The following is a 57671-nucleotide window of genomic DNA, read 5'->3' as shown; positions in this document are numbered from 1 at the left end:
GGGTCAGGTCCCGGGCACGCGGCGGAACTTCGACGGGCTGATCGAAGAGGGCCACCTCGTGGGGATCTTTCCCGAGGGCGCCGACGCGCTGGGCAAGCCGGCCGAAGATCGCTACGAGCTGTTTCCGTTCTCGCACGGTCACGTGGAGCTGGCGGCGCGGCATGGAGCACCGGTGGTCCCGTTTGGCGTGGTCGGTGCGGAGGAACAACAGACGGTGATCACCAACCTGCAGCCGCTCGCGCGGGCGCTCAACCTGCCGTTCATCCCGGTCACGCGCACGTTCCCTTGGTTCGGGCCGGCGGGGTTGCTGCCCAAGCCGGTCCGCTACTTCATCCACTACGGCGAGCCGCTCGAGATCGACCCCGCCGTGCTCGAGAGCATCGAGGTCCGCGCGACGGAGGTCGAGCGGGTTCGCGACGCGGTCCGCGAGCAGATCCGCGTTGGGCTCGAGCATCGACGGCTCGTGAACGAGGGGCGCGCATGAGCGAAGGTCCAGATCACCCGCACGAGCACGGCCCGATCAACGGTTCAGGGTCAGGGAGTGGGTCAGGGAGCGGGCCGAGCGTGCCCGACCCGCTCGATCAGGTTCACCAAATCGTGGCTTCGACGCCCTCGCTGCTTCGCCCAGGACCGAGGCGGGTGCTGATCGCGGGCGCGCGGCGCAAGATAGCTGCCGAGCTGATCGCGTGCCTGCTCGAGGATCGGCGGATCGAGAAGATCCTGGCGGTCGGGGAGGGCGCGTGCCCGCCGGGGCTGCTCGGCCACGATCCCAACCGCTTCATGTTCCACAGCGCGACCCTGGATCGGCGCCGACAGGTCGACAACCTGTTCCTGTTCGAGGAATTCCGTGAGCGCCCGCTCGACACGGTCGTCCACCTGGCGTTCTCGGGTAACCCCAAGGGCTACGACGTCTCGCGCCACGAGTACAACGTCAACGCGGCCCGCCACCTGCTCGACGCGAGCTTGCGCCACGGGGTCGGCAAGTATGTGTTCTTGTCGAGCGACGCGGTCTATGCCATTGGCCCGCGCGGGGACTACAAGGTCGCCGAGGACGCCGAGCTCAACCTGGATCCGAGCTCGCCCAAGTCGGTGCGCGACATCATCGACGCGGAATTTTACTGCCGGGCCAAGATGGACTCGCCCGCGTGCGAGGTCATGGTTCTGCGTCCGGCCGGGGTCATCGGTGGTGGCGTGATGTCGGGGCTGAATTTGTTGTTCGAGAGCCACCCGCCCGTGCTCCCGATCGGCTTCGATCCGATGATCAACCCCACGACCAAAGAGCGGCTCGCTCGCGACATTCAGCTCGCGTTGATGCTGCGCGGCAAGGGCGTGTACAACATCGCAGGACCCTCTCCGGGGCCGTTGACGCGGTTTTTGGAGCAGCGCGGGATCACGCCCATGCGGGTGCCCGGTCCGCTGCTGCGGCAGGCCAACCGGCTGCAGCGGATGCTGGGTCAGACCCGCTACCACGCCGAGTACCAGCCCAAGCGTTTGTTCTACTCGCTGGTGCTCGACGACGCGCGGTTCGAGGCCGCGTTTCGGCAGCGCGCGAGCATGTTGACCGAAGGCTAGCAGCCCGTGGTGCAATGCCTCACGCCCCCTCGCTTGGCCTTTTCGCCGAGGGCAGCGTTGCCGAAACTTGCAGTACACCCGGTACAGCTGCGTTTCGACGCCTCGCCCTCGACGAAAATTCCGGCGCGAGGAGCCGCGATGCATTGCACCACGGGCTGCTAGGCGTTCGCATGCGCGGCTCATGTCTGATCACGGGACGTGACTGAAGGCGTTCGTGCTGGCCCGCCAATATAGAGACGCCCGCGCCACCAGAGGTGACGCGGGCGCCAGTTTGTGTGTGTGAGTGGTGAAGGTTAGCCAGCCACGCGCAGCGTGGTCTCGCCCTCGACGATCAAGTAGTCCTTGATCTTGGCGAAGGTCTTCTGCCCGATGCCCCGAATGCGCATGATGTTGTTGCGCTGCTGGTACTTGTGGGTCTCTCGGTAGCTGATGATCCGCGCGGCGATCGAGGGGCCGATCCCCGGCAGCAGCTCGAGCTCGGCCGAGCTCGCGGTGTTGATGTTGACCTGCCCCTCGAGGGTCACGGCGGCGTCGAAGCGGTCGGCGCCATCGAGCTCGACTTGCTCGGTTGCGGCGCCCTCGACTTGCGCGGGCGCGGCCGCGAGCGCGGAGCTGCCGACGAGCGTGGCGAGGGCGAGGGCGAATGTGGTGGTGATGGTGCGGATGGTCTTGTTCATGACGCCCGTACACAAAGCACGTGGTCTGCCAATGATCGAAATCCAATGATCACGGATAGTTATGGAAATCCAGCAATTTAAGGTGGCCCGTGGACGGGACGATCGGCGGGACGGTGGCCCGCTGGCGGGCCACCTCGAGCGTCCGCGCCACGTCAATCGTTGCGTGGCGGTCCGAACCAAGTGGCGAGGGCGTCGGGCAGCGCTGGATCAGCGAGATCGCCGACCCACGCGACGTGGCCGTCGGGTCGGATCAAGACAGCTGCGGGCGCCGGGACCTCGCCGAGCACGGGGAGCTCCCAAGTTCCGTCGTAGGTGGCGTCGACGAGCTGGACGCGACCGGCCCACGGCGTGATGTCGAAGCGGCCGGGCTCGCCGAGGTCGAGCAGCACAGCCTTGGCGGCGTGAAGGTGGGTGAACACCCGCTGCGGGCCGCGGGCGGTGTTCAGGTCGAGGTCGGGCATCCGGCGCCCGAGCAGCGGGTGCCCGTCGCCGAGATCGTAGTGGATGTCGAGACCCGAGAGCATGCCGCCGATCCGCTTGCGGGGCTCGTCCATCCCGAGCAGGTCGGCCATCGTCTCGCGGGCGGCTTGGTGCTGGGCATCGGTCTTTGCGAGCACGACCTGGACCATGGTGGAACGCAAGACCCGGGCGCCGACCGGGTGTCGCTCGGCGTGATAGCTGTCCAGCAGGCTCGCCGGGGACGTGCCATGCACCACTTGGGCGAGCTTCCAGCCGAGGTTGACCGCGTCCTGCACCCCGGTGTTGAGGCCCTGCCCTCCGTGCGGGGGATGGATGTGCGCCGCGTCGCCGGCCAGCAACACCCGACGATCCCGATATGCCGCCGCCTGCCGGGCCGCGTCGGTGAAGCTGGAGATCCAAGTTGGGCTGTGCACACCGAAGTCGGTGCCGTAGACGCTGACCAGCGCCTCGCTGAGATCGCGCATGGTCGGCTGACCGGTGCGCTCGAGGTTTCGCTCGGTCAGCACCACCCGGATCGGCCCACCGTCTGCGAGCCGGCTCAGGCCGTGAGTCCCGGTTGCGTCGTGGCGCATGCCATAGGGGGGCTCCTCCGCCATCTCGACCTCGGCGATCAGGTAGCTGATCGTCGCGTCCCACCCCGGGAAGTCGATCCCGGCCGCGGTGCGGACCAGGCTTCGCCCGCCGTCGCACCCGACGAGATACGCGGCGCCCAAGGTGCGACCGTCGGAGAGCTCGACGTCGACGCCCGCGTCGTGCTGGGTGAACCCCGTCACCTCTCGCTGGCGATGGATCGGGACCCCCAGCTCCTCGACCCAGCCGGCCAAGATCTGCTCGAACCGGCGCTGCCACAGCGCCAGCCCGTAGGGGTGCCGGGTCGGGAAGTCGCTGATGTCGAGCAGGGTCGAGGCCAACACCTGGACCTGCGCGGTCTGGCCTTGCGACACGAATCGGTCGGCGATGCCGCGCTGGTCGAGCACCTCGATCGTGCGCGCGTGCAGACCTCCGGCCCGCGACCCATCGAGCTTCTGGCTGGCGCGGCGCTCGACGATCCCGACGTCGACCCCGGCCAACGCCAGCTCGCCCGCCAGCATCAGCCCGGTCGGGCCGCCACCTGCGATGATCACCGCGTGGTCAGTCATTGCGACACCTGCCCCGCGTCACGTACTTCGTTAGCGCCACTGTCATCAACGTTCGCATCTCGTCCGCTCCTGGTTGGTGTCGGCGAAACTGCCGACAGCGGGCGTTAACAGCAGATCTGAGGCCCTTGCAGCAACGCCCCCTCCATGCGGTACAATCTCTAGTAGCTGGTCGGAAACCGTGGTTTCGGGGGGTGCCGTCATCACCCACGAAAACCACGAGCGAGCGCGTCGAGTCAACACCGACGCCCGCGCCACCAAGTGGTGACGCGGGCGCCGGAGGTGTGAGCTGGTCAGCGAGCGAGCGCTACTTGGACACGCGCAGGGTGGTCTCGCCGTCGACGGTCAAGAAGCCCTTGATCTTGTCGTAGGTCTTCTGGCCGACACCCTTGACGCGCATGAGGTTGCTGCTCTGCTCGAACCGATGGGTCTCGCGGTAGCCCACAATCCGCTCGGCGATCGACGGCCCAATCCCAGGCAGGAGCTGCAGCTCGGCCGCGCTCGCGGTGTTGATGTTGACCTGGCCCTCCAGGACCACCGCGGCGTCAAACCGGGCGTCGTCATGCACGATGGAGTTGGTGTCGAGCGCCGCGTTGGTGGGCGTGGCCGCCAGAGCGCTGCCACCGACGAGCGTGGCGAGGACGAGGGCGAAGGAGGTGGTGAGGGTGCGGATGGTCTTGTTCATGATGCTCGTACACAAAGCACGAGGTCTGCCAATGATCGGAATTCAATGATCACGGGCGGTTGGGGGAAATCATGCAATTCAAAGTGGCCCGTGGGCGGGACAGTGGCCCGGAGGTGGGCCGGCGATGGTGGCTCGCTGACGGGCCGGGGTGTCTACAACACGCGGCCGCGGACCAGCGTCGCGCGTGCAAGCTCATCGACGTTCCTCCTCGCCGCTGGATGTGTGGGAGCGCGGCGCAGCCCACGCGGCCAGGGTCTATCAGTAGCGGCGACGCTCAAACGGTCGTGTGCTTGCACGCGCTGAGTCGCTACGCGTGCAGACAGAGGTCGGGTTAGACTCTGCATGTGAGCGCCCAAGAACTCAGCACAGCGCGAAGTCCACGGTTCCTCGAGACTGTTGGCGCCGCGCTCTCTGGACAGGACCCAGCACGTGAGACGGCGGAGCTCGTCGTCGCTGCGCGCAACCAACTTCGTGCGGCCTCCGATCGCCTGTTGACGTCCAAAGATCATGAAGAGATGAACTCGGTCCTGCAAGACGTGCTGCCTGAGATTGAGATCGCGGTCCATGTTGTCAGCATGGGGATTCGCTTGATGAATGAGCCCGGAACCGCCTCGCCCACCGCAAGGATCGATCTACTCGAGGACTTGAGAGACCGGAATGTCAGTGATGATGTTGTTGAGCGAATCCGGCTCGGCTTGCTTGCGGCTGACGACGAGGCCAACCTGCTTCGCCATGTGCCGGGTGGCATCGAGGCTCATACGGAACTAGCAAAAGAAGATACGAAGGGTCGATTCCTGCTGATGACGATTGCCAAGTGGCTCTCGTCCGAAGCTGAAGAACCGGCGATCTGGGAAGATTTGACGTTCGCGTTTCTGGACGCAGCCGGACGAGCATTTGGGCTCGCGTCGGCCTTGGCAAGTCAGAATGTGCCGGACTGGTCGAGCAAAGTGGCATGACGACACGCCGGCAAATTCCATGCGATCATGTGTACGAGATCGACTCCGGCGAAGGGAGCATCGGAGCTGAGGTTGGTGGACGCCATCTTTGGCTGATCATTTCGGACCTATCCTTGCGGCGTGACAGGTTGGTCGTCGGCCTGCCACTGACGGGGCGCGATGAGAAGAGGACAAATTTCGACGTTCCATTTCGACCGGACGATATCGACGCACTTCGTGAGCCCAAAGGCATGTCGCTCAAGACCGATGGCCTTTGCTACGTATTGACGGCAAAGCCGCGCCATTTCGATGTGTCTCGGCTCCCCGCCACGCCGTACGGGAAGATGGCGCCACCGGTTGTCCACACAGCACTGCAACGCATGGGAAGCGCTTTGCTTCTCAGGGTGAGCCCGACCAAATATGACCCCCACATACAGCTTGGCACTTCGCCGACTGCAGCCGCTCGCGCGTCTGGTCGCTTCGCTCCTCGGGGCTGGCTGTACGCGGGCGCATGTGTGGCCCCCTGGTAGGGGGCTCTCAACGCGGCCGGCGATGGTGGCTCGATGACGGGCCGGGGTGTCTACAAGACCCGGCCGCGGACCAGCGTCGCGCGGACGGGGCCGGCGTCGTGGCGAAACAGCAGCGCGTCGATGATCGTGTCCATATCGCTCGAACCGAGCGCGGGCAGATCGATCACCGCCAAGTCAGCCTCGAACCCAGGCGCGACACATCCGAGCTGCGGCCGACCGAGCGCGCGCGCCCCCCCCCGGGTCGCCAGCCACAGCAGCGCTTGCGGAGCCACCGGAGCCCCGTGAAGCAGGGCGGCGTCGTGGGCAGCGGCGGCGACCCGGCGAACCGAGAAGGTCCGACCTGCGCCGACGTCGGTGCCCAAGCCCACGCGTAGACCCCGATCGAGCGCGGCGGCCAGCGGCATCGCGCCGCTGCCCAAAAAGAAATTGCTGTCGGGGCAGTGGGCAATCGCCAAGTCGCGGCTCACGAACCGCGACCACTCGTGATCGGACAGGTGAATGCAGTGGGCGAGGATCGTGCTCGCGGTGGCGCAGCCGTGGGCCTCGTAGACCCCGAGGTAGTCGCGCTGCCCGGGAAACAGCTCGAGGGTCTTGGCGATCTCGTCGAGGTTCTCGCTGATGTGGCTCTGGATCAGCAGATCGTGACTGGCTGCGAACGTGCCCGCGGCCTGCATCAGCTCCGGCGTGCAGCTGATCGCAAACCGGGGGATCATCGACAGCTGCAGGCGACCGCGATCGTAGCCGTGCCAGCGCTCGAGCAGGCCTTCGCTGGCCGCGAGCGCGTCAGTGTGCGAGCGCACCAGCGCGGCGGGGCCGTGGCGATCCATCAGCGTCAGACCGGTCGCGGCCCGCAGACCACGGCGCGCGAGCGCGGCGAACAACCGCTCGGTCGCGCCCGGATGACTGCTGCTGTAGATCGCGGCGCAGGTCGTGCCCTGGGCGATCAGGGCGTCGCAAAATTCGTCGGCCACGGTCGCGGCGTAGTCGTCGTCGGCGAAGCGCTGCTCCTCGGGGAACACCGAGCGCTCGAGCCACGGCAGCAGCGGGCCGCTGGCGCTGCCGATCACCCGGGTCTGTGGAAAGTGCAGGTGCACGTCGACGAAGCCCGGGACGATCACCGCGCCGGGCCACGTGTTGGGGACGTCACAGTCAGCCGACGCCGCTTCAACGGAGACGATCACGCCCGCGTCGTCGATGCGCAGCAGCGCGTCGGGCAGCAGGCTCACGCGCTGATGGTCGGGATCTGGCGCGAGCACGCAGCCGCGGATGGTCTGGAGGGTCGCTGTCATGGCACTGCGGACGACGGCGCACGGGTCGTAACACGATTCGTGACTGCCAGCACGCCGAGGAGAGTGTAGCGTCACCGCCCATGCAACGACTGATTGATCCTGTGCTGCTTGGCGTCGTGGCGACGCTGTCCTCGCTGAGCCTGCTCGGCTGTAGCGCTGACGACGGGGGCGACCCCGCGACGACGACGACCGAGACCGGCGATGGCGATGGCGATGGCGATGGCGATGGCGATCCAGGCGACGGCGACGGTGACCCGGGTGACGGCGACGGCGATCCGGGCGACGGCGATGGGGACCCGGGTGACGGCGACGGCGATGGGGACGGTGACGGCGACGGCGACGGCGATGGCGATGGCGATCCCGTCGCGTTCGCGCTGGCCAGCTCGGCCTTCGAGCCCGGCGGCGTGATCCCGGATCAGTACAGCTGCGTGGGTGACAACATCTCGCCGCCGCTCGAGTGGGTCGGTGCGCCGCCTGACACGGCCAGCTTCGCGGTGTTCTTCACCGACCTGAGCTTCAACTTCGACCACTCGGCGATCTGGGACATCTCCGCGGATCTCACCGGGCTCCCCGAGGCGGTCGAGCGGCAGGCGATGCCAATGTCGGTGCCAGGGGCGACCCAGGCGGTGTCCTACGCGAACTGGCCGGGCTACGCCGGACCCTGCCCGCCCAGCACCCACACCTATCAGTTCATCTTGTACGCGCTCGACGTGGCCTCGCTCGACGAGCTCGACTCTGGCTCGGGCCTTGGCGCGGCTCAGGCCGCCTTCGAGGCCCACGCGATCGACTCGGTCACGCTCGACGGTGAGTTCACCCCGCCCTGAGCTCGCGTCCACCTGCGCGTGTCCTGGTTGTCACGCGTTAGCAGCCTCGCCAGCAGCACATTGTCTCGTGTTGTTCGCGAGGCTGTGATCGATCGGTATCCGGACCCCGTCACAGTCGCGGTGAACGCAGACCCATCGATGGAGCGGACATGTCCGATTACAACGTCAAGAACCTCGAGCCCAGCGACTTCGACGACCTCATGTACCTCGAAGAGGAGGTGTTCGGCGCCGAAGGTGAGTCCACCTTGGGTCCTTACTACGTGCGACTTTGTTGTGATTTCTTCGGCCAGCACTGTTTCTTGTGCCTCAATGACGGCAAGCCGGTCGGCTATCTGTTGAGCTTCGTGCGTGATCGTGAGGCCTACTGCACGACCCTCGCCGTGACCCCCGAATTTCAGGGAACCCGCGCGGTGCCATTGTTGCTGCGCGCGTTCGTTGGCTCGATCGCAGATCGCGTTGACTCGTGCTGGTTCACGGTCAAGGCCGACAACAAGGCCGCCCGGGCCCTGCATGCCTCGCTCGGCGCCACCGAGATCGGGGTTCGCCATGGCTTCTATGGCCCCACTGACGAGCGCATCGTGTCGAAGATCGACGCCGCCGCGTTCGCCAAGCTGCGCGCTCGCTATGTCCGCCTGGGCCTGCTCACGCCGTCGCGGCCGGTCGAACCACCCTCCCCGATGCTGTACGCGAGCCCGATGCTCGCCTAGCGATCACCATGCCGACGCTGTCTTCCGCTGCCTCGTTTGTCGACGCCGACGCGCTCGGGGTCGTCTCCAAGCTCACCGCCGGACCCGCGGCGGTCCTCCGCGCGAGCCGACGGACCCGTCGGACCGCGGCGTTTCTGGCGACCAGCGCAACCCACGTCAAATCCCGACTGCTGCCGTTGACCCCGGGCCCGGCCGCCTCGCTTCGACGTCAGGGTTACAACAGCTTCATGGCGCAGAACGTGTGCGCCATCAACGGCTTCGACGTGCGGGTTCGTGGGCCGATCCCACACGGGCCGGCGCTGTTGGTCTGCAATCACGTCACGTGGCAGGACCCGATCCTGATCAATTCCGTGATCCCATCGTCGGTCGTGGCCAAGTCCGAGGTTGGCTCGTGGCCGCTGATCGGCGCGCTCACGCGGGGCCTCGAGCATCTTCTCGTCGAGCGCGGCAACGTCCACAGCGGCGCGAGCGTGCTGTTGCGGGCCAGGCAGCTGCTCGAGCGAGGCTGCAATGTGCTGACCTTCCCCGAGGGGACGACCTCGCGCGGACGCGAGATCCTGCCGTTTTATCGCGGCGTGTTTGGGCTGGCGCAGCTGACCGGCGCGCCGCTGATCCCAATGACCTTGACCCACGAGCTCGGTGACGCCGCGGCGTGGGTCGGTGACGACAGCTTCTTGCCGAACTTTGCGATGACCGTCGCGCGGCGACGGACGATCTCGTGGCTCGACCTTGGCGCGCCGATCCAGCTGAACCCCGACGAGTCCGCCGAGCAGCTCGCGGCGAGGACCCGCGCGACCATGCACACCCTGCTGCGCGCTCGCCAGGCCGCGCTCGCTACCCAAGGCACCTTTGCATGACTAAGCAACTCTCCTCGTTCGAGTACATCCGCGGCGGTCAGACGCCCTTCTTTCGGCTCCCGATCGCAGGTGGGGGTGAGTCTGGCGGCCGGATCGGCGACCCGACCCGCTTCGCTGGGGCCCGCGCGGTGATCCTTGGGGTCCCGTGGGACAGCGGCACGACCTATCTGCCTGGCGCCCGCGTGGCGCCCTACCACGTGCGCCGGGTCAGCGCGTTCGTGAGTGGTCACCACCCCAAGCACCAGCTCGATGTGTTCGAGCGGGTGCCGGCCGTCGACGGCGGCAACATCCCGACCACGCCATTCGACGCCGGGCTCATGCGCGAGGCCGTGCAAGCCGAGATCGCGGCGGTCTGCGCTGCCGGGGCCGTGCCGTTCGTGGTGGGTGGGGATCACTCGGTGACGACTCCGGTGCTGCGCGCGATCCATGCGGTCCACGGCCCGGTGTGTGTGGTCCACATCGACGCGCACTTCGACACCAGCGACGCGGCGGTGTGGGGCGACGACTTCAACCACGGCACGCCGATCCGCCACGCGATCGCCGACGGCCACGTGGCCCGCGGTGGCCTGTTTCAGATCGGGCTGCGCGGCGGCTGGAAGGACGCCGACGAGGCCCGGATCAGCCTCGGCCACGACGCGCGCCTGTTCCCGGCGTCGGTGTTCGAGCGGCGCAGCGCGGTCGAGATCGCGGACGAGATCAGGACCGCGATCGCGGATCGCCCCGTGTACCTGACGATCGACGTCGACGGCGTCGACCCGGCGTTCTGCCCCGGAACCGGCACCCCCGTGCCCGGCGGCCTGACCACGCGCGAGGTCCTGTGTCTGCTCGACAACCTCGCGGGCGTGAGGGTCGTGGGGATGGACCTCGTCGAGGTCTCCCCGCCGCACGACCACGCTGACATCACCAGCATCTTCGCCGCCCACGCCGTGTTCGCGGGCCTGGGCCTGCTCGCGGTCAGCGACGCGCAGGCCAATCCACGTCCATGATGCCCACCGCCGCGTTTGCCGACGCGATCCGCGAGCTGCCCGAGCTCGCGGATCTCCGCGACGTCATCGAGCGATTCGGCGACCGGGCCGAGACTCACGTGCTCGCGACCGTGCGCCACGACGGCGTCGAGTTTCCGATCATCGGCGTCGTCGTCGGGGCCACCCGCCCCAGCGCGCCGACGCTCGCGCTGGTCGGCGGCGTGCATGGGCTCGAGCGGATCGGGACCCGGGTGGTGCTGGCCGGCATGCACACGATCGCCACCTTCCTGACCTGGGACCGCATGCTGAACGCGGCGCTCGCCGATCTCCGCGTGGTGTTCTTGCCGCTGCTCAACCCCGTCGGCATGTGGATGCGGCGGCGCTGCAACGGCAGCGGCGTCGATCTCATGCGCAACGCCCCGCCTCACCCCGACGCCTCGGCCACGCCGCTGGTCGGTGGTCAGCGCGTGAGCAACAAGCTGCCCTGGTATCAAGGTGACGAGGGGGCGCCGATGCAGCTCGAGTCCCGGGTGCTGTGTGATTTCATCCGCGAGTGGGTGTTTCCGGCCCGCCAGTCGATCGTGCTCGACGTGCACTCCGGGTTTGGGACCGTCGACCGCATCTGGTTTCCGTACGCGTACACGCGCCGACCGTTCCCGTCGCTCGCCGAGGTCTACGCGCTCAAGCGCTTGCTCGACGAGACCCTGCCCAATCACGTCTACGCGATGGAGCCGATCTCGAGCAGCTATTTGGTTCAGGGCGATCTCTGGGACCACCTCTACGACGAGCACGGCGACGGACGGAGCCCCGACACCCGCCACCGCACGCTCGATCAGGCCCATCGACTGCCGCGCGAGCCACGTTACCGCGGACCCTTCTTGCCGCTCACGCTCGAGCTCGGGTCGTGGCTGTGGGTCAAGAAGAACCCGCGCCAGCTGTTCGACGTGCTGGGCGGCTTCAACCCGATCCGGCCGCATCGGCTGCGCCGCACCCTGCGGCGCCACATTCCGCTGATCGAGTTCTTGCTGCGCGCGGTCGCGGGCGCCGAGATCTGGTCGGTGTTCGACGGGCACGAGCGCCAGCGCATGGAGTCGGAGGCGTTCTCGCTGTGGTTCACGTGACGGACAAAGGCCCGCGCCGGTTCGTGCTCGTGCGCGGGCTCGGCCGCGAGGCTGGCCACTGGCACACCTTTGATCGTGACCTGCGTGAGTCGTTCGCCAGCGCGATCGTCGAGCGCCACGATCTGCCCGGCAACGGCGAGCTGTGGCACGAGCCCAGCCCGATCAGCACCGCTGACATGGCCGCGGATCTGCGTCGGCGCGTGTGGGCTCAGGATCGCCAGCCGCCGATCCTGATCGGCGTCTCGCTGGGCGCGATGGTGTGTCTCGACTGGCTGCGCAGGTGGCCGAGCGACGCGGTCGTGGGTCTGGTTGCGATCAACACGAGCGTCGGTGGGATCTCTCGTCCGTGGGAGCGGCTCAGGATCGTCGGCTTGCTCGACACGCTCGCGGCCCTCGCTACCCGCGACCCGATCGCCCGCGAGCGAGCGATCCTCGCGCTCACGACCACCGGCCACGCCAGCAACGACGAGCTCGCCCGCCAGCACGCCGCGATCTATCGGGCCCGGCCGATCGCGCGACGCAACGTGCTCCGCCAGTCGCTCGCCGCCGCCCGGTTCCGGGCCTCGAGCTTGGCCACGCCGACTCCAATCTTGCTGCTCAACTCGGCCCGAGATCGCATGGTCGCGGCCAGCTGTTCGCGGGCGATCGCGGCGGCCTCCCACGCCCAGCTGGCCGTCCATCCCCGCGCCGGACACGATCTCACCCTCGATGATCCAAGCTGGTGCGTCGCTCAGATCGCGCAGTGGCTGACCCCGTCCAGCCGGGGGTGTACCCTGCGGACGTGAGCGACGCCGAGCTGCTGCAGGCCTGGGCGAGCGGCGACAAGCTCGCTGGCGAGCGCCTGTTCGAGCGCCACTTCGAGGCTGTCACCCGGTTCTTTCGCAACAAGCTGCCCGCCGATGCGCACCATGAGGATCTGATCCAGAAGACCTTCCTCGGCTGCGTCGAGGCGCGCGATCGGTTCCGCGGTGACTCCAGCTTCCGCAGCTTCTTGTTTGCGATCGCCCACAACCAGCTGGCCAAGCACTGGCGAGCGCGCAGTCGAGATCGCCTCGACCTGCAGACTGTCTCGGTGTTCGACTTGGATCCCTCGCCGAGCGCGGCTGTGGCTCGCAATCAGGAGCAACGGCAGCTGTTGCTCGCGCTGCGGCGGATCCCCCTCGACAGCCAGGTCGCGCTGGAGCTGCACTACTGGGAGTCGATGACGGCGGCTGAGATCAGCGAGGTGCTCGAGCTTCCGCTGGGGACCGCGAAGACTCGTCTGCGTCGGGCGAAGCAGCTGCTGGAGATCGAGCTGCGAGCGCTGCAGGGGTAGCTAGATGGCAGCGACCTACGCGCATCGCTTGGGCACATCGACTGGCTGATTGTTTGCTCAGGAGGTGTCAGGCCCAGGAGTCAGCCCGAGCCGCGCTGAGGTTGCTGCCGAACAAGCCGCCTTCGCGTGATAAAATGGAACGGTGAGCGATGACAGTGAACGGCGAGCTCGCGCCGAGGCCCGCGCCAATTGGCCGGGATCTCTGACGACCCTGGATGAGCAATCGGACGCCGCGATCGTGCGCCACGGTACTCCCGGTGAGCGCGTCGCCATGGTCTGGCAGATCACCCTCGACGCGTGGGCATCATCGGGCAAGCCCCTACCGGAGTACACGCGCGCGAACATGCCTGGACGGTTGCTTCGCCGGGGTACTGACTGAGTGACAGAGCGACCGCATCTGAATTCCGATTTCGTCGACCTGCTGACGACGCTGACCGACATGGGCGTCGAATTCCTCGTCGTCGGGGCCCATGCGCTGGCGGCTCATGGTGTCGTGCGCAGCACCGGCGATCTGGACATCCTGGTTCGGCCAAGCGTAGAGAAAACGCGAGGCGGGTGTGCGCTGCGCTGCGATCGTTCGGCGCCCCAATTAGCACGCACGGTGTCTCGGAGCATGACTTCGCCCGTGTCGACACTGTGTATCAGCTGGGTCTGCCGCCACGCCGAATCGATCTCCTCACCAGTATTTCGGGCATCAATTTCGACGGCGCCTGGGCTGAAAGCTTGACGGTGGAGACGGAGGGCGTTGTGTTTCGGGTGCCGAGTCGAGACGCGCTGCTCATCAACAAGCGCGCGAGTGGACGGCCAAAGGACCTCGATGACGTACGCCGCCTCGAAGCGACCAACCCTCTGATCGATGCGGAGTCCAACGACGAGAAACCTCGTGGCTCGTAACCCGGGCCGACACCAGAGGCGCTCGCGCGAGATAAGGCCCACGCAGAGTCGCTGGACTAAGTCCTTCGATCTTTTTTCAGCTTCTCGCTCAACCACGCGCCGAGCTACCCAGTCCAAGCCAAACTTCCCCTTGTCTATCGCGGCTCAATGTGGAGAATGCCGAGGTGGCAGCCACCAAGCCTTCCGTGACAATTGCAGCCCTGACGCTGGCCCTGGCTTCGCTGGGCGCCTGCAGCTCAAAGAGCACGCCCAGGATCCGGACCTGGGAGTTGACCTTCGACGACGCCAGCGCCCCCATCGGCGCCCGCGTGCTGATCGGCGAGCACGTCGTTGGAGCCATCGAGGCGCCCGCGTCCTACGATACTGGTCGCAAGCTGCCCTACGTGCGCGGACCGATCCCACCGGAGGTCGAGAGCATCGCCACCGCGGCCGTCGAGGTCGAAGTGGCCTCCCCGTGCGGGACCACGCGAATACCTGTGACCATGGTCCCCAAAGAGGGCCGCGCCAGCCCGCTGCTGCACCTCGACACGTCCAAGACCATGACGACGACCTTGGTGTGGTCGGCGTTGCCGAGCAAGACCAAGTTCAAGATCGGCGAGGTCGAGCCCCGCGTGAACATGGGCCACTTCCTCGTCAACAGTCTCGACTGCGCGCCCCGCCACAGCCTCACGGTTGATGGCGCGGCCGTCGGAGAGCTCGAGCTCACCGACGAGGCGCTCGTGGGTGTGTTCGTCGCCAAGGACTCGAGCACCTGCTACGAGGTCACCGTCGCCAGCTTCGGCCGGGACGGGGGCGCCACCCACAAGACCATCTTGCGCGGCAAGCCGATCTATCCGTTTCCCCACGCGCAAATCGATTACCGGGACAAGCCGGTCCCCGAGATCCTCTCGGTCAGCGAGGGTACGGTTGGGGTGACGAAGGTCGGAGTCAGCGAGATCGACTGCGGCGCGGTTCCTGACTGATCGCGCTAGCGGGCCACGAGCTCGAGAATGCCTGCATCATCCTCGCTGAATTCGCCGGCGATCGAAGGATTCGCGGGCGCCACACGTGCACCGTGGGTGTCGGCCTCGAGCGTCAAGACGCCCTCACGCTGGTGGTTCGTGCGAAGCCAAATCGTCTGACGTGAACCGATTGAAGGCCCCGGCTCGGCGTCGAGGCCCTGGCTCTCGCGCAGCTTCCACCCGCGGGCGAGCAGCAATTGTCGGCTGTCGCCGGTCTTGGCTCGAATCGTCAGTCGTTGGATCCAGCGTGTCGGCACCCGACCCGCGGTCACCTGCTCGAATTGAACGTAGCGCGGGACCCCCATGGAGCGCTCGTACGCGGGATCATCGACCTCGACCACGACACACGCGGCGGGCTCAGTCGCAAATTCGGCGCAGGCCTCGAATCGCTCGGGATCGATCCACGGTGCGTCGTCGTGGGACCAAGCCGCGCTCAGCTTCCAGTCGAGCTCGACGCAGCGCCAACCATCGAACTCGCTCAGCTCGGCGCACGCGGAGCCAGCCAGCGCGAGGATCTGAGAGGCTGTCCCGTCCTTTGCTCGACCCACGGCTTCGGGCCCGAAGGTCCGCGCGGCGTTGACCAGGTCCTGGCCATCGGGCGCCCGGATCCACGGACCGAGCTGCGTCAGCGAGACGCCGGCCTGGTCGCGCAGGTCCGCGTCGATCGTCGCTACATCTGCGTAGGTCCAGCTTCGATCCTCGCTCAGCCGCGCGCCGAGCTGCCAGGTGGCGAACAGCCCGGCGAGCACGCTGGCGGCCAGGCCGGCCCGAGGGTCGACGCGCTCGGGCAGCGTGAGCACCACGACGACCAACGCCGGGATCGCGGCGCCGACGTAGCGCGCCTCGAAGGGCTGACCGCCCAGCGCGGCGCCCAGACCGATCACGGTGAAGATCGCCCCGCCGAGCCAGGCCAGCGCGACCAGACCACGCCACTGCTCGGGCAGCCGCAGCCAGCGTGGACGCAGGGCCGCGCCAGCAGGGACACCCACGATGATCGCCAGGATCAGGCACCAGCCGATCGGTGAACCAAGCAGCGTCTGCAGGTTGGCGATGAACACCTTGGTGTCGAAGGCGAGCAGGCCGAGCGACGGCCCCGCGACGACCAACCACCGCGCGTGACGATCTTCAGTGACCGCGCCAACCAGCACACTCGCAGCCGGCCACGCGACGAGATGGACGATGTGTCCGTGGTACGCACCGACGATCCCCAGCGCGACGCCGACCGCCCAACCACGGCGCGCGGTCCGAGCGAGCTGGGCGCAGCTGACAGTGATCAGCGCGAGCGGAGCGGTGGCGAGGGTCGGGTTCCACAGCAACGGGTGGTCGGCGGCGGTCGGAAGGGCCCAGGCCGCGAGCCCGGCGACGGCGAGGCCAGCTCGGGCACCTGCGAGCGAGCGCGCGAGCTCGGCGAGCATCACGACCCCCGCGACCGTCAGCGCGATGAACACCAGGTGATGGATCTGCGGCGTGAGCCCCAGACGCAGCAACCCCGCGAGCATCACCAGCAGCAGCCGGCCCTGATCGAGACCGGGGACGGAGGTTCCGTGCGCGAGGCAGCCCTGGCCCTCGGCGCACAGCCGCACGAACGAATAATCGTGGATCGAGTCAGCCTGGATCGGCGGCGCAGGTCCACTGAGCCAGACATAGGCGAAGCTCAGGCAGGCCACGATCCCGACGCGGAGCACCGCGTGCTTGGACCATGCCTCGGCGACACGCACCCGCGCATCCTACTGGATGTCTCGCGGGTTCACTCGCGGGGCAACACCAGCGCCCGCAGCTGCGGGTCCTCCGGCAGCTCGAGCAGCGGCGGCCACTGGCCCCACCACGGATCGCCGTCGTCGAGCAGGTACCCAACCGTGACCGAGGCCGCCGCTCCCGGCTCGACGCTCAGCTCGACCTGCGTCGCGGGCAGCTCTGTGGTGGTAGAGGCCCCACCCGTGAGCTCGACGATCCGCCACGGTCCGGGAGCGCGCTGCGAGTTGACCCACAGCGTCGTCCGCCGCCGGGTCGAGACTGGGTGCAGCGGGACTTCGTAATAGTAAGCGACCAGCTCCTGGTCCGCGGCTGGCTGCCGCCCCGGATCGTGGTGCGGGAGGATCAGGCGACCGAGCGGAGCGACCGGCAGCGGCTTGGCCAACACACAGCTGGGCTCAGCTCCCGCCAGGCGGACACAGTGGCGCATCGCCGCGAGGTCCAGCACAGGCTCGTACGGCGCCATCACGATCGTGTGCGTGGTGCCCGACGCGAGGGTCGTCGCGTCCGCTGGCAGCTCGGCCACCGCGTCGTTGCGCAGCTTGACGACGTACCACGTGGTCCCAGGCCGGCCCTGCGCGAGCGGGTCGAGGCTGATCTCACCGAACAGGCGCAGGCCACCAACGAGCAGCTCGTCGAGGCGCTGGCCCCGATCCCCGTAGCTGTCGCGCCCGCACTGGGCCCCGCGGATCGCCAGGTGCAGCTCGCCACCGCCGATCCCATGGTCGCGCAACACCGCCGCGATCGCCCGGACATCGGCGTGGTTCCAGCGATCTCGATCGACGGCCATTCGCCCGATGTACGCAGCCAGCGAAGCCAGCACGATCCCCGCGCCGACCAGCGCCGTCACCCCGACGCGCGCGCGCTGGGTCTCGACGCGGCGCGACACCACCCAGACCAGCAGCCACGCACCCGCGACGGCGATCACCGGGAACGCGGGGGCGTAATAGCGGACCGGGTGAGCCTCGACGAAGCCCGAGGTGAACAGGATCACGATCAGGGTCGCCAGCGGCAAGGCCAGGGCCAACACCGCGGGGCTCGGGCGCCAGCCGGGCTCGTCGGTTGCCGTGATCCACCGCCGCAGCGCGACGCTGAGGACCAGGCAGTTGAGCACGCTGGCCCCGATCCCAACCCAGCCGAGCTCGGCGAGGATCACCCGTCCGTTGACCAGCGACGACGCTGGCGACAAGACCATCGGGACCGCGAGCGCGCCCGCGAGCATCGGCAGCCACGCCGCGCGCAGGCTGAGCTCGACCGCCGCCGGGCGAGTTGATCGTGTGCCTCCTGCCGTCACCGCCGCCACGATCACCAGGCCGGGCCACAGCGCCAGGGTCGCGACGTGGGCCTCGTAGGTCAGCCCCGCGAACAAGCCCGCGAGCAACAGCGGACCCGATCGGCCCGTCGCCGCGCCGCGCAACATCGCCGCCAGGGTCAGCGCTGCCGGCAGCGCGACGCTCGAGGGGTTCCACAGGATCTCGCCCGTGCTGCTCAACTCCACGAGTAGCAGGCTCAGCTCGGCGGCGGCCGCGAGCGCGCCGACCACAACGCCCGATTGTGGACCTCCGAGCCGTCGGCCTGCGTCGAAGCTCACCGCCACCGCGAGACCGAACAACGCCGTGAGCAGCACCTGGATCCCGCTCACGTCGAGACCCATGCCGAAGCACAGCCCGAGCAGGCGCGGGAATCCGGTGCCGTGTCGGATGCCGCCAAACGAGGCCGCCGCGCCGCCGGGGCACTGCCCGGTGGCGCAGCTCATCCCTGCGCCGAGATCGGCGAGTGCGTCGTCATCTAGAGGGGTCGGCGCGGCGAGGAGCAGGCGTAGACTGAACGCGAGGAACGCGATCAGCAGCGGAACACCCAGCGTGATCCACAAGCTGGCCTCGACCGGGGATGGCCGCGCGGAGCTTCGTCGACGCCGCCACGCTCCAACTAGCGTGATCAATCCGGCGAGCAGCCACAGGCCAAACAGCCCCTGACCGATCGCGCGGACCAGCGGCGCCTTCACGGCTGGCGAGTCCGGGTCCCCGTGGTCTCGATCTTCTGGCTCCTCGTGGTGATCGGGCTTACTCGGGCCATCTTCGCTGCGCTGTAGCCAGGTCGTGACCGCGTCCAACAGCTCGGGGTCGGCGGCGACACCAGGCTCCGGTGAGACCGTGACCTCGTCGGTGCCGAACCGTGGGGAGTCGCCGGGCTGGCGGGGGGAGAGCTCGATGATCGTGATCGAGCCGTCTGGCGCCTTGAAGTGATAGCGGACTGACTCGGGCGTGCGCTCGACCACACGCCCCATCCACCGACCGACCTTGAGGTAGTGGGGCGTTCGCTGCTTTGAGTCGAGCGTCGGCTTGGCGGGGGTCGCAGGCTTGGGCTCGACAGCGGGATCGGTCTGCGCTGGATCAGTGTCGGGCGGGCTCCAGCCGGTCGCGCATACGAGCACCAGCGCGAGCAGTAGCTTTTGCCACTGGTTCCAGATCCGTAGCACGCGTGAGTTCAGCGGCTTGATCGGGGCGCCGTTCAAGCTGCGAATCTAGCAGACTTGGAACGTTCGTGACCACCCACGAAGCTGGGCGATGAGTTGGCGGTGGTCTCGAGAGGGGTGACAAAAATCGTAGAGTATCTGGAGCCCCATGGGTCATTCGTCACATCGAACCCGATCAACACATCGTCGGGATCTGGTTTTGCGGTCCCATCACTCGTCGAAGATCAACAATCGGTCGTCACCGTCGGGGACCAGCAGTCGACGCCCGTCTGCAGACAACCGCGGCTCCCCCAGCCGATAGCTGCGCCCCCGAAGCTCGAGCTCGACGACACGCCACGTCTTCGGCTCCACGGCCAGCACCTGCGCCCCGTCCTCGCTGTCGCGGGTCACGACCAACGACGCCCCTCGCGGGTGCCAGGCAAACCCGAAGAAGCGCCCAGACGCCTCGACCTCGGTCGAGGCCGGGTCCGCGCCGATCGACCACACGAGCGACATATCCGAGGCCGCGCGAACCTGGAGCGTGTGCGGGGTGGCCAGCGTGTAGATCGCTACCATCAACCATCGCCCGGTCGGATCAAAAGATACCCTCGCGCTCTGATTGTTCGTCAGCTCGAGTTCGGTCTCACTGCGCCGTTCACCGGTGGCCACGTCGAAGACGACGAGCGCGCTCTCGTCTGCGACCGCGAGCCACCCGTTAGGGTGGAGCGCGATGTCGTCCCAGATCCCTGACCACGGTATCCCTGTGGGGCCGGGGTCGTTCCCGAGCTGGATCGACTCGTCGCGCGGCAGCGGCCCACGCCCGAGCTCACCCACGAGCTCGCCGGTCGTCGTGAGCACGCGGATGATGTCCATATCCGCGATCGCCAGCATCCCGCCCGCTGCCCAGTCCACCGCCCTTCCGTATGGCGCGACGGACATCGGCTCCGGCCGACGACCGTCGAATACCCAAATACCCCCGGCCCCGGGTAGGGCGAAGGCGGCGCCTCCCGGCTGGGGCGCGATGTCCCAGTACAGCGGACTGAAGTCGCCGTTGGTGGTCTCGATCGGGGGCCCCGGCTCACACGTGGTCAGGTCGACGACGAAGGTGTGAGACTGCTCGGCGACCAAGACCTGATCGCCGGGCAACCACCGCACGAGATGCACGTCAGACAACCCCTCGCATCGCCGCTCGCGCTCGCCCGTCTGTGCGTCCCAAATCTGCACCCCGTCACCGAGCGCTCCCACGATCCGGCGCCCGCTGGCGTCGAGCTCAGCCGAATGGACCCGCAGGCGCTCGGCGGTCCGCACTTGCAGCTGACCGTCGCCCGCCGACCATCGCGTCAGCGAGTCGGACATCGTGTAGATCGAGTCCTCGTGGATGCCCAGGAGGTCGCCCTCGGGGAGCATCTGGATGGTCCGCCCAGTCGTGAGGTCGACGCGGGTGAGGGCTCCGCCCACCGGCCGCAGCAGAAGCTCGCGGCCACCGTTCCAAAACCGTAGCTCCGACGCGTACGGCAGCTGAAACAACCGCTGGCCGCTAACGGTGTCCCACACCTGTGTGGCTTCGTCCAGCGAGACCGCGAGCAAGGATGCGTCGGGCGAGTCCGCCGCAGTCAATGCGTAGCCGTCGATCTGCACCGTCGACTCGAGCTTGCGCCCGGCCAGCGACCAGCGCTGCCATCCCGAGTCAGTTCGCGTCAGCAGCATGGTCCCGTCGTCCGAGATTCCGCGGCACACGCCTGACGCAGACAGCCAGCTCTGGCCATCCTCGCTGCGCCAGACCTGACAATCGGGTCCCTGCCCACGGACGTAGTGCCGGTCCAAGTAGCGGGCTCCCGCGAGTCGTGCGATCTCCCGACCTTCGGGCACGGACCACAAGATCGCCTCGCCTTCGTCGTTTTCACTACGTCCGAGGAGGCGATTGCGGCTCTTTCCAAAGGTGAGCCGCCGACCAGGAGTGGTCGCCCAAGCGTTGACGAGCTCACCGGTCGTCGACTCCCACAGGCTCACCTCGCCCTCGGGGGAGCAGCTCGCAAGCCAGCGCCCATCCGGGCTCAGAGCCGTGTCTTCGGTCGGAAACTCCCACTCGGCCAGCAAGCTGCCATCGGCCGTGCGCCACACGCTGATGTGATCGTCGTAGTCGAGCGCCACGAGGCCCTCGTCCTCGCTAATGTACGCGTCATAACCCGATCCGCGATCCGGGTGCTCGGCGAGCAGCGCCCCCGTGTCCAGATTCCAGTAGCGAAGGACCCCGCGGTCCGAGCCCGTGAACGCCCGTTGATGCTCGGTGTCCAGGGCGACGAGGAAGCCGAGATCGTTGTCGATGCTCCGCGTCAGCCGGTATCCGAAGCCCGTCGGTCGAGGCGCGGCCGCGGCCGCGCCCTCGGGCGTGCTCGTGAGACCGGCCGAAGACAGGCTCGTCGCCGTGCACGTCGAGAGCGAGACCAGCCACGCCGACCCGAGCACGCGACGCGACGCCCTCATCACGGAAGCTCTCCACTCACGCACCCCAGCCGCTCGCGCTGCCCGGCGTAGTCCGACATCGCCGGCTCCAGCCGAGCCCGATCGTGCCGCCTGAGATCGAGCACGTCCTCGCCGCTGACAGCGAACCTCGGACCGCTCCCGCGCGTCGACCTCTGACGTGTCGTCGTCGCCTTCCACCACGGCGAGAGTACCCTGCGCTATGCCTGGTGGCGACCAGGACCTCGCGCTCGACGCTCGGCACCAATGTCAGCTCTGGCAGTAGCGCCTCGGCCCCCGGTACCATCCTGAGCCCCACCAACTTCGGGGAGCGAGTCGTTGGGCTTGGCGACTTCTAGCAAGGCCTGAGCCGTGGGGCGCTCTGCGTTGGGGCGGGATTGATGACGACAGCCAACCGTTCAATCCTCGAGGACGCGACGAGATGCACGAGTTGCGACATTGGGGCTTCGTGCTGATGCTCGGCGTGCCGGCCTGCACGGGTCCCAGCGCCCGTGAGCAAGTCGGGCACGAGCAGCCACCGAGCTCGGCTCAGCACCCGAGTGAGCCGCCGAGCTTTCCGCCGGTCACGTTGGATCAGCCTGAGTGTCAGGCGTGCATTCGCAACGACATCGGTCAATGTCGGCTCGAGCGTATGGGCTACTGTCCAGGCGGACCTAAAAATACCCACGAGGCCTGCGAGTACGAGGTCGAGTGTCCCAAGCGTTGCTGCGAGCGCTTCCCGATCCTCGGCGGCGTGGCGCTGGTTCGGCCTGGCAAGTCGGTGTGGGACTTCGGCTATCAGCGCGAGCCCTTCGAGGTCGCACGGGTTCCGAGGTCCAGCCGTGGATTGTTGGTGCGCGTGATGGACATCGACGACGATCACGTGCAGGTCCGGAGCATCGGAGCCGCGACACCAGACGCCTGCACCAACGTCCTCGATGACCTTCGCGGCGTGATCCTGTGGCTGGACGTGAAGCCGGGTGACCTGAAGCCGGCACCCAAAACCTGCAGCGCCGCCGTCTATGCGATCGGAGACCTCGACAACCAGGACTACGCCCTCCGCTCCGACGGGACCTACGCGCTCGAGTTCGACGCCGCGGCCTATGGCGAGGCGAGGGTGGTCAAGGCCTATACGCCGATCGAATATCCGCGGCGAGAAGGTGATGACAACGCGTTCATCTCGGGCGTGACGATCGAGCACATCGTGCTGCCGCAGGACGAGTCCGTCGCGTGCGAGGGCAACCGGTGCTGCTATCGGTTGCCCGGCGCCCTGCGTCCGCAGCTTTGCTCGAAGCCCCAGGCTGTTCACAACGCGACCCGGTAGCGCTCACGAGACCACGCACACGCCGACGTGCTCGCCCTGGTTCGACGTCGAGACCGCAGGGTGCGATTCACGCAATCAAGAAGGCGCCTTTGTTTAGCTCATCCGCCTCCGCGAGCTCGCGTCACGCCCGTGATCATGGGCAACTACAACGACGAGCTGGGCAAGGCTGGAAATCCGTGAAGCACCCTGAAAATGAGCGTGGGTGCACCCACAATATCGCGACTACGGGCAGCGCTATCCGACGGTCGGGCTTTTCGGCTACAAGCTGACTTCGTGTTTACCTCGATCCTCGCTCACCCGACACCCGCAGCAACCTCGAGCCTGCTGCTGATCCCTCTGCTGACCCTGGCGCTCGCGGCGTGTGGTTCGGAGCCGGAAGGGGACAGCGCCGCAGACGGGACCTCGACCGAGACGGGCGACGGTAGCGGTGATGGTGATGGTGATGGTGATGGTGATGGTGATGGCGATCCCGGTGACGGTGATGGCGATCCCGGTGATGGCGACGGCGACGGCGACGGCGACGGCGACGGCGACGGCGACGGCGACGGCGACGGCGACGGCGACGAGGGCATCGTTGGCTTGGCGACCGGCACCGGCCATTCGTGCGCGCTGCGTGGAACCGGCGCGGTCGCTTGCTGGGGCTTCAACCAATATGGCCAGATTGGCGACGGCACCACGATCACCCAGCTCACGCCGGTCACCGTCCTCGACCTGAGCGACGCGGTCGAGCTCGCGGACGGCTCCGGTTGGTTCACCAACTGCGCGCGGCGCATGAGCGGTGCGGTCGTGTGCTGGGGCAGGAACGACCTCGGCCAGCTCGGCGACGGCACCACGACGAATAGTGAGACGCCGGTCGCCGTCTCGGGTCTCGTCGACGCCGTCGCCCTCACCACTGGCGTGCAGCACAACTGCGCGCTGCGGGCCGGCGGCACCGTGGTCTGTTGGGGATACAACGCCCGCGGACAGCTCGGCGACGGCACCCTGACCGACAGCCACACGCCGGTCGCGGTCTTGGGTCTCACCGACGCCGTCGGGCTCAGCGCGGGCACGCGTCACACCTGCGCCCTGCGCCAGGATGGCTCCGTCGTGTGCTGGGGGGGGAACCAAAATGGAGCGCTCGGCGACGGCACCACGGTCGACAGCCTCGTCCCGAGCGCGGTCGTGGACCTCACCGACGCGGTCGAGATCGCGGCGGGCTTCCGACACTCCTGCGCGCGACGCATGAGCGGCGCGGTCGTGTGCTGGGGTCGGAACACAAACGGCGAGCTTGGAGACGACACCACGATCGAGCGCCACACACCGGTCGCGGTCGTGGGCCTCGCCGACGCCGTCGAGCTCGGGGTGGGCAACGGCACCAGCACGTGTGCACGACGTGAATCAGGCACCGTCGCCTGCTGGGGGGGCAACGACTTCGGCGTGCTCGGGGATGGCACCACGATCGACCGGCACACGCCGGTCGCGGTCGTGGACCTCACCGACGCTGTCGAGCTCTCGCACGGCGACCAGCATGCGTGTGCGCGTCGTGAGACTGGCGCCATCATGTGCTGGGGGAACAACGGCTCCGGAGCGATCGGCGATGGCACCTTGATCGATCGCTTGACGCCGGTACCCGTGATCGGGCTCTGAGATCGAGATGGTCGGGCCCAGCACCTAGCGTTCGCGTCGGCGCATCATGATGCCGGTCCGCGGACGCGTGGTCAGCTGGTAGTCGATCTCCGGCGTAAACCCAGGCGCAGCCTCGAGATCGAACCGCTGAAACAAGCGAGTGAGCACCAACATCAACTCCACAGTCGAGAAATGCTCACCGATGCACTTGCGCGGCCCCTCGGAGAACGGGGTGTAGGCGAACTTGTGCTGCTTGGCGAACACCTCGGGCTCGAAGCGATCGGGGTCGAATCGCTCGGGGTCGGGCCAAAACTCCGGGTGCCGATGGGTCAGCCAGATCATGTGCATGACCCGGACGCCTGGCTCGACCGGGTGACCGGGGCCAAGCGTGTCGGCGGTCACGCAGTTGCGCGCGACCGCCCAAGTCGGCGGGATCAAGCGCATGCTCTCGCGGGCGACCTGTTTGACGTAGCCGAGCTTCGCCAGGTCGGCGGACGTGGGCGCCCGACCACCGAGCGCGCCGTCGATCTCTTCGATCATGCGTGCGCGCAGGTCCGGGTGCTGACTCAGCAGCCACAGCGTCCACCCGAGCGCGACCGCGGTGGTCTCGTGACCGGCCACCACCATTGTCACGACCTCGTCGCGCAGCTGCTCGTACTCGAGCGCGGCGCCGTTGTCATCTCGACCCCGCAACAGCGCGCCGAGCAGGTCGTCACGATCTTCGCCGCTGGCTCGCCGATGATCGATGATCTGCCTGACCACGCGATTCAGCCCGGCCACGGCGCGCTCGAGCCTGCGGTTGCCCGGTGTCGGCACCCAGCTTGGGAACTCGGCGACCGCGGTGACGCGCTGGGAGATCAGCTCGACCGCGTCGCTGATCGCCTGCATGTCGAGCGCACCTTCTTGGCCGTCGAACGTCAGCTCGAACAGCGACTCGGCGATGATCTCGAGCGTGAGCCGCATCAGCTCGGGGTGAACATCGAAGGCCTCGCCCGGTGGCACCGTCTGCGCCCAGCGTTCGAGCATCCGGTCGGTCTGCGCGACCATCTGATCGGACAGCTTGGCGATCGTGCTCCGCGTGAAGCTCGGCTGGATGATCCGCCGCTCGGTCCGCCACGCCTGACCCTCCGCGCCGATCAGGCCGGTGCCCACGTGCCGCCGAAACTGATCGTAGGAGCCGCCCTTGGCGTACTTGTCCCGCCGCCGCAGCAGCAGCGACTCCGCGTCGTCGGGGTGCACGACGACCTTGATCGTCTCGCCAGCGACGCCGAATTCGAAACAATCACCGAGCTGACGCCACGCCTGATCGACAAACGGGATCAACCCGAGGCTGATCATCCCAGGCAAGTGACCGAGGACCGGCCAAGCCCGGGTCCTGGGCCAGGATAGTTTGGCGGCGACCGCGGGCTCCACGCGGGGCAGTAGAGCACCTCGCTCGCGTCTCTGACAGCCGCTGCGGCCCAAACGCCAAACACGGATCCCCATGGCCAGCTGCGTCCAGGTAGACATCAAGCGCTATCGCCGCCGCCTCCCGTGGGTGGGCCTGTAGTAGGCTGGCCGCGCCGATACGAGCATGTCTGACAGCCGGCAATTTGTTCCAGAACTCCTCGCCACCCTCGAGCACCTCGACGGCGGACGCACAGCGTTGCTGGCCCCGGCGCCGGGCCTGTGGCGCGACCCTCCCGCCGCTGGCGCGCTGGTCCGGCCCGGCGACGAGCTTGGCTGGATCGAGATCCTCGGCGTGCTGCATCGGTTGCGCGCGCCCGAAGCTGCGCTTGGGATCGTCAGCGAGGAGCCCGAGGAGATCGAGCTCACCCGCCGTCACGTCGACTTCGGCGCGCGGCTGCTGTGCCTCGATCCCGAGGCGCTCGGCGGGGCGCTGCACAGCTCGCGCGAGGCCGAGCGCGGACCCGCCAACGCCGACGGCACGCTGACCTTCACCTCACCCTCGAGCGGTCGGTTTTATCAGCGCGCCGCGCCCGACAAGCCGGCGTTCGTGGTCGCGGGGCAGATCATCGAGCGAGGGCAGACGATCGGGCTGCTCGAGGTCATGAAGACGTTCACGCGCGTGAACTATGACAATCCGAAGTTGCCGGCGAAGGCGAAGATCTTGTCGATTGTGGCGGCGGATCAGGCAGACCTTGGGCGTGGGGACGTGATCCTGACGCTCGAGGAGGTCTAGCAGCCCGTGGTGCAATGCCTCACGACACCTCGCTTGGCCTTTTCGCCGAGGGCAGCGTTGCCGAAACTTGCAGTACGCCCGGTACAGCTGCGTTTCGACGCCTCGCCCTCGACGAAAATTCCGGCGCGAGGAGCCGCGATGCATTGCACCACGGGCTGCTAGATTGTCCTCACCACCGGGTCCTCCCCCCCGAAATACCCCGGCCCCTCGAGGTCGGCGAACAAGCTGGGGTGGGTTGGACGCCAGCCATAGCGCTCGCGCGTGAGCTCGCTGGAGACCGCCATGTCGAGCTGGGCGAAGCGCGCGAACCAGTCGAAGTGCGCGGCGGCCTGCTCGGGGTCGAGGGAGACGACGGAGAGGCCAAGGCGAGCGCCGATCATCGTGGCGAGCTTGCGAAGCGGGATCTCTGGCTCCGCGACCGCGTGCAGCCGCGCCCCGCTGGGGGCCCGCTCGAGCGCGAGGCGGAAGGCCACCGCCGCATCCAAGCGATGCACGGCGCACCAGCGGTTGTCCCCCTCGCCGATGTAGGCTGACACGCCCTGGTCGCGCGCGATCGAGATGAGCATCGGGACGAAGCCGTGGTCGCCCACGCCGTGGACCGAGGGCGGGAGCCGAACCACTGAAACGCGCGCGCCCTGGGCGACGAGCGCGGCCGTGGCTTCTTCCGTGGCGACGCGGGGGACCTCGCTCGACCCGCGGGAGGACACGTCCTCTTCGGTCGCCGGCCGATCTGTCCCGGCGGCGATCGCTGCTCCCGAGGTCACGACCAGGGGTTGTTCGGGCCCGAGCGCGGAGCCGAGCGCCTCGATCGCGCGCCGGTCGATCTCGCAAGCTTGCGTGTAGCGCGAGAAGTCATGGATGAAACCCGCATGGATCACGCCCTCGGCCAGCCTGACACCTTCGCGCAGACTGTCGAGATCCTCGAGATCGCCGCGGTGGACCTCGACACCCGCGCGGACCAGCGCCTCGGCCGACGCGTCGGACCGGGCCAGGGCCAGCACCTGATGACCTCCGTGGATGAGTTCGTTGATGATGGCGGACCCGATGAAGCCCGACCCCCCTGTGATGAAAACTCGCATGTAACGGTTCCTTTCGCAGCTCGATGGCTGGCGGAGGAAGGCGTAACACCCTTGCTTTGAATGGATAATACCTGAAACTACTAAATACTTTTGTGTCCGTTCGAAACCCGATAGGAGCGCGGTGAGCTCCCCGCTACCCGTTTGAACGCGGTACTAAAGGCGCTCTCGGACGTGTACCCGACGGCGGCCGCGATTTCGGCGATCGGGGTGTCGCTCTCGCGGAGGCTTCGCCGGGCCAGGTGCATGCGCCAGCTCGTCAGGTAGCTCAGCGGGGCGGCTCCAGCTGCGGCCTTGAACCGGACCGCGAAGGAGGTGCGCGACATGCCGGCCGCCTTGGCGAGCTCGGCCACGGTCCAGCTTCGCTGCGGATCCCCGTGGATCAGGCGCAGCGCAGGGGTCAGCCGATCGTCACTGATCGCCCGCAGCCAACCCGAGGGCAGGGTCCCCGCGCTCGCCAGGTGGGCGCGCAGCAGCTGAATGAACAGCAGCTGGGCGAGCTGAGCCGAGGCCGCCGCCGCTCCGGGGACCGCCGAGCGCTGCTCGTGGAGGATCTGCTCGACGATCCAGCGAAGCGAGGCTGCGCGAGGGGAGACCGCGCGCACATGGATGCGCGGGGGCAGGACCTCGGTCAGGAGGGGCCCGCTCGAGGGGTGGAGCGAGACCATTCCGGACAGCACGACGCACTCCGACCGGTCGCCGTCGCCGAGCTCGACGATCGGCTCGGGCCGCGCCGCGAGGACCCGGTGGGCATCCTTGGCCGGCGTATCGGGGCCGTCGGCGATGACGAAGCCGCGGCGACCCGAGAGCAGCATCACGTCGCCCTCGTCGAGGACCAGGCCCTTTTTGCGCCCCTCCTCCCGCACCCAGCACTGGCCCCGCGCGAGGGCGAAGAACTTGAGCTTCCCGGGCCGCGGAAATCGAAGCGACCAGGCTCCGCCCGCCGAGATCCCACGGGACACGACCGAGCTCGCCTCCGTGAGCTGGAGAATGTCCGAGAAGGGGCAGCCGAGAGAGGTGGGCGCTGGACGGGGCGCGTCTGCTGCGAACGACGCGATCGACATTGTTGAACGATCGCGAAAGTTCTGAGCAGGCACAAGTCGGCCAACCCGAGATCTCGCTAAGCCTCGGCCTCGGCGGTTTTGCGGCGCGACATGGGGGTGACAAAAATCAGGTCGGCACCCTCGACCGACTCGGACGCGCGAGTCTAGAGTTCGCGTGATGTCCGTCCTTCGTGATTTGCGCTTTGCCGTCGTGCTCGTGGCCCTTGGCTTGGGTTGTGGAGCCGAAACCCCGCCCGCCGACGACCTCCCGGCGTCAACCGGCACGGACGACGACGCCGGTGACGGTGACGGTGACGGCGACGGCAACGGCGACGGCGACGGCGATGGCGACGGCGACGGCGACGGCGACCCGCCCCCCGGCGACTGGTTGATCCCCGAAGCCAACCGCGTGGGCAGCAAGCTCGAGATGTATCCGCTCTACCCCCGTCCCGACGGCGAGGTCTCGGCCGACGCCTACCACCGACACGCCCACCCCGAGCTGCCCTACCGCGTGCGCGTGGCGATTCAGGGCGGGGAGTGGCCGTTTCTCTACGAGCTGGTCGAGGGACCTCCCGGGGCGGCCTTCGTCGCGGGTGAGCTCGACCGGACGATGGACGAATCACATGACTGGATCATCCACGAGCGCACCCCGGGCTACGGCGTCCTCGAGTGGCCCTCGCCGGAGGCAGGCGATCACACCGTGCAGGTGCGCGTGACCGACCAAGCCGGGGCTTCGGCCGAGCTCACCTGGACCCTGAGCACCGACCCGACCGCGTTTGTGTTCGTCGATGCTGATAGCGGTGACGATGACGCCGCCGGGACCTTCGACGCCCCCCTGCAGACCTTCTCCGCTGGGTTGTGGCGAGCGGACGACAACGATGACACCTACGCGGGTCGCGTCGCGGTGTTTCGGTCCGGTCACTACGACATCTACGCCGCCGCGCCGAACACCAGCCCGATCCTCGACGGCACGACCAAGCCGATCGCCCTGGTCGGCATGCCCGGTGAGGACGTCACCTTCGATCTGTCGCAGGGTCACTTTCGGACCGCCAATAGCGGACAGTTTGATGATTACCTGGTGGCAGGGATCGACTTCGTGGGATCCCGCAGCGACCTCGCCAACAATCGCCTGTTCAACCTGAACAATCGCTCGGCGCGCGTGACCTTCTGGGAGTGCTCCTTCGACCAAAGCACGCTCGGCACGGTCGGCAACGACAACCCCGCCTGCATCGCCTTCATGTCGGACGGGCCCTACCACGAGAACCTCGCCGTGCTGGACTCCGAGCTGAGGACCGATGCCGCCTCCCAGCTCGTCGTCACCTTCGACTCTCGCCACGTCCTCTTCGAGGGCAACCGCGCGATCGGTGTCGACCTCCCGCCGGGCAACGGCGACATGTTCATCCACGCCAAGGACGACACCAACGACGTGACGATCCGCGACAACCTGTTTGTTGGGAAAGCCGCGACCGCTGCGATCGCCGTCTCTAATCAGATCACGCTGGAGTCGGCCGCGAACCAGGAGGTGTGCTGGAACCGCGTCGTCTACGAGGGCAATCAGAACGTCGACGCGGCGGTCTCGATCAATCAGGCATCCAACACGCCTGACGCGGCGAACACGTACATGTATCGGAACTCAGTGATGAGCGCCAACCGGGCGTTCCGCTTTGGAGGCTACGAGGAGCCGATTCCGACTGTGTTCGAGGGTAACGCGTATTACGGTGGCCATGAAGGGATCTTCGGGTCGAACAAGACGCAGACCGACATCGCCAACGTCGAGCTGACCGCCGCTGACTTTGATGAGCAGGCGGCTCTCGTGGGTGAGGCGCGTGATGTCCACGCTGGGCTGGCGGGCGCCGACATCGTCGCGCGCTGAGACAGGGGCACCTGCCGGATCGGATTTACCACCTGGACACCAAGTGCTCGTAGGTTGCGGAGGAGGCCTCCGCGTAGACGATGAGCGCGCCCTCAACGGACGGGCCATCGAACACGAGGGAAATGGTCTTGTCCCTGCTCGCCGCGAGAGCCTCGGGCTGCAGGAACTGCACTTCTGGAGTCGGCATTTCCGCAGTTTCATATACTGAGGGCTTCGCCACGTAGTCGGTCTCGGGACGGTCAGGTCCGAGCCGCACCGTGAGTCCCGTGAGTTCGAGCGCAATCGTGCCATCCTCAGTCAACATTGTTACATCTAAGTTGGTTGTGACATAGCCTTCGCAGATCACCTCGACATCGACAACAACATCTCCAGATGCGTCGACGACAATTCTGTCCTCGAAGTAGAACTCAGGCTCCGGCGGAAAGGTGAACGACAGGTCGAGCCCGGTGCTGAGTCCAACCGACCCAGGCACCTCGACCTCAATTCCCGAAGTCGAGAAGTCCCAGTGGAGGGACGTATGAAAGGACTCTGGAACCGCGGCCAAGATTTGCGAGCCGGTTCGACCATTGGGCGCGACTTCGTTCTCATCGGCGAGTTGTACTTTCGACGCGAGCTCGCACGTCGGCTTCTGGCCGCTGCTGCCCGTATTCGTGCCACCAGATCCAGAGGAGTCACCTGCACCTGGCCGATCACATCCCACCGCAGAGGCAGGCAACGAGAGGATGACGGCAATCCGAGCAGCCTTGCGCACCGTTTCCGAATAGCACGGCTGAGCAGCATTGTCTGGGCGAAGGCACAGAGGACCTTTAGGAGCCGCGCACGGGACCCGGGCTGGGAGCCTTCATCGGGGGCCGGCCGGGCGGACACCCGAGTTGGCCCTCCGGCACGTCCCAGATCATGGCGCAGAGCTCGAGCTCACCCTCGACAGCTCTGGGGCGTGGCGCGCCGACGACGGCAGCGCCACCGGAGCGGATGCCCCAGCGCTCGCAGCCGAGCTCGATCGACTGAAACCTAGCTCGATCCGAGTGCGCGCGGACGCGAGCATCCCCGCGTCGGTCGTCGTCAATCTTCTGCGTGTGCCTGATGTCTGGAGCGCCCGCGCGCGCCGTCAGCTCGAGCTGACACTACTACTCATCACTGACGACACCGAGCGCGAAACATCCCCACGCGGCTCGCGGAAACCCAGCGAATACGACTCCGCGCGGATGCTTCGCTCCAGAGTCCGCCCGGTCATTGCTCTCGGGCGGGATCTCGGATGATGCCTCGCCCGGTCATTGCTCTCGGGCCTCACTCAATGATCATCCTCCAGCCCTTCGCCTTTACGATCCATTCGTCAATCCAAGCCGGTGGCGACTTCAGCCGTCCCTCCAACTCGAACGTCAACGTGGACGAGTCTAGATTCACCTTGCCAACGTTGTCAGCAATCAAGTCCAATTCGTCATCAAATTGGACCAAGGTAACATTCTCTCGTTGTTTGAAGAGGACATCCGCCTTCAGGGTGATGGGACATTCGAGGATATTCTCCGCAATGAGCAGAACCCGGCTCCAAAGTGGGACAACGACTGGGATGCTACGACGCGGCGCCGGTCGTTTTGCGCAGCGACTCGGGCTGGGCGCGGAACTTCACGCGCCGCTCCTCGGAGAAGCCCTCGGTGGCCTCGGTCGCGACCTGCCGCAGCAGCGCCACCGCCTGCGGGCCCTCCTCGAGGCTGGGGACCGGCAGCTTGTGCAGCTTGCCGTCCCCGGTCCCGATCATGACGCCGGTAATGTGTTGCACCTGATTGACGGTGTAGAACCACACGATCCGTTGCGGCGATCCAATCGCCTCGAGCCCCTTCGACGCGCGGAAGCTCAGGCCGAGCACGATGGGCCCGAAGAGCAGGCCGAAGGCGCCGAGCGTGGCCATCCGGGCCATCCGGGCCATCGAGCGGTCGCCGGTCTCGGAGAAGCCCCAGTACACGGCCGCGATCGACATCAGCGTCACGACGACGGCGGCGATGCGGTTGGAGAGACGGCGCTTGTTCACGGCGCGCTCGAAGAGCGCATAGGCGGGGTTCGCGTCGGTCATCGGACTCTACTCTGCGCTCGAGGTGCCCTGGACTCACGAGGGAGCCGCGGCGGACGCGCTGGTGTCGCTGCTCGCTCGGGCTGTGGGACGACCCACTTTCGGCAGACTACTGCGGCGACCAGCGGATGGGAATAGAGGGCGCCGGTCGACCCCCTGGTACTGCATGGCCCGCACGTCGTCCTCGGGACTGGAATGGCTGCTCCTCTCCAAATTTCCCGGACGAAGTCAACGCTTGCGAGACCAGGGTCTGTGCGCCAGATCAGCCGGGCATCTGCCGGCTCACGCACGCACTCATCGCGCGCCTACTGCACCACCAACCGAGCAAGCCGCCCCTCGAGCTCCCCCCGCCGATAATCATCCGGCCGCGCACTCAAAAACGCCGCAATCGCCACAGCCTCATCCCCCCGCCGACCGAGTGCACGCAGCGCCAAGATCCGACCAAACTCAGCCTCAGGCGCGAGCTGCTTCGCCCCCCGCTCCAGGTACAGATCATAGGCCTCCAGCGCCCCCACGTGATCCCCCGTAGAAGCCAACAAGTCCCCCAGCCGAACAGGCACATTCACCGCCTCAGGACTATCCGGATAGTGCTCCAGCAGCGCCCGGTACAAACCAGCAGTCTCCCCATGATGCCCCGCCGCACGCTCACGCTGAGCAGCCTCGGCAAGCTGCTTGGCGCTGGGAGTAGGCTGCTTCGCGCTCACCCGCGCCTGACCATCTCCGGCCGCATCAAACCCACCAAGCAACCCCGCGAGCTCGAGCGGCTCCCCCTCCTCGAGCTCCAGCCTGCGCTCAGCAAGCAGCTCCCCCCGATCATCAAACACCCCCAACGCGTGAACACCTGCAGCCAGCGACAGGTCCATCACCCCGCCACCAAGCGCGTGACCATCGAGCTGCAGCGACAGCTCCCCCTGCGCCGGAATCGACAGCTGCGCCGTCCCGGGCGAGGCCCGCAGCAGCTCGGCCAGGCCGGCGAGCTGCGTCAGGGCGGTAGGCGTCACCTCGACGGGACTGGGCTCGTCACTGCCGATCTCACCCCGCATGCTGGTCCGCTGACCAACCTCGAGCAAGCGCACGCTGGGATCCCGCAGCTCCACTCGCCCTTCGAGCACGGTCACCCACACGCGACCCTCGTGGCTCTCGACCGCAAACACGGTCCCGATCGCCGTCACGCTACCGAGCACAGTCTCGACGGTGAAGCGCTGACCGGGCCCAAGCGGATCGAGCGCAGCGACGAGCCGCCCCTCGTCGAGGTGAACCCGCCGCTGGCCAACCTCGCTCGCACCCGGCAGCTCGAGCGCCCCCTCGAAGCACACGACCGCGCTGGGGTTCGCCCACGACACACACCCCGGCACCGACAGCTTCGCGCCCGGCCCGACCGCGCCGCCAAGCTCAGTCCCCGAGCTGCCAGGCGTGCTCGACATGCTCGACATGCTCAACCACCCAACCGAGTCGACCGGCGTCGCGTCTGCGCTCGCCGGAGCCCGCTCGTGATCGATCTCGGGCGCGGTCTCGACGGGCTGATCTGGCCGAGCGCTCGACCCTGCGTCACCAACCTGCTGCGGGTCCTCCCCGCGAGTGCCCAGCCATACCAGCAAGCCGGCCGCAGCCGCGAGCGTGGCCATGGCCGCGAGCGGCGGCCGCCTGCGGGGCTGTCGTAGCGATGCAGCCGGCTGCTGCTCGGCCCGAAACGCCGCGAGCGCGCGCGCGCCAAGCTGCTCGAGCTCGGCGTCGGTATCTACCACTGCATCAATCTCTGGCTCCGCGAGTGCATCGAGCGCGAGCGCCCACAGCTCGCGCTCTTTGGCGCACTCGGGGTGTCCGGCCTCGTACTCGCGCACGAACGCCCGCTCGTCATCGCTGAGCGACTCACCCACGACCTCTCGGTCAATCAGCGCCTCCCAGCGCTGGGCGTCGCCGCCATGCTTGGCTTGGTCGGGGGTCATGTGGCTTTCCTGGTAATCGACCGGATCGGCATGGCTGGCATCACGGACTTGATCGACTTGATGGAGTTGATCGACGCGATCGTCTCGCGCTGCCGCAAGCACTGGCGCAGCTGTCGACGCGCCATGCGAAGGCGGTCCTTGACGGTGTTGGGCGAGGCCTGGGTCTGGGCGGCGATCTCTTCGACGGTGAACCCCACCGCCCACAGCTGCAGCGCCTGCTGGCGATCTTCGGAGAGCTCGTCGAGGAACCGCCACACGCTGGCCTCGGGGATCTGGGTGTAGCTCGCCCGCGGGTGCTCGAGGCGATCGGGGTCGACGTCGGTCAGCCGAGCCTGCGCGCGGAGCCGGCCTCGCTGCTGCCGGATGATCGTGCGAACGCAGATGCGATCGCACCAGGCCTCGAGCTTGCCCTCACCGCGAAAGTTGGTGGCCGAGCGCAGGACCTCCATGATCGCGGTCTGCGTGGCATCGTCGGCGTCGGCCTCGTTGTGGGTGAACTTGCGGGCGCGGGCCCGGACCTGGGCGATCACGCGCTCGACCAGCTCGCGTTGGGCCTCGGGGATCTTCGCGGCGACCCGGTTCATCAGCTCGAGGTCTGCAGCGGGATCGCCTGCGGGGTCACTGGTGACCGGCAGCGTCGGCCCCACGCAGTCGGGGCTCGTGCCCTCGACCGGCACCGGGACCCGAGGACGCATTGCCGCCGCCACCACGACCGCAGAGTAGCGGTCTTTCGCCTGCAGTAACACCTCCGCGAGGCCGTGGACGGATGGGCCTGACATGGGTGGATAAAATTTCCGGCTGTCGAGCAGCGGGCACCCAGAGACCAAGGTCGGGCGCGGCGCTGGCCACGGCCATGAGGCTCGGGCCGAGCTGTTCGGACTCGTCCGTCGCCGCGCTCGGGGCGAGCGATCTGCCGTCGGGGTGACGCTCCGAACTTCCGGGCAAGGGGAGTCGCATTGGTCAATGCGGTATGGGAGGCCGATCGTTGGCGAACACACGCCCATGTCCCGTCGCGAGTTTCGCAACCCGTGCCGCTTGGTAGAGACTGCAACCCATGTCGCGCTTCGTCTCGATCCCGCTGTCCCTCGCGTGCCTGTGCGCGCCGCTGCTGCTCTGCACTCAGGCCGCGCTCGCCAACGAGGGTCAGTGGAAGCCCAGCCAGATCGCGGAGATCCAACCGGAGGCCGCCAAGGCCGGACTCACGCTCGACGCGAGCGCGCTGTGGGATCCCGCTGGCGACGAGCACACGGGCGGCCTGATGCGGGCGGCCGTCAACTTCAGCGGCTGCTCGGCCGCGTTCGTCAGCGCCGACGGCCTGATCGCAACCAACCACCACTGCGCCTACGGGGCCCTGCAGGGCAATTCGACGGTGGAGCACGACTATCTCAAAGATGGGTTCGTGGCCAAGACCCGCGGTGAGGAGCTGCCGGCGACGGGCAACTCGATCAAGATCCTGCGCAGCATCACCGACGTCAGCGAGCAGGTCCACGCCAAGCTCGAGGGCATCGAAGACGACGGCGCCCGGGCCCGCGCGTATGACCAAGCCCGCAACGAGCTGGTCGACGCGTGCGAGGCCGCGGCCGAGTTCCGCAATTGCCACGTGTCGTCGTTCTTTGGCGGCAAGCTGTTCGAGCTGCACGAGTATGTCGAGCTTCGCGACGTGCGCCTCGTCTACGCGCCGCCCTCGGCGATCGGTGAGTACGGCGGCGAGACCGACAACTGGATGTGGCCCCGCCACACGGGCGACTTCTCGCTGCTGCGCGCGTACGCGAGCCCGGAAGGTGAGCCGTCGGACTACGCCACACAGAACGTGCCCTATCACCCAACGCAGTGGCTGCGACCGTCGGCCCAGGGCGTGGATCCGGGCGACTTCGTGGCCGTGCTCGGCTACCCCGGCAAGACCGATCGCTACCTGTGGGCCAGCGAGCTCGAGCGTCATCACCAGCAGTGGCTGCCGATGCGCGTGAGCATGTACGGCGAGTGGATCGAGATCCTCGAGGCCGCCGGGCAGCGCGACGCCGCGGTCGGCATCAAGGTTGCGGCGTTGAAGAAGAGCCTGGCCAATCGCCACAAGAACGCGGCGGGCAAGATCGCCGGGCTCGACCGCTCGAAGTTCTCGGCCACCCGCGGCGCTGAGGATCGGCGCATGCTCGAGGGCGGTGACGACCAGGCGATCGCCACGCTCGAGGCGCTCGCCAGCATCACCGAGGCCAGGCGCGAGCGCGAGGCCTGGTCGTTCCTGCTCGACAGCCTCAACTACGCCCCGCGCAGCCTGGTGATCGCCCGGGATCTCGTGACGTGGAGTCAAGAGCGGGCCAAGCCGGACGTCGAGCGCAAGTCGGGCTACCGCGACCGCGACCACGATCGGGTCTGGAACCGGCTCGAGCAGGCGACGAAGGACTACGACGCGCAGGTCGACGTCGAGCTGCTGGCCTCGTTCTTGGCCTACGCCGACATGCTCGAGGGTCGCCGGATCGCCGGATTCGACAAGATCATGGGCGCCGCCAAGGGCCAGGGCGGCATGCCCAGCAAGCGCGACGGCGTCAGCGGCCCACCCGAGGCCTACCTGGCCGCGGCCAAGGACGCGCTGAAGGGCTCGGCGCTGGCCGACCCCAAGGCGCTGCAGCAGATGTTCGAGAATCCGGGCAAGACCGCGGCCAGCAAGGATCCCATGTTGGTGCTCGCGCGCTCTCTCGTGCCCGAGCTCGACGAGCTGGCGAAGATCAAGGACGCCGAGCGCGGTCGCCTGCTCGAGCTCGAGCCTCACTACTTCGAGCTGATCTCGCGGATGCGCGGGACCTCGCTCTACTCCGACGCCAACGGGACCCTGCGCATGTCTCACGCGACCGTGCAGGGCTACAGCAAGTGGAATGATCAGGTTCAAGAGCCCCAGACCGTGCTGGCGGGGGCCGTCGCCAAGCACAGGGACGCCGGCGAATTCGACCTGCCCGACGCCGTGCTCGAGCAGGCCAAGACCGCGACCGCGAGTCGCTGGATCGACGCCGAGCTCGGCGACGTGCCGATCGCGTTCTTGGCCGACTGCGACACGACCGGTGGCAACTCTGGGTCGCCTGTGATCAACGGCAAGGGCGAGCTGGTCGGGTTCAACTTTGATCGGGTGTGGGAGAATGTTGCGGGTGATTACCTGTGGCGGGCAAGCCACTCGCGCAACGTGATCGCCGATGCTCGGTATCTTTATTGGATGCTCGATGAGGTCGAGGGGGCGGGGCATCTGCTGACAGAGCTCGGGGTTGCGGAGTTTGAGGGCGCCGCGCCCAAGGGTGCTCCGAGCGGCGAGGCCGAGGGGGCGAAGCAAGGTGAGCGCACCGGGACCAAGCCTGCGACCGCGCGCAAGCCTGCGAGCGCGGCTGGGTGTGGGTGTACGGTCGAACAGGAGCCCTGGGCGCCGGGGGTGTTGCTGTTCGGGCTCGTGGGGCTCGCGGGGCTTCGGCGGCGGAAACGAGACTGAGTTCTCGTGGCGTGCACATCCGCGGAGGTGCGTTCTCGACAACCACGCCGCTCGGCCGGGATTTTGCCCGGCTACCTGGCCGTGACCTCGCTCGGGATCCTGATCGCAGATTTGATCTCCGAGTAGAGTTGCACGTCATTGCGAGCGGTCTCCAAGGTCACGATCAGGCTGTATCGTGCGCTCTCGCCCCAGCGCTCGAGGTGCTTGCGCTCTCGCCACCAACCAGTCACGGGATATACAGCGATCTTGTTGCATACCGCGAGTTCGGCTGCGGTCGCGTCGCACCAGTCAGAGTGGATCGAGCCCTGTCCCCGCTTCTGCGGACCAACGACCCAAGCCAAATCATCGCCATTCGAGCCAGGATCGTCCGCCTCGGTCTCGTCGAGGGCCGACGTGCTCACTCGCTTCAAGAACCGCGGTTCGGTGTCGGTAGGCCGGAAAACGGCGAACCGTAGACCGTGGCTGGCATACCGGTGGCGCCGCGTCCAACCTCGCCGCCCGGGGCTGGGCTCGACAAAGTAGGACAACGTGATGCGGAGTTGCACACGCTCGTGACCCAATTGCTGTAACGTCGCCGTCGGCCACGGCAGCTCGTGCACGTGCATCTCCTTCGTCTTGATGGTCTTCGACTTTTCGTCTCGGCAATACGGGGTCAGCGCGCCCTCGTAGATGAGGGTCACCAAGTTCTCGGCGCTACGCAGCGCTCGGGCTTCATCGGGTACACCGTACCCGTAGCACCGCAGACGGTCTTGGATCATCGCCTTGCTCGTTCCCGGAAAGCGTCGACGCATAGCCGAGGTCCAACGGGCCGAGTGAACCATGAGCCCTCGCACGATCTCCGCCCGCAAGTCGGGATATCGAGCCCAGATCCGCGCCGCCATGCGAGCCGCCAGAGCGGTCGCCGGGCTGGTGTCGTGTGTAATCGACAGCAGCGCACCGCCGGGACGCAGCGTCGTCGTCAACAAGCCCAGATCATCCGGGACGCACCGCTCCTGCCCCGGGCCCACCGCCCAGTTCCCACCTTCCATCACGACATCCGGCTTGACCGGCCATCCATCTCGTGCGGCCTCGGGCCACGCCAGCGACACGCGGCTGGTCGGGCACAAGTCGCCGGGCATCGCGATTGGCGTGTAGTCAGCGTAGGCTGGGTCGGGACCGACGTCGACCCGTTCCGTCATCGCGCCGACCGTCAGGGCATTCCACGACTGCCCCGGATCCTCGACACCGCAAGAGCTATCCCGCAACATGGGATACTCGTAGTCGTCCCCAACGATCTGATCGCGGAGGTTTCCTGCCGCCACGCAGATCAGCTTGGGCTCTCCTGCCAACGCTCCGCCGACGCACGTCTGATCCACCGCGGCGGACCACGATGACGGTAGGCCGCCATCACGGCAGTCGGCCGTGACCGCGAGGTTGAACACCCGACGGCGTTGTGGCTGCAAGCTCTCGATCCGGGCGATCGCCTCCTGGGTCACGCTGCCGTAGACCTCCAGGCGGTTCTCGCCGTTCGGTGGGAGGATCTTGACCGACTCCAACCGGTGCTCGAGCGTGACCAGCTCGCTCGACTGCAGCGCATCGACCAATGATCCATATAGTGCGAGGCCCGCCATGGTCGTCCCGTGCCGGCCAGCATGGTGGTCGCGCGCTCCCCAGCTCAGTTCGACGGCTTGCGCGTCGTTCGGCTCCAGGCCGAGCGCGAGCAAGGGGTGACCGTGCGCGACACCGGTATCCAGCAGGCAGACGGCCGGGGCATGCGGTGAAGGCCGTACAACTCGGTCGACGAGATCGTCGATGAGTTCCCTTTGGAACCTCGGAGAGCTCTCGACATACTCCGAATTCAGGGGCTTGGCACGCCGGAGCTCGGCGACGTGAAGGAACAGCCGCGCGTGTCTCTGCCATTGCTCGTGACTGCCCCATACCAACACGATGGCTCGCTCCGGGAACACGAGCATGCGCGGATTGACCTCCAGCCGAGCCGACGCGGCCTCGTCCGCAAACTGTTGTTTCACCGCAGCGTGGTCGTTCGCGCCGACGTAGAGCCAGACCTCCCACCACAGGGTCTCGGCGGGCTGGGGAAAGGCTAAACTGTCCGTCCACAGGTCGGCTTCGGTCGCCAGTCGAATGCTCTCGATGTTCTCGACGAGGTCTTGGTGTTTCGGCCGTCCGCTCTTAGTATTGGTTTCGGTCTTGTAGCGGTTGAAAACGGCCTCGACGATGCTCCGTTTCCCGTCGGGAACCCGGACCGTTGCACGAATGCCATTCGGGCCTTCGATCGCGCTCAGGAGGTGAATGCCACTCCGCAACCGCTCGAGGGATCCGATCAAATCCTCGGCTTCGCGCGTGAGCTCGAACGTGAGCGGGGTGGGATCCGCAGGCTCGAGCCCACGCCGCTGAGCCTCGGATGCGGACTGTTCCAGCTGGGACAGGAGCTTGTCCGCGTGCAATGCCCGGTCGCGTGGAGGTCTCGTATACTGATCACCACCGCCACCGCGCGCCGTGTAGCTAACAGCTCTTTCAGTCCCACGCAGATATAGACGCCGCAACTCACTCATGGAGAACTCGAGACAGCCACGGTACGGTACGCCGTACGCTCGGTCAAGGCGCGGACCAGGTCCTTGGTCGTCACGGTGTCCGTGTCGGCAAGGACGGCGTCCTTGGCCGACTCTTGGGCGGCACGAACGATCTCCGCGTGGCTCAGACCCTCGGCGGCGGCCACGATGCGCTTCCAGGTAAGTCGCTTGGTCACGAACGCGGACAGTCGATTCTCGATCAAGGGTCGAACGTGTTGCGGCGCAGGCAAGTCGTAGTGGAGGACGGCGTCGAACCTGCGAAACAGCGCGTCGTCGAGCATCGGCAATAGATTGGTCGCCGCAACGACGATGCTGTCCGAGTCGTGTTGCTCGAGGAACTGCAAGAATGAGTTCAGCACGCGCCTGATTTCGCCTACATCCTGCGTGGTACTTCGCGTGCTGCCGATCGCGTCGAATTCGTCGAATAGGTAGACGCCCGCGGTGCTCTCCATGGCCTCGAATATGAGGTGGAGCTTGGCCGCGGTCTCGCCCATGTACTTGGTGATGAGCGCGTGGAGCTGCACCGTCATCAGCGGTAGCCGACACTCACCCGCCAGGACCGAGGCGGTCATGGTCTTGCCACACCCGGGGGGTCCGACCAGCAGCAGCTTCGCTCGGGGCGCGAGCCCGTGCCCACGCAGTCGGTCTCGCGCGCGGTACTCGGCGATGACACGCTCGATCGCTTGGCGCAATTCGTCCGTGAGCACCATGTCGCCCAGGCGAGTCTCGGGGTACGAGGCGCAGAGCAAGCCTGCGAGGTCTCGCGCGGGCCTGGCGATAGGCACAGGACGCGCCGGGCCGACGTGCAAGGAGCGCTGGGTGCGGGCCTCGTCGACCAGCGTGCGCAGCTGGTCCGCGAGCTTGGTCTTGCCATGCTTGGCGGAGGACGCGGCGATCTGCATGGCGACAGCACGGAACCGAGCCTCGTCGCCCTGGTTGTGGCTCTCGATCAGAGCCCGGAGTTGATCTGCCGTCGCCACGTCGCGTGTCCACGCTCAGTGTACCGCCGGAAACCCGAGCGGCCTAGCGCGTGATCGCAACGTGCAGATCGTGGTCCACCACCGCGCGCGAGATCGACAGCTCCTCCCGGGCGCGCTCGGCCAGCGCCTCGCACTCGCTCAGTGGCCGGCTCCCGCCGTCGGGAAACTCGAAGCAGCCGCCCTCGCGCGGGATCCCGTGCCCGACCGCGACAAACATGCGACCTCCGTCGATCGACACCGGCCCAAACGCAGATCCATCGGGGTACGCCGCGAACCCTTGCGACTCCATGCCAGGCAACAATGGCTGCCCGACAAAGCCCGGCGAGCGCTCGATCCCAAGCGCGTGCAACACCGTGGGCGCAACGTCGATCTGCCCGCCGGTCACCTCCACGCGACCGTAGGCCGGCCGCTGCTGGGTCGGCACCCGCACAAACAGCGGCACGCGCTCGAGTCGGTGAAACAGCGCGGGATCCCACCCGTCCGCGCCCGCGAGCTCGATGACCTCGGGGTATTCGTCGAGCTCGAAGCGGGCGTCGTGATCTCCGTATAGCGCGACGACGGTGTGATCCAACAACCCAGCGTCGTCGAGACCATCGAGCAATTGCGCGAGCGATCGATCAAAGTAGTTCATGGCCTGCAAGTAATTCCCGACGCGCGTCCCCTCCAGGGCGCCGAGCTCGAGCTCGCTCAGCTGCGCCGGGAATTCATCATAGGGGTGGTGGAGCGACAGCGTAATCGCGAACCCAAACCACGGCTGGGGCAGGGTCTCGAGCTCGGTCAACAGGCGCTCGAAGAACAACCCATCCGCGAGACCCCAGCCCGTCTCTTGCCCGGGCCCGAGCTCGCGCCGAAACAGCGAGCGCTCAAACCCATAGCGCGGATGCAGCACGGCCCGATTCCAGAACCCGCGCTTGTAGGGGTGGGCGGAGATCGTGGAATAGCCGCGCGCATGCAGCACGTGCGCGAGGGTGAAGAACCGGTTGTCAGCCCGCAAGAAACAGACCGCGCCCTCGCCCAGGGGGTGCTGCGAATTGAGGACCAAGTACTCGGCGTCGGAGGTCTTGCCCTGGTTGGTCTGGTCGATCAGGTAGGGGTACCAATCGGCCTCGTCACGCATGCGATTGAGCAACGGGGTGACCGGTTGGCCCTCGACCTCGAGCCCGATCACCCAGCTCTGCGCGGCCTCGACCTGGATCAGCAGCAGGTTGTGGCCCGTGCCCTGCTGGCGAGGATCGGCGGCCAGCAGCGCCTGCTCGACCTGCACCGCGCGGGCCTGAAACCATGCGTGGATCTGCGCGAGCTCGGACTCGCTCGGCCGGCCCCGACGTCCGCGCTCTCGCACGGTCCGGGCGAGGTCGAACAGGTGCGCGTTGAGATACCCAAATCGGCCGACCATCGCCTGCTCGGAGAACACGCGCGCGCCCAGGCTGCCGCCAAGCGCGACGCCCAGCCGGACCAACGCCGGGCTGGCTAGCAGCAGGCAGATCCCACACGCGAGCAGCCGGGTCCGCAGCTTGGGCGCCACCGAGACCGAGTCGGCCGAAGGATTGGCCGGCCAGCTCGCGGCGGCGAGCAAGCCGGTGATCGGCACCACCGCCAGCCAGCTCCACGCGCCCTCGAGCTCCGCGACCGCGCTGTCGCCAACCTCGCCCAGGTGGTGCGAGGCGGTCAGCGCCACGGCCGGGACGATGCTGCCGAAGTAGTGCATGTAGACGAGATCCGCGACGCCGAGGATCGCCAGTCCGACCACCACCAACGCGGCCAGCCAGATCCGGGTGCGCCCACCCGCCAGCGCGGGCGCGGCCACGAACAGCCACGCCCCCGAGCCGGCCAGCGCGGTCGACCACCGCCAGGCCTCGATCCCCGAGAGGTCATGAAACGCGAGGGTCAGCGACCAGATCGCCAGGCCCGCCCAGATCAGGGGCAAGTGCTCGACCACCAGCTGCGCGCGCGCGCCAGTCGGCGACCACCGACGCCGCGCCAGCGGTCCGGCGAGCGTGACCAACCCCAGCGCCACGGCCAGCGCCGCCGCCAGCCAGGTCGCGCGCACGGTCGGCAAGCTGGCAGGCTCCCACGCGCGGGCCAGGGCGAGCTCGACCGGCGGCCCGTACCAGCGCTCGTGCTCGCGGACCATCTCCCACTGCAAGCGATAGCGACCGGCGCGCTCGGGTCCGCGGATCTTGGCGGTCACGCGCACGCGCTCTCCGGGAGCGACCGGTTGAGCGAAGTTGGTGCGCAGCCCATCAAAGTCGACGATCTCACCGTCGGCGTCGAGCCAGTGATACGCGAGGTGATCCCCGCTGGCCTCGGACCAGGTCTCGGTCCCCAGGTTCTGCAGCTCGAGCTCGACCTTGGCGCTGCGGTTGACCCACACGTGGCGCACGGTCGCGGCTTCGACGAGCCCCCACGCCAGGCGCGGGCCGCTGACCTCGACCTGCCGCCGCGCTCGACCGCCGCGGGGCTCGGGGTACCAGCGCTGGCCCTCGCGCACGATCCCCCAGATCAGCTCGTAGTCGCCGGGGTCTTCGGGCGCGACGAGGCGGGCGTCCAGCGCCACGAACTCGCCGGGCTCGACCGGTCCGGGCAGCTGCGTGCGCGCGCCTTCGATCAGCTCGCCCCCGCTCGCGGGGCGCCAGCGGTAGCCGAGCTGATCCCCGTCGGCCCACGCCTCGCTGCCCGTGTTGCGCAGCGTCACGCTGACGAGCTGCTCGGGTTCGTCGATCGCCAGCCGGGCCGGCAGATCATCGTCGATCAACGCCCACTGCAAGGGGTCGGGGTCGACCCACGCGCACGTCAGCTCCGACGAGGCACCGGTCGCGTCCGGTCCATACCAGCGGACCCGCTCGCGCAGCGGCTCGAGCTCCAGGCACACCCGGCGCGGCTCGCTGCCCCCCAGCGGCGGCGGTCGGACGCGCAGCTGGACCTGGGCATCGGCGCCCGCAGGCACCACGCTCGCGTAGGCCGTGCGCAGTCCATCGAACTCGAGCAGCTGGCCCTCGTCGGACCACCAGTGATAGGCGAGCGCGTCGCCCAGCTGGGGCTCCCACGAGATCTGCCCGCGATTGCGGACCCGCGCCGGGACCTCGATCGTGACGGCGGCGGCCAGCCGCTCGGGCAGCTCGAGCGAGACGCTCTCCCATCCAAACTCGCCGACCTCGACCTCGACCGGGTGAAAGATCGGTCCGTCGAGCGGCGGCGGAAACCATGTCACGTGCTCGCGGACGAGGGCCCACTCGAGCTGGTAGCGGCCGGGTGCGTCGGGCGGTCGCACGCGGGCGGTCAGCGTCACGGCCTCGCCGCTGCGGACCAACTTGGGCAGCTGGGTGCGCAGCCCGTCGCGGACCAGCAGCTCGCCGGACTCGCTGCGCCAGTGATACGAGAACCGATCACCCAGACGCGGCGCCCACGGCTGGCTGCCGAGGTTGCGGATCGTGACCGGAACCTCGGCGTCGGCGCCCACCCACAGCTTCGCCGGGGTCGCCTCGGCCTCGAGCGCCCAACCATACTGCGCGGCCCGTGCTGGTCGTGGCGTCAGCAGCAACGCCACGACCACGCCCACGAGCGCGAGCAGCTCACGAGCTCGCGTCGTCGCCCTCGCCCTCCTCGGAGGCCTTGCTCGGCTCGGCCTTCGCGGACCGCTGGGAGCTGCTGGACTCGTCTTGCTCGCCGTCCTCGGGGTCAGCGTCGAGCACCGCCTTGCGCGGCCCGTCGGGGACCGTCACGGCCGGACGATCAATGCCGGGGCTGGACGAGGAGACCGTCTCGATCCCAAGCTCCGGATCCGACCCGGCGGGCGAGTCCGCGTCGCTCGGCTCGTGGGGCACCGGCACCCGCGCGACCACGTCGGTCTCGACGTCCGCCTCGAGCGGACCCGACGGCTGCTTGCTAGCGTGCTTCTTCTTCTTGCCCTTCTTCTTCTTGGGCTTGCTCTCGGGTAGCTGCAGCGCCGCGGTCACGGCCCCGAGCTGCGCGGGCACGTGGGTCGGCAGCCGCGGGTCATCGCCGACGTCGAGCAGCGAGGGGTTGAACAGCAGCCAGCTGCCGAGCAGCAAGATCACCAGCGTGAGCTCCGCGCCGACGATGATGTTGTACATCAGCGAGTCGCTGTCATTGAGCTCGAAGTAGAAGAAGTCGAACCCGGCCGCGGCGAACAGCACGATGCCCATGATCAGCATGTAGCGGTTGCTGAGCAGCTTGCGGTCGACCAAGAACAAGATCGCGACCACGCCCAGGTAGTAGCGGGTTGCGACCGCGAGCAGGAAGAACCCGAACACGCCAAACAGCGCGGCGAAGCTGACCATGTCGAGCCGGCGCACGGCGATCAGCAGCGGCGCCATCAAGCACGCGACGGCGGCCCAGTAGTAGCCGCTGCGAGCGTTGAAGTTGGCCTGCTTGAGCCCGTAGTCGCTCCCGGTGACCTTGCCGTCGAGCATGAACAGGTGCTTGAACCCGACCCGGAACGACGCCGAGGTCGAGTTGTGGATCTTCATGTTCTCGTACCAGGTCCGCCAGTTCTCGAACCCGCCGTCCATGCCGATCAGGCTGATCACGAAGCACAGCGCGAGCGTGCCGCCGTAGAAGCCGGCGAACCTCCAGTGCTCCTCGCGGAGCTTGCGGGTATCGAGCAGGTCGCTGGCGATCTTGATCACCACCCCGACCGCGAAGATCGCCGGGAACACCCGGACCATCGTCGCCCAGGCGAACATCGCCCCGGCTAGACCCCACTTGTCCTTCTTGAGCGCGGCGAACCCGATCAGCAGCGCCGCGACGTAGTCGAAGCGCAGGATCGACCCGCCCATGTGCGTGAACCGGTTGGGAAAGAACACGCAGAAGAAGATCGCCATGATCGCGGCTTGGCGGACCCCGAACGCCCAGCCAACCACGCCAAAGGCCACGCACATCAAGAACGGATCGATCTTGGCCAGCCGCTTGAGGCTGTCGAGGTTGACGTCGATCGGGTTGACCAGCAGCTTGGAGACGGTCGCGTAGAACGGCGTGCCGTTGAAGCCCTTGTCCTTCATCAAGATCCGCCACTGGCGCTTGGACGACCAGGTCCCGAACTCGGCGAGGTCATGGCGAAACTCCTCGAGCCGCTCGGGGGTGAACCGGCTCTCGCAGTCGTTGCCGGCGATGTGCTCCTCGCGGTCGACGAATTTGCGGGTCCGCAGGTCACGGATCTGCTTGACCGCGCGAAAATGGTGCGGCCCCGCGCGGTCGACCGCGTAGGCGCACTTGTAGAGATCGAAGTAGCCGAGCTCCTTGTGATACTTGACGCCGATCACCGTGTGAAAGGCGTCCCAGCGATGCACGTACACGCCGTTGTTGCGGGTCCCGTAGAAGTAGTTGATCGACGCGCACAGGGCGATCACGACCAGGCCACCCGAGATCACCCGGTTGGCCCAGCTCACGAACTTCGGGTCGTCGAGCTGCTTGGTCAGCGCCGGAGCCACGTCCTCGAGCAGCTTCGGCCGATTGCGGAGGCTCCGCCACACCAGCGCGGCGAGCAGCACGACCACCATCAGCGACGCGATGTCGAGCTGGGTGGCGTAGGTCTGGTGGGGATCGGCGAACCGGCCGAGCAGGGCGTCGATCCCCGACGGGGCTTCTTCAGCGGCCGGGGCGAGCCATAGCAGTCCAAGCAGGGCTTGCATGGCGCGACATTGCCATGGTTTCCCAGACCCCCACAGGCGGTATAAACCCACGTGTCCAGCGATCCTGAGGTCGTCGTCATCGGCGCGGGGCCCAACGGGCTCGCGGCTGCCTGCGTGCTCGCTCGCGCGGGGCTGAGCGTGCTGGTGGTCGAGGCCCACCCCGAGCGGGCCGGCGGGGCCCTGGCTTCGGATGCCGGGACGCTGCCTGGGTTCACTCACGACGTGGGCGCGGCGTTCTTTCCGTTCGCGCAGGCGAGCCCGGCGTTTCGGGATCTCCGCCTGGACGAGCACGGGCTGCGCTGGACCTTCGCGCCGATCGAGAGCGCCCACCCGGCCCCGGACGGCAGCGTGGCCGTGCTCGCGCGTGACCTCGACATCGTCGAGCGCAATTTTGGATCTCCGGAAGACGGGGCGCGCATGCGTCGGGTCTGCGAGTGGCACCGGAAGGTCGAGCCCTCGCTGATCCCCGCGATGCTCGAGACCTTCCCGGCGATCCGGCCGGCGCTCGGGCTGCTGCCGTTTGCGATCATTCGGATCGCGGCCACCTTCATGCGCAGCGGCGCGCGGCTGTCCAACGCGTGGTTTCGGTCGGAGGCGGCTCGGCGGGTGATCCCCGGGCTCGCGCTGCACACCGACGTCGGGCCCGACGACACGTTTGGATCGGGGATCGGCTACATGCTCGCGGTGATGGCGACGACCGGGGGCTACGGCGTGCCCGAAGGCGGCGCGGGGGCGATCACGGCCGCGCTGCTGGGCAAGCTCGAGAGCCACGGCGGGCGCCTGCAGCTGGGCGCGCGGGTCGAGTCGATCGTCGTGCGTGACAACCGGGCGGTGGCCGTGGTGCTGGCGGATGGGCAGGAGATCCGCGCGAGCACGGGGATCCTCAGCGATACGTCGGCGCCCGCGTTGCTCGGGCGCCTGGTCGACGCCAAGCACCTGCCGGGCCGGATCGTCCGCAAGATGGCGAGCTTCGCCAGCGGCTGGGGCACCTTCAAGATCGACTGGGCGCTCGACGGGCCGGTCCCGTGGAGCTGCGAGCCGGCCCGCGAGGCCGCGGTGGTCCACGCGGGCGACAGCCTCGAGGATCTGCGGCGGTTCACCAACGAGGTCCGCGGGGGTGCGCTGCCGAGCAACCCGTACCTGGTGATCGGCCAGCAGAGCCTGTCGGATCCAACCCGCGCGCCGGCTCAACAGCACACGCTGTGGGCCTACTCGCGGGTGCCGAACCACGCGCCCGGGGCCGGCGACTGGGCCGAGCTCAAAGCGCGCTTCGCCGACACCGTGGACGCGCGCATCGAGGCGCTCGCGCCAGGGTTTCGTGATCGTGTGCTCGCCCGCCGGGCCGTCTCACCCGACGACCTCGAGCACATGGACGCCAACCTGATCGGCGGAGACCTCGGGGGTGGATCGAACGCGTGGTATCGACAGCTGCTGTTTCGGCCCGTGTTTCCGTGGTTTCGCTATCGCATGCCCGTGCGCGGGCTGTATTTGGGGTCCTCGTACGCACATCCGGGCGCGGGCGTGCACGGAATGTGTGGCTACAATGCCGCGCAGATGCTGTTGCGGGATCTGTGAGGGGTTGTCCTTGACACTCGATGCCGGCAGTATTCCGCCACCGACGACACCGATCGTCGATCGCCGCCTCACCGCGGCCCACCATTTCCGGTACAGAATCATGCAGACCCGAATCGTCCCACTCATCATTGCCGCCGCGTTCCTCACCATTGCTTGCGATTCAAAGCCCGCCGAGGGCGAGAAGAAGCAAGACAAGGAGCCGGCCGAGAAGACCGCCGAGAAGGCCCCCGAAGCGGCGCCCGAGAAGGCCCCCGAAGCGCCCCCCGCCGAAGAGGCGCCCGCGGTCACGCCCGGCGAGGTCAACCTCGAGGAGTTCGAGGAGCCCTTTCTCGGCAAGATGCTGCTGCCAAAGGGCGCCGAGGCCACCAACATGAGCGACAAGGGCGGCCACTATAAATTCCCGCTCAGCGCCGACGGGTTCGAGGCGCTGTACATCGACTACGAGACCACGGGCGGCGAGACGACCCTCGACAAGGCCAAGAAGGCGACCAAGTGGACCGTTTCGAACGCGGAGATCACCACCGCGGCCACCAGTGAAGCCGGCGTCCACGTGGTCGAGCTCGAGCGCGCGAGCGACAACAAGATCTTCGTGCTCGGGTTCCGTCCCGACAGCTACACCAAGTGCTGGGGCCCGAAGTCGCAGCTCGAGAACTGCAAGCAGATCATCAACTCGATCCCGATGCCGGCCAAGTAGCTCCCGCTACTCGTGCACGGACAAGTCGATGTCCTTTGACAAGTTGCGCTTCCACGGGATGTCCAGGAACGCGACGAGCTTCCAGCGGATCGGCGACTCGGTCATCGACTTGATCGTCTGCGCCGCCGAGAGCAGGTCCCCGAGCTTGCCCCCGACGTCGACCTTCGCGTCGATCCGCGCGGGGATCCGAACGGTGAAGCGGTGCGTGCCGCTGGCGTACGTCCGCTCGCCGTCGACCTCGACCTCGTGATCGACCAAAGTCTCGGTCCGCTGGACCGGCGCCACACGCCCGTCGCTGGCCCGCTGCGCCACGTAGCGCTTGCGCGTGGCCTGAAGCGCCACGACCAGCCGCTTGGCGGGGATCGGCTCGGTCAGCTGTAGCCGCACCGTGCCCGTGACGGTGTCGCCGAGCTCGTAGCTGCTCCGGCTGGCCTCGACCGTGATCGTGCCGACGCCGATCCCGGCGACCTTCTTCGCTTCACCCGCCGCTTGCTTCAAGCCAGCGCCGGCGATCTTCATCCCCTCACCGACTTGCTCGGTGGCCGAGTCAAACAGCTTCTTCCAGTCGGGCATCGCCGCGAGCATACCGCCGGTCTCGGTGCCGCGACCGACCAGGTGTGCTTCAATGGCCACGGTGCCGCGCCCGCGACGATTCGCCCGCTATGTCCCAGGGCTGGTCGGGCTGGGCCTCGCGGCGATGATCCTGTGGCGTGGCGGCGCGGTGCTCGAGCACGAGGCGCGCAGTCAGGTGAGCTTTGCGATCGTGGTCGAGCAGCCGGCCCGGGTGATCCCGCTGGCCGACGCCGGGGCGACTGACCCGCGGCTGCTGAGCTGGCGCGGTCTGGTCCAGCCCGCGGCCGAGCGCGAGCGGGTCACGGTGAGCGTGGATGGGTCGGCCGTCGAGGTCCGGGGTCGGGCCGACGCGGGCGAGCTCGAGCTCCCGCTGCTGGACCTCGCGGGCGCGCCCGGCTGGCACTTCGTCGAGCTGGGGATCGATCGCCGGGGCGGCCGCAGCGAGCGGATCGTGGATCCGATCTTGGTTGGCCGGTTTGCGTCCAACACCGACACCAACACCAACACCAACGTGAAGCCGTGCGGGGCCACCTTCACCGCCTCACCACAGCTGGTGCGCAGCCTGGTGATCCCGATGCTCGAGCGCGAGGTGTTGCCGGCCCTGCGCGCCAACGAGCACATGGGCCCGGACACCAAGCTGAGCAAGGCGCAGCTGGATCTGCGCGACGACGTCGTCCACTTCGAGCTCGAGGTCGCGGGCCACAACACGCTCGCGGTCAGCGGGGTCGTGGTGGTTGCGATCATCAATGAGCGAGAGCTGTTCGCCGAGCTCGTGACCCTGGGCGAGGTCGAGTTTCGCGGCGCGCTGCGCAACAAGGCCCGCGGGGTCGGGGCTGGCGGCGGGGCGCTGATCGGCGGCTTGATCAGCGGCCCGCTCGCGCCGGTCGGGGCCGCCGCCGGTTGGTTCCTGGCTGACAAGTTCGTGACCAACAAGGCCCGCGAGGTCGTCCGCGAGCAGATCGACGACGGCCTCGCGCAGCTGTCGGGCGTCGAGCTGTTGCCCACCCACGTCGAGCTGGTTCCGGGCCGGCCGAGCTCGCGCGTCGGCGTGGGGTTTTGCGAGCAGACGGGCGTGCGGGCGACCGGGCTGTTCGCTGGCTTGTGGGTGGTCCCGGAGCCCGGGCCGTCGGTGTTCGAGCTCGGGGTCCCGGGTCCGCTGATCACGGGCGCGACGCCGACCGCGGAGCCGCTCGGCGCCGCGGAGGACCTGCGGGTCGAGCTCAGCATTGATCTGGTCAACGCGCTGCTGACCTCGTGGACGGCGAACGGGCTGCTGGCCGAGCTGATCGGCGAGCAGCGGGTGCTCGCCCACGCCAACGACGAGCTCGCGAGCTGGACGCCGCTGCGCCTGGGCGGCCTGCACCCCACGCGACCGCCCACGCTGACCCCGAGCGGTGGCCCCGACGCCGGCTGGGCCTACGGGCTGGGCGGCCTGCAGATCACGTTGACTGGTGTTGACGAGCAACCGTGGGGGCAGGTGTTCGTAGCCGCGGCCGGGACCTTGAGCCCCAGCTGGAATTCCGAGACCGGCGAGCTCGGTTTGATCGGCAGCTTGGATCGCCTCGACATCACCTGCGCTCAACCAGCCGAGTCGGGCGCCGGCCAGGCGCTGCGAGGCTGCTTCTCCGAGGTGCTCGAGGCCGCCGAGGTCCGCGAGCGGATCGATGCCCACCTGCGCCCGGGCGCGCGCAACCTGCCGAAGATCGCCCTGCGCGAGCTGTTGGTCGACGAGCTGGGCATCCAGCTGGGCGACCTGATCATGACCCGCCCGCGCCCCGGTCTGCTGCGCCTGGCGGCGAGCCTTCGCGTGTCGGACGAATAGGCTACTTTCAGCTCGGGCGAGGCTTCTCGCCCGCTTGCGAGCGCCATTCGTTGACCGGTTCACCGTGGGCAGCGAACTGGCCCGACAGTTCTAAGACAGCTTCAACAGCCGCCACAGCGCCACGACCAGGTGCTCCGGTCCCAGCGGGACGTCGTCTCGCTCCCGCGCCTGGGTAAAGAACTCTGCGATCACGAACACGCCAGCCAGCAGCGCCGCCCGGCGGTGCTCGACGTCCGGCAGATCCCCGTCGGCGTCGAGTCCCCGCTGAATCCACCCGTTGCGCAGGCCGAATTCGATCTCCAGTGAGTCGTCACGGCGGCGCTTGCCGAGCTTCGCCGCCCGCCACGACAGCATCGCCGTGTCGAAGTGGACACGCATCGCCAGGCTCAGCCGGACCACCTCGGACAGCGATCCCTCGCGGCGTCCACTCAGCGGCCGCAGCGGCGCGGCGCTCAGCGACATCGCCCGCAGGGCCGCGACCCGCTTGCCGCGATCCTCGGGCTCGGTCAGGCCGAGATCCTCGGCGAGCGCAAACCGATCTTCCACGCGGACCGCCGCGCGGATGTACTCGACGAAGTGATCGAGCCGCCTGCGCTGGGGGCCGTCGGGCGGCAACAAGGTGCGCTGGCGCAGCGCGTCGGCCAACAGCGCGCGGGCCTGCCGGGTGACCTCTTCACGGACCCGAGCCTGGCCGACTTGCTGTCCTTGGGGCGTGAGCAGCAGGCGACCGGAGACCCGGCCGAGCGGCTCGGGGAGCTCGAGCTCGCCGACCCGCAGGCCGCTCGCCCACAGCGCGATCCCGTCGGAGTTGGCGTCGCCCGCGACCTGCAGCCGGCCGATCACGAACGCGTGCACGACCGAGGTCGCGAGCAGCGGGGGGACACCGCGAGACCGCCGACGAATCGCGACGCTCGAGCCTCGGTCGCCCCGGTGGGCGTCGATCGCGATGTCAGACTCGGCGCTCGCGCCCGCCGTCGACCCCGGCTCCAAGTCCTCGACCTGGGCGAGCAGATCCGCGAGCCCCGGGGTCACCTCGAGCATCGGCCGGGGCAGGCCGCGGTGAACTGCGCCGGCCGGCACCAAGCCCGGTGGTGGCCGCTCGCTCAGCACCGACGCGAGGCTGACCAGGCGCGTGGGGCTGAGCGCGCGCGGGTCATAGCGATCCAACAACGGCACGGTCTCGAGCCCCAGCGCGTCCGTTGACGCGCCTCCGCTGTTCAGACCCGGCGCGTCGACCCCGAGCCCGCGCGCGACGAGCAGGTGCCCGAGCAAGCGCTGACGCGCCATCGGATCGGTCGGGCTGCGCTGCAGGTCACGCTCGATCGTCTCGCGGCCGCGCAGCAGGTGGCGCTGATCCTCGAGGGGAGACGCGATGACCAGCGGGTGAGCCTCGGCGACGACCGGCATGTCCAGCACGGTCGCGGCCCCGACCACCCGGGTCAGCAGCGCCCGCGCGGCGTCACCATCGTGAAGCAGCCAGGGGCGCAGCTGCGGATCATCGGACACCAGCCGGTCGTAGCGCTTGTGCGGGTGGGCGAGCAGCACGAAGCCCCGCTCGCGCAGCTGCCGAAGCGCGTCGCGCAGGGTCTTGGCTGGACCGAGCGGCGGCGCTTGGCCTCGCGCCCGGGTGCTGGGATCGGCGAGCACCCGGCCGAGCTCGACGTCGAGCAGCACGGTGTCGCGCCAGCCCAGCCGCACGCCGTCCTCGGTCTTTTGGTAGCGCAGGTCGATCGCCCGCGGGCCGAGGGCGTCGAGCGCCCCGCGCAACAGCGGGTTCTCCCACGGCTTGGCCCGGCTCATCGCGTGGGCCAGCAGCGCCTCCCAGTGCGCGTGGGTCCGGGCCCGACACAGCTCGGCGATCTTGCCGATCGTGACGTGGTCGCGGCGCAGCGCGGCGACGTCGATCGCCGTCCCTTCACCGCGCACTCGACAGATCAGCGTGACGCCAGCGACGACCTTGGTGTGATCGTGGATCTGCGCGACCCGGCGCTCGTAGGCCAGGATCACGATGAAGCCCGTGCTCGCGGTCGAGGCCCGGTGCACGTAGGCGTCGACGGACACGCGCAGGTCGAGCGCGAGCGGGCCCTGCTCGGGCTCGGGGCGCAGCGGGCTGTCCTTGACCAGCGCCAGGGCCTCGTAGCTGCCCGCCTGCAGCGAGGTGAGATCCGCCGGGTCGACGTCGCCCTGATTCCCGATCGCGCGCAGCGGGACCAGGCGCATGTCCGCGAACCGCTCGCGGACCAACAGCTCCTGCGAGGGCGACAGGGCCACGACCTGGGCGCGCGCGTGGACCGGGACGTCGGCGGCCTGGTGGCGCCACACGTAGATCAGCTCGCGCCCGCGCCGGGCGTCCTCGGCCAGCTGCGTGATCGGGATCGCGTGACCGCTCGCGCTGGTCAGCCCGTCGCCCAGCCCCTCGGGCCAGCTGACCGAGCCCGTCGCGTCGCTGCGGCTGTGATAGTCGTGCAGCCACGCGACCAGCAGCTCGAAGTTGGCGTCGCGCACGACGCTGCGCTCGTCGGCGGTCAGGCGCAGCTTGGGGCAGTCGATCCAGCCAGCCAAGCTCGCAACGTCGATCTGCTGCTCGCGCAGCGCCGGGCCCAGATCCACGATCAGGATCCCGTCGCGGACCAGCACCACCGAGCCCCAGTCGCGGACCGAGGCCCCGCTGGCTGGGGCCGGGACCGCGCGCTGTGGGCCATAGAGCGCGTGATCACCAAACCTGACTGGCTCGGCCGCGAGCACCGGACCCAAGCTCCGCGTGCCGTCTTCGGCCTGGTCAGTCAGGTGCTGATCGACCCGATCGAGGAGCCGCTGCGAGTCCCACAGCGCGCCGAGCTCCTCCGCCAGCTCGCCGCGGCGCCGCAGCCATCGGCCCAGGCGCGAGCTCAGGCCCGGGCGCGGCTCGATCACCCGCACGACAAACCGACTGGTGCCCACGCACGCGCCGAGCTTGCGCTCGATGTAGGGATCACGGCCTTCGCTGAGCTGCTCGCGCCGCTCGAAGCGACGCCCACCGACCGGGGTCTCGAGCTCGAGCGCGACCGGCTCGCGCGCGAGCGCGGCGTTGATCGCCCGGCCGATCAACATCCGAAACCGACTCAGCCGCAGGTCTGGATCGCCACCGGAGATCGGCTCGCCGAGGTCGGGCTCGAGCGCGCCCGCGAGCATGTCGGCGAGGTCGAGCCCGGTGAACTCGGTGCCCGGGGTGATCACGTCGATCGTGGTGACCCGCAGCTGTTCGTCGGCGCCCTGGTCGACCTCGACGCGGGCCTCGGGGATCTCGCTCATCGCGTTGGCCGCTCGGACCACGAACGAGGTCCAGTCCCACTGCCCCTCGTCGCGCTCGCGAACCTGCTGCCGCAGCCGCAGCAGCGCTTGCTCGCGCGAGACCGTGAACCGATGCCGCGAGTCCGCGAGGCTGCCGAGCCGACGACTCGCGAGCAGCCGACCGATCCCGGGATGGAGCGCGGCGCGAGTCACTTCCGCGCCTCCCTCCGACTGTCCCGCTCGAGCTGCTCGGCGAGATGGGCGACGTCGTTGACGTCGGCCGCTTGATCGAGGTGGCCGAGCAGGCCGCAGGTGAGGGCCAACCCGGCGACCAGCGGTCGCTCGGTGAAGCGGTCGATCGCGGCCTCGACCAGGCTGTTGTGGACGTTGAGCCAGACCGTGCGCCGGACCAGGCTCACGGCTGGGATCGTGCGACCGCCGTGAAACGCGAGCGGCGAGGCGGCGCCGACCACCTCGGGACCAAACACCGGGCTGCGCTCGGGCCGACCGAGCAGGTCGACGAACTGACCGACCCGGACGACCGTCTGCTCGCACCCGAGCCCGCGCAGCAAGCTCTCGACCACGCCGCACAGGCCCGCGGCCTCATCGACGTGGGGCACCACTCGCGCGATCGCCCGCTCGACCGGCGACAGCTCGGCGCCCGTGAGCGTGGCGAGGGCCGCGAGCCACGATCGATCATCACGAAAATCCCCGGCGAGCACCGGAAAGCTCGTGGGCCGCAGGTCTCGAATCAGCTGCGCGAGCGCGTCGGCCAGCGGTGTCTCACCCTCGCTCGCGCCGACAGCCGGGCGAACGACCGACGGCGCCGCGACCAGCAGCGGCCGCGCGCCCATCCGCTGGACCGCCGCGTCGAGGCTGAGCGCGCGGGCGTGGACGAGGTCCCGCAGGATCGCCCGCGACCGGACCTTGCGCTCGAGGTGGCCGTACTCGAGCTCGAGGTGCGCGTGCAGGGCCCCGTAGATCGCGTGTCGCTCGTGGGTCCAGCGTGGGTCCACGGCCGGGTCGTCCGCGTCGTCGAGCTCGCCCTCGCCCGTGGCCGCGAGCTGCTCGAGGCGCGCGAGCAGATCCTCGCGCAGCTGGGTGAGCAGGCTGAGCAAGCGCCCCTCCACCGCGTCGCGGCCCTCGTCGTGGAGCACCGTGTCGCGGGCCAGGCTGGTCCGCAGCAGCGGGCTGTCGGCCCAGATCTGCAGGTGATCCGCGCTGGTCCCGAGCGCGTCGGCGACCTTGGCCAGCAGCTGCTTGGGCCCGCCCTCGGCCAGGATCAACCCGCGCCGCAGGAACACCGCGTTGGGCGGGACCGCGAAGCTGACCCGCAGGGTCGACTCGCCGCGCACTTCAGCGCGCGTCAGCCCGGCGCCGAGCCCGAGCTCGGTCGGCTCCGGCGAGTCCTGGATCAGCTCGGCCGGCTCGTCGCCGCTGAGATCTTCGAACGAGAGCTCCAGCGGGCAGAACCGGCACCACCGCCACAGGCTGTCGCGGATCGCGTCGGCGATCGCCTCGCGCTCGCTGGCCCGCCCGCGCCGAAACAGCGAGATCGTGGTGCCCTCGATCGGATCTTCGACGGCGACCTTCTCGAAGCTGCGATCCCCGTGAAACACCAGCTCCCAGCTCTCACCCGCGCGGCCCGTGTGGAGCAGCACCGCCTCGGGCTCCCACGCGAACACGCTGACGAAGCCGATCCCAAACCCGCCGGCCATGGTCCGATCCCCGCTCTTGCCCGACGAGAACAGCCGGGTGAGCTCCTGGTCGATGATCGCCTCGTCCATGCCCGCGCCCGTGTCGAGGATCGTCAGCTCGAAGATGAGCTCGTCGCTGCTGGCACCCGATCCCGGGTCCTCGCCGAGCGGGTGGCACTCGAGGGTGACCTCGACCCGATCGCTGCCAGCGTCCATCGCGTTCTGGACGAGCTCGCGCAGGAAGTCGTAGGGCGACTCGAACTGCGCGACCAACCGCTCGAGCAACGCGTCGACTTCGGCGGCGGACATCGGCCGCTGCGAGTGTGCCAGATGAGCGACGCCGCGCCCATCACCGCGCCGCTGGCCTGGCGTGCTCTGCTATCCTCGTCGCGGTGAAGCCGGCAGACACGCCGCCGTCGCAAGACTGCACGCTGGTCGGTGAACCGCCCGATCCCGATCTCGATCCCGATCTCGATCAGGGTCCGCCGGACGCGACCCGCGTGGAGTTCGGCGACGCGCAGCAGCACACCTCCAGGCCCCCGCGCGGCGGCACCAACCAGCGGCCGCTCGCGCGCGGCGACGAGGTCGGGCGCTATGTGAT

43 protein-coding genes (2 of these 43 cut by a window edge) are annotated in these 57671 nt (G+C 68.2%); 22 read left to right on the top strand and 21 right to left on the bottom strand.

From position 1 onward, the window contains the following. Together ENSA7_RS07480 and ENSA7_RS07475 are read left to right on the top strand one after the other, a co-directional pair. Positions 1–484, top strand: partial view of a lysophospholipid acyltransferase family protein gene (locus ENSA7_RS07480; RefSeq protein WP_106088518.1) — the 3' portion only. Its footprint begins 377 nt before the window's first position; the window shows 484 of its 861 coding nt (coding positions 378–861); its start codon lies off the left edge, out of view; it ends in the stop codon at positions 482–484. A gap of 113 nt (positions 485–597) precedes the next feature. Next, on the top strand, positions 598–1572 hold the full coding sequence (locus tag ENSA7_RS07475) for an NAD-dependent epimerase/dehydratase family protein (RefSeq protein ID WP_181233383.1): 975 nt from the start codon (positions 598–600) through the stop codon (positions 1570–1572). A gap of 293 nt (positions 1573–1865) precedes the next feature. Here ENSA7_RS07475 and ENSA7_RS07470 read toward each other — a convergent pair whose 3' ends face one another. The 3 genes from ENSA7_RS07470 to ENSA7_RS07460 all read right to left on the bottom strand — a co-directional run bounded on the left by ENSA7_RS07470 (position 1866) and on the right by ENSA7_RS07460 (position 4550). Continuing rightward, complete coding sequence (locus tag ENSA7_RS07470) at positions 1866–2249, bottom strand: ComEA family DNA-binding protein (protein WP_106088516.1); 384 nt, start codon at positions 2247–2249, stop codon at positions 1866–1868. Positions 2250–2401: 152 nt separating this feature from the next. Then, positions 2402–3868, bottom strand: a complete 1467-nt coding sequence (locus tag ENSA7_RS07465; protein ID WP_106088515.1) for an FAD-dependent monooxygenase — start codon at positions 3866–3868, stop codon at positions 2402–2404. A gap of 304 nt (positions 3869–4172) precedes the next feature. Continuing rightward, positions 4173–4550: a ComEA family DNA-binding protein gene (locus ENSA7_RS07460; protein ID WP_106088514.1), complete on the bottom strand. Its 378-nt coding sequence runs from the start codon at positions 4548–4550 to the stop codon at positions 4173–4175. A gap of 344 nt (positions 4551–4894) precedes the next feature. On the opposite strand from ENSA7_RS07460, the gene ENSA7_RS42105 reads away from it, so the two are divergent. Next, positions 4895–5506: a hypothetical protein gene (locus ENSA7_RS42105; RefSeq protein WP_146157444.1), complete on the top strand. Its 612-nt coding sequence runs from the start codon at positions 4895–4897 to the stop codon at positions 5504–5506. Next, positions 5503–6015 carry a type II toxin-antitoxin system PemK/MazF family toxin gene (locus tag ENSA7_RS46100; protein WP_146157443.1) on the top strand — a complete coding sequence of 171 codons (513 nt, stop codon included), beginning with the start codon at positions 5503–5505 and terminating at the stop codon, positions 6013–6015. Before ENSA7_RS42105 ends, ENSA7_RS46100 begins: the two co-directional genes overlap by 4 nt. 50 nt (positions 6016–6065) lie before the next feature. Here the strand turns inward: ENSA7_RS46100 and ENSA7_RS07455 are convergent, their stop codons facing one another. Further along, entirely contained in the window at positions 6066–7304 is a 1239-nt protein-coding gene (locus tag ENSA7_RS07455) for a guanine deaminase (RefSeq protein WP_106088513.1), read from the bottom strand. Between the two features lie 80 nt (positions 7305–7384). Here ENSA7_RS07455 and ENSA7_RS07450 point away from each other — a divergent pair, with 80 nt between their 5' ends. The 9 genes from ENSA7_RS07450 (at position 7385) to ENSA7_RS07410 (ending at position 14949) form a co-directional block, all read left to right on the top strand. Continuing rightward, positions 7385–8128 carry a YbhB/YbcL family Raf kinase inhibitor-like protein gene (locus tag ENSA7_RS07450; RefSeq protein WP_146157442.1) on the top strand — a complete coding sequence of 248 codons (744 nt, stop codon included), beginning with the start codon at positions 7385–7387 and terminating at the stop codon, positions 8126–8128. A 149-nt stretch (positions 8129–8277) separates the two neighbouring features. Continuing rightward, positions 8278–8835 carry a GNAT family N-acetyltransferase gene (locus ENSA7_RS07445; RefSeq protein WP_106088511.1) on the top strand — a complete coding sequence of 186 codons (558 nt, stop codon included), beginning with the start codon at positions 8278–8280 and terminating at the stop codon, positions 8833–8835. 8 nt (positions 8836–8843) lie between these two features. Further along, positions 8844–9692: a lysophospholipid acyltransferase family protein gene (locus ENSA7_RS07440; RefSeq protein ID WP_106088510.1), complete on the top strand. Its 849-nt coding sequence runs from the start codon at positions 8844–8846 to the stop codon at positions 9690–9692. Beyond that, positions 9689–10678, top strand: a complete 990-nt coding sequence (gene speB, locus ENSA7_RS07435) for an agmatinase (protein WP_106088509.1) — start codon at positions 9689–9691, stop codon at positions 10676–10678. Before ENSA7_RS07440 ends, speB begins: the two co-directional genes overlap by 4 nt. Then, the gene (locus ENSA7_RS07430) at positions 10675–11778 is read left to right on the top strand and encodes a DUF2817 domain-containing protein (protein ID WP_106088508.1); all 1104 of its coding nucleotides are present in this window, start codon (positions 10675–10677) and stop codon (positions 11776–11778) included. Before speB ends, ENSA7_RS07430 begins: the two co-directional genes overlap by 4 nt. Further along, entirely contained in the window at positions 11775–12563 is a 789-nt protein-coding gene (locus ENSA7_RS07425; protein WP_106088507.1) for an alpha/beta fold hydrolase, read from the top strand. Before ENSA7_RS07430 ends, ENSA7_RS07425 begins: the two co-directional genes overlap by 4 nt. Beyond that, entirely contained in the window at positions 12560–13093 is a 534-nt protein-coding gene (locus tag ENSA7_RS07420; RefSeq protein WP_106088552.1) for an RNA polymerase sigma factor, read from the top strand. Before ENSA7_RS07425 ends, ENSA7_RS07420 begins: the two co-directional genes overlap by 4 nt. Positions 13094–13729: 636 nt before the next feature. Further along, on the top strand, positions 13730–13987 hold the full coding sequence (locus tag ENSA7_RS07415) for a hypothetical protein (protein WP_106088506.1): 258 nt from the start codon (positions 13730–13732) through the stop codon (positions 13985–13987). A gap of 164 nt (positions 13988–14151) precedes the next feature. Further along, positions 14152–14949, top strand: a complete 798-nt coding sequence (locus ENSA7_RS07410) for a hypothetical protein (protein ID WP_146157441.1) — start codon at positions 14152–14154, stop codon at positions 14947–14949. Between the two features lie 5 nt (positions 14950–14954). On the opposite strand, the gene ENSA7_RS07405 is transcribed toward ENSA7_RS07410, so the two are convergent. From ENSA7_RS07405 to ENSA7_RS07395, 3 genes are all read right to left on the bottom strand, one after another. Further along, positions 14955–16706 (bottom strand): hypothetical protein, encoded by a 1752-nt coding sequence (locus tag ENSA7_RS07405; RefSeq protein WP_106088504.1) that lies wholly within the window; start codon positions 16704–16706, stop codon positions 14955–14957. A gap of 29 nt (positions 16707–16735) precedes the next feature. After that, positions 16736–19255, bottom strand: coding sequence for a hypothetical protein (locus ENSA7_RS07400; protein ID WP_106088503.1), 2520 nt, complete (start codon positions 19253–19255; stop codon positions 16736–16738). A gap of 171 nt (positions 19256–19426) precedes the next feature. Beyond that, entirely contained in the window at positions 19427–21679 is a 2253-nt protein-coding gene (locus ENSA7_RS07395; protein WP_106088502.1) for a WD40 repeat domain-containing protein, read from the bottom strand. 418 nt (positions 21680–22097) lie between these two features. Here ENSA7_RS07395 and ENSA7_RS07390 point away from each other — a divergent pair, with 418 nt between their 5' ends. Both ENSA7_RS07390 and ENSA7_RS07385 read left to right on the top strand, forming a co-directional pair. Next, on the top strand, positions 22098–22979 hold the full coding sequence (locus ENSA7_RS07390) for a hypothetical protein (RefSeq protein ID WP_106088501.1): 882 nt from the start codon (positions 22098–22100) through the stop codon (positions 22977–22979). Positions 22980–23252: 273 nt separating this feature from the next. Further along, positions 23253–24605, top strand: coding sequence for an RCC1 domain-containing protein (locus ENSA7_RS07385; protein WP_181233381.1), 1353 nt, complete (start codon positions 23253–23255; stop codon positions 24603–24605). A gap of 24 nt (positions 24606–24629) precedes the next feature. Here ENSA7_RS07385 and ENSA7_RS07380 read toward each other — a convergent pair whose 3' ends face one another. Next, complete coding sequence (locus ENSA7_RS07380; RefSeq protein ID WP_280523983.1) at positions 24630–26069, bottom strand: cytochrome P450; 1440 nt, start codon at positions 26067–26069, stop codon at positions 24630–24632. An 88-nt stretch (positions 26070–26157) separates the two neighbouring features. Here ENSA7_RS07380 and ENSA7_RS07375 point away from each other — a divergent pair, with 88 nt between their 5' ends. Then, positions 26158–26766, top strand: coding sequence for a biotin/lipoyl attachment domain-containing protein (locus tag ENSA7_RS07375; protein ID WP_146157440.1), 609 nt, complete (start codon positions 26158–26160; stop codon positions 26764–26766). A 158-nt stretch (positions 26767–26924) separates the two neighbouring features. On the opposite strand, the gene ENSA7_RS07370 is transcribed toward ENSA7_RS07375, so the two are convergent. Next, a complete protein-coding gene (locus ENSA7_RS07370; RefSeq protein ID WP_106088497.1) occupies positions 26925–27845 on the bottom strand; it encodes an SDR family oxidoreductase in 921 nt (306 codons plus the stop codon). Between the two features lie 80 nt (positions 27846–27925). Further along, positions 27926–28906, bottom strand: coding sequence for an AraC family transcriptional regulator (locus ENSA7_RS07365; protein ID WP_106088496.1), 981 nt, complete (start codon positions 28904–28906; stop codon positions 27926–27928). Between the two features lie 157 nt (positions 28907–29063). Between ENSA7_RS07365 and ENSA7_RS07360 the strand changes: the two genes are divergently transcribed. Then, positions 29064–30758 carry a hypothetical protein gene (locus tag ENSA7_RS07360; protein WP_146157439.1) on the top strand — a complete coding sequence of 565 codons (1695 nt, stop codon included), beginning with the start codon at positions 29064–29066 and terminating at the stop codon, positions 30756–30758. A 25-nt stretch (positions 30759–30783) separates the two neighbouring features. On the opposite strand, the gene ENSA7_RS07355 is transcribed toward ENSA7_RS07360, so the two are convergent. From ENSA7_RS07355 to ENSA7_RS07335, 4 genes are all read right to left on the bottom strand, one after another. Next, positions 30784–31509, bottom strand: a complete 726-nt coding sequence (locus tag ENSA7_RS07355) for a hypothetical protein (RefSeq protein ID WP_146157438.1) — start codon at positions 31507–31509, stop codon at positions 30784–30786. 819 nt (positions 31510–32328) lie between these two features. Beyond that, on the bottom strand, positions 32329–32826 hold the full coding sequence (locus tag ENSA7_RS07345) for a hypothetical protein (protein WP_106088492.1): 498 nt from the start codon (positions 32824–32826) through the stop codon (positions 32329–32331). A 302-nt stretch (positions 32827–33128) separates the two neighbouring features. Continuing rightward, positions 33129–34769 (bottom strand): FecR domain-containing protein, encoded by a 1641-nt coding sequence (locus ENSA7_RS07340; RefSeq protein ID WP_106088491.1) that lies wholly within the window; start codon positions 34767–34769, stop codon positions 33129–33131. After that, on the bottom strand, positions 34766–35548 hold the full coding sequence (locus ENSA7_RS07335) for an RNA polymerase sigma factor (RefSeq protein WP_181233377.1): 783 nt from the start codon (positions 35546–35548) through the stop codon (positions 34766–34768). The genes ENSA7_RS07340 and ENSA7_RS07335 overlap by 4 nt, the downstream gene beginning before the upstream one ends. Positions 35549–35823: 275 nt before the next feature. On the opposite strand from ENSA7_RS07335, the gene ENSA7_RS07330 reads away from it, so the two are divergent. Then, positions 35824–38238 (top strand): S46 family peptidase, encoded by a 2415-nt coding sequence (locus ENSA7_RS07330; protein WP_106088489.1) that lies wholly within the window; start codon positions 35824–35826, stop codon positions 38236–38238. A 71-nt stretch (positions 38239–38309) separates the two neighbouring features. Here the strand turns inward: ENSA7_RS07330 and ENSA7_RS07325 are convergent, their stop codons facing one another. The 4 genes from ENSA7_RS07325 to ENSA7_RS07310 form a co-directional block, all read right to left on the bottom strand. Next, positions 38310–40682, bottom strand: coding sequence for a S8 family peptidase (locus ENSA7_RS07325; protein ID WP_181233375.1), 2373 nt, complete (start codon positions 40680–40682; stop codon positions 38310–38312). Positions 40683–40786: 104 nt separating this feature from the next. Continuing rightward, positions 40787–41788, bottom strand: a complete 1002-nt coding sequence (locus ENSA7_RS07320; RefSeq protein ID WP_106088487.1) for an AAA family ATPase — start codon at positions 41786–41788, stop codon at positions 40787–40789. A gap of 43 nt (positions 41789–41831) precedes the next feature. After that, complete coding sequence (locus ENSA7_RS07315) at positions 41832–45347, bottom strand: sulfatase-like hydrolase/transferase (RefSeq protein WP_106088486.1); 3516 nt, start codon at positions 45345–45347, stop codon at positions 41832–41834. A gap of 13 nt (positions 45348–45360) precedes the next feature. Then, positions 45361–47439: a hypothetical protein gene (locus ENSA7_RS07310; RefSeq protein ID WP_106088485.1), complete on the bottom strand. Its 2079-nt coding sequence runs from the start codon at positions 47437–47439 to the stop codon at positions 45361–45363. A gap of 51 nt (positions 47440–47490) precedes the next feature. Between ENSA7_RS07310 and ENSA7_RS07305 the strand changes: the two genes are divergently transcribed. Continuing rightward, positions 47491–49014 (top strand): phytoene desaturase family protein, encoded by a 1524-nt coding sequence (locus ENSA7_RS07305; protein ID WP_106088484.1) that lies wholly within the window; start codon positions 47491–47493, stop codon positions 49012–49014. 100 nt (positions 49015–49114) lie between these two features. Next, a complete protein-coding gene (locus ENSA7_RS07300) occupies positions 49115–49708 on the top strand; it encodes a hypothetical protein (protein WP_106088483.1) in 594 nt (197 codons plus the stop codon). A gap of 6 nt (positions 49709–49714) precedes the next feature. On the opposite strand, the gene ENSA7_RS07295 is transcribed toward ENSA7_RS07300, so the two are convergent. Then, positions 49715–50341, bottom strand: coding sequence for a vacuolar protein sorting-associated family 26 protein (locus tag ENSA7_RS07295; RefSeq protein ID WP_146157437.1), 627 nt, complete (start codon positions 50339–50341; stop codon positions 49715–49717). On the opposite strand from ENSA7_RS07295, the gene ENSA7_RS07290 reads away from it, so the two are divergent. Next, positions 50334–52103 (top strand): hypothetical protein, encoded by a 1770-nt coding sequence (locus ENSA7_RS07290; protein WP_106088481.1) that lies wholly within the window; start codon positions 50334–50336, stop codon positions 52101–52103. The genes ENSA7_RS07295 and ENSA7_RS07290 overlap by 8 nt on opposite strands. Before the next feature lie 90 nt (positions 52104–52193). Here ENSA7_RS07290 and ENSA7_RS07285 read toward each other — a convergent pair whose 3' ends face one another. Then, entirely contained in the window at positions 52194–55586 is a 3393-nt protein-coding gene (locus ENSA7_RS07285; protein ID WP_106088480.1) for a hypothetical protein, read from the bottom strand. Beyond that, positions 55583–57379 (bottom strand): ATP-binding protein, encoded by a 1797-nt coding sequence (locus tag ENSA7_RS07280; RefSeq protein ID WP_106088479.1) that lies wholly within the window; start codon positions 57377–57379, stop codon positions 55583–55585. Before ENSA7_RS07280 ends, ENSA7_RS07285 begins: the two co-directional genes overlap by 4 nt. A gap of 83 nt (positions 57380–57462) precedes the next feature. On the opposite strand from ENSA7_RS07280, the gene ENSA7_RS07275 reads away from it, so the two are divergent. After that, a protein-coding gene (locus ENSA7_RS07275; RefSeq protein ID WP_106088478.1) for a protein kinase domain-containing protein crosses the window boundary here: on the top strand, positions 57463–57671 show its start. 2587 nt of this gene lie beyond the right edge of the window; the window shows 209 of its 2796 coding nt (coding positions 1–209); it begins with the start codon at positions 57463–57465; its stop codon lies beyond the right edge, outside the window.

Origin of the sequence: Enhygromyxa salina (assembly GCF_002994635.1) — a bacterium.
GTDB classification, from domain to species: Bacteria; Myxococcota_A; Polyangia; order Nannocystales; family Nannocystaceae; genus Plesiocystis; species Plesiocystis salina_B.
This window is presented reverse-complemented; position numbering and strand designations above follow the sequence as displayed.

Bases quoted from the DNA above. Each gene is read 5' to 3' on its own strand.
- ENSA7_RS07470 (WP_106088516.1), bottom strand. From the start codon at position 2,249: ATGAACAAGACCATCCGCACCATCACCACCACATTCGCCCTCGCCCTC.
- ENSA7_RS07465 (WP_106088515.1), bottom strand. From the start codon at position 3,868: ATGACTGACCACGCGGTGATCATCGCAGGTGGCGGCCCGACCGGGCTG.
- ENSA7_RS07460 (WP_106088514.1), bottom strand. From the start codon at position 4,550: ATGAACAAGACCATCCGCACCCTCACCACCTCCTTCGCCCTCGTCCTC.
- ENSA7_RS46100 (WP_146157443.1), top strand. From the start codon at position 5,503: ATGACGACACGCCGGCAAATTCCATGCGATCATGTGTACGAGATCGAC.
- ENSA7_RS07455 (WP_106088513.1), bottom strand. From the start codon at position 7,304: ATGACAGCGACCCTCCAGACCATCCGCGGCTGCGTGCTCGCGCCAGAT.
- ENSA7_RS07450 (WP_146157442.1), top strand. From the start codon at position 7,385: ATGCAACGACTGATTGATCCTGTGCTGCTTGGCGTCGTGGCGACGCTG.
- ENSA7_RS07445 (WP_106088511.1), top strand. From the start codon at position 8,278: ATGTCCGATTACAACGTCAAGAACCTCGAGCCCAGCGACTTCGACGAC.
- ENSA7_RS07440 (WP_106088510.1), top strand. From the start codon at position 8,844: ATGCCGACGCTGTCTTCCGCTGCCTCGTTTGTCGACGCCGACGCGCTC.
- speB (WP_106088509.1), top strand. From the start codon at position 9,689: ATGACTAAGCAACTCTCCTCGTTCGAGTACATCCGCGGCGGTCAGACG.
- ENSA7_RS07430 (WP_106088508.1), top strand. From the start codon at position 10,675: ATGATGCCCACCGCCGCGTTTGCCGACGCGATCCGCGAGCTGCCCGAG.
- ENSA7_RS07395 (WP_106088502.1), bottom strand. From the start codon at position 21,679: ATGAGGGCGTCGCGTCGCGTGCTCGGGTCGGCGTGGCTGGTCTCGCTC.
- ENSA7_RS07390 (WP_106088501.1), top strand. From the start codon at position 22,098: ATGCACGAGTTGCGACATTGGGGCTTCGTGCTGATGCTCGGCGTGCCG.
- ENSA7_RS07380 (WP_280523983.1), bottom strand. From the start codon at position 26,069: ATGGGGATCCGTGTTTGGCGTTTGGGCCGCAGCGGCTGTCAGAGACGC.
- ENSA7_RS07375 (WP_146157440.1), top strand. From the start codon at position 26,158: ATGTCTGACAGCCGGCAATTTGTTCCAGAACTCCTCGCCACCCTCGAG.
- ENSA7_RS07370 (WP_106088497.1), bottom strand. From the start codon at position 27,845: ATGCGAGTTTTCATCACAGGGGGGTCGGGCTTCATCGGGTCCGCCATC.
- ENSA7_RS07365 (WP_106088496.1), bottom strand. From the start codon at position 28,906: ATGTCGATCGCGTCGTTCGCAGCAGACGCGCCCCGTCCAGCGCCCACC.
- ENSA7_RS07360 (WP_146157439.1), top strand. From the start codon at position 29,064: ATGTCCGTCCTTCGTGATTTGCGCTTTGCCGTCGTGCTCGTGGCCCTT.
- ENSA7_RS07345 (WP_106088492.1), bottom strand. From the start codon at position 32,826: ATGACCGACGCGAACCCCGCCTATGCGCTCTTCGAGCGCGCCGTGAAC.
- ENSA7_RS07340 (WP_106088491.1), bottom strand. From the start codon at position 34,769: ATGACCCCCGACCAAGCCAAGCATGGCGGCGACGCCCAGCGCTGGGAG.
- ENSA7_RS07335 (WP_181233377.1), bottom strand. From the start codon at position 35,548: ATGTCAGGCCCATCCGTCCACGGCCTCGCGGAGGTGTTACTGCAGGCG.
- ENSA7_RS07330 (WP_106088489.1), top strand. From the start codon at position 35,824: ATGTCGCGCTTCGTCTCGATCCCGCTGTCCCTCGCGTGCCTGTGCGCG.
- ENSA7_RS07310 (WP_106088485.1), bottom strand. From the start codon at position 47,439: ATGCAAGCCCTGCTTGGACTGCTATGGCTCGCCCCGGCCGCTGAAGAA.
- ENSA7_RS07300 (WP_106088483.1), top strand. From the start codon at position 49,115: ATGCAGACCCGAATCGTCCCACTCATCATTGCCGCCGCGTTCCTCACC.
- ENSA7_RS07290 (WP_106088481.1), top strand. From the start codon at position 50,334: ATGGCCACGGTGCCGCGCCCGCGACGATTCGCCCGCTATGTCCCAGGG.
- ENSA7_RS07280 (WP_106088479.1), bottom strand. From the start codon at position 57,379: ATGTCCGCCGCCGAAGTCGACGCGTTGCTCGAGCGGTTGGTCGCGCAG.